This is a genomic window from Flavobacterium caeni (assembly GCF_900101895.1).
GTDB lineage: Bacteria > Bacteroidota > Bacteroidia > Flavobacteriales > Flavobacteriaceae > Flavobacterium > Flavobacterium caeni.
The window spans coordinates 237,107-293,480 of the sequence record NZ_FMVF01000005.1 but is presented as its reverse complement, the minus strand read 5'-3'; the positions used below and the strand labels follow the sequence as shown (position 1 = coordinate 293,480).

Genomic DNA, 56,374 nt, shown 5'->3' with positions numbered 1-56,374 from the left:
AAATGTCGGATTTATTTCTTAGGGGCAAGCCCAATTCCCCCTGCCCAATTGGTCAGAAAATACAAAATTTTTCGATACCGGCACTACAGAAAAAATATACACTTCCCAAAAAACCAAAAAAATTGGAGCGACACCCAAAGATACCGCTCCAATAAAACTTATAATTTTAAATAATTACTGCGCCAACCCAATCAACGCGTCTACGTTCATCGCTTCTGGCGACGTTTCGTACTGCTCTTTGATTTGGTTGAAATACTTGAGCGCATCGGCCTTGTTGCCCGACACGAGCGCTGTTTGTCCTGCCTTGAGCAAGAAACGCGGCGTCGTGAATTCGTTTTTGTTCATTTCAGAAGCCTTGACGTAGTACTCAAGCGCTTCCTTGTGTTTGTTTTGCTGCGCATAGGCATCGCCAATGGCGCCTTGCGTGAGCACAGACAACACCATGTCGCTTGCCTTGAAACTTTCCAAAGACGAAATCGCCTCTGGGTATTTCTTCAAGTTCAACTGACAAATACCGGCGTAGTAGTGCGCGAGGTTTCCGGCATCGGTACCCGAGAATTTATCGGCGATTTGTGTAAAGCCGTATTTGCCTTCAGAACCGTTCAAGGCCAAGGTAAACAACGAATCGGCTTTGACGTCGCCATCGATCGCTTTCTGGAAATTTTGCTGTGCGGTGAACATTTCGTTGGCCGCTTCGTCCTGCTTAGGGCCGGCAACGAATTTCTGGTACAAGAGGTAACCCACCACGATCAACGCCAATCCGCCGAGTACGCCAAAAATCATTTTTTGGTTTTTCTCGAACCACTCTTCGGTTTTGTTGGCGGTATTGTCAAGAGAATTAAAGACACCCGCTGTGGTACTGTCCTTCTCTTCTACATTGATTTGGTCTTCTATAAAGGTATTGTCTACTTTTTCTTCCTTCTCTTTTGGCGCTTTGTAGCCTCTTTTATTGTAAGTTGCCATTAATATGAAATTTATGAGCCGCAAAAATAAAATTTTTATTCGAACGGCAAGAAAAAAAACGAATTTTATATCGATTGTTTAATCGTTGGTTTGTTTAATTGTTTAATCGGACTGCAAGTTTTGAATTTCGGGTTGATTTTGGGCGTTGCCTGCGGCCGGGCTGTCCGTTTCAATCTTTTGCATTACACTGCGTTCCATACAAAAGGATTTCCACTGCCATCCCTAACGCGAACCCTACTCACGATAAAGTCCTTGCTACAAATAACCAAATCCACAAATCCACGAACCAACATTTTTCACTAATTTGCACCGCTTTCAACCGCGCGTATGCACCTCAAACAAATCTCACTTTTCAACTACAAAAACTTCACCGAGGCCGACTTTGCATTCGACAGCAAAATCAACTGCTTTGTCGGCAAGAACGGCATCGGCAAGACCAATGTATTGGATGCGATTTACCATTTGGCCTACGGCAAAAGTTACTTTAATCCGTTGGCGGTGCAAAACATCAAACACGGCGAAGATTTTTTTGTGATCGACGGCGAATTCGACAAAAACGACCGGCCCGAGCAAATCGTGTGCAGCCTCAAAAAGGGGCAAAAGAAAATCCTCAAACGCAACGGCAAGATCTACGACAAGTTTTCAGACCATGTTGGGTTTATCCCTTTGGTAATGATTTCCCCGGCCGATACCGACCTCATCATCGAAGGCAGCGAAACCCGACGCAAATTCATCGACAGTGTGATTTCGCAACTCGACGCGGCCTATTTGCAACAACTCATCCAATACCAAAAAGTGCTGGGCCAACGCAACGCCTTGCTCAAGTATTTCGCGCTCAACCATACGTTCGAAAACGACACGCTCTCGATTTACAACGAACAACTCGACGCGCTGGGGCACCAGATTTTCGAAAAACGAAAAGCGTTCATCGCCGACTTCATCCCGATTTTCAACAAACACCACCAAGCCATCACGGGATCGGCCGAAACGGTGCAACTGGTTTACGAAAGCAGCCTGCACGACAGCAATTTGCTCGCGTTGCTGCAAGAAAACATACAAAAAGACCGCGTGTTGCAATACACCTCGACGGGCATCCACAAAGACGATTTGTCGTTCGAAATCGACCATTATCCAATCAAGAAATTCGGGTCGCAGGGCCAACAAAAATCGTTTCTCATCGCGCTCAAACTGGCGCAATTCGACTTCGTCAAGAAAAAGTGCGGGGTCAAACCCATACTGCTGTTCGACGACATCTTCGACAAACTCGACGAAGCGCGTGTGGGTCAAATCGTACAAATGGTGAACAACGACGATTTCGGGCAGTTGTTCATCTCGGACACGCACCCCGAGCGCACCGAAGCCATCGTCAAATCGACACACCAGAGCTATAAAATTTTCGAGTTGTAAGCGGGATTTCGTACTTTAGCCATCCGATTGAAATGTCATGAAAAAACAAATCCTCGCCTTTTTTTCGGCCGCTTTGTTGTTTTGGAACTGTAGCGGCCAACCCGCCAAAAATGTCGAAAACATCTCGGCACTGGCGTTGTCCGAACAACTCAAGAAAGACCCGAAAATACAGCTGATCGATGTGCGAACGCCCGGGGAATATGCGGGCGGGCACATTGCCGATGCACCCAACATCGATTGGAACGGCGACAATTTTGAGCAAAAAGTAGCGGTGTTCGACAAAACCAAACCCGTTTATGTGTATTGCAAAGTGGGCGGCCGATCGACGGCAGCGGGCCACAAACTTCTTGCGATGGGTTTTACCGAAGTGTACAATCTTGAAGGCGGCATCCTCAAGTGGGATGCGGCGGGATTGTCTGACGCAAACGATAAAATCGTCGGGATGTGCAGCCAGGAGTTTGCCGAACTGATCCAGTCGGACCAGAAAGTGTTCGTCAATTTCTATGCGCCATGGTGCGAACCCTGCAAAAAAATGGCACCTTACATGGACCAACTCGGCGAAAAATACAAAGGAAAACTCACCGTCGCAAGGCTCAACGCCGACGAGCACAAAACGCTTGTCCGCGACATGAAAGTCGACACGCTGCCGCTGGTGCAACTGTACGAAAACGGCAAGGTGGTTTGGCAACACAGCGGCTACCTGAGCGAAGCAGAACTCCAAAAACATTTGCCATGATCCCAAAAGAAAACCTCGAATTCCTCAAGGACGTCAAGAAAAACAACAACCGCGAGTGGTTTTTGGCCAACAAAAAACGCTACGAAGCATACAAGAAAAACTACCACCAGCTGGCGCAGCAATTGCTCGATGCGATGGTCGAAAAAGACCCCAGCCTGGCATCGATGCAGGTCAAGGACGTGGTGTTCCGCATCAACCGCGACATCCGTTTTTCGAAGGACAAATCGCCCTACAAGACCAACATGGCGTTCTGGTTTTCGCCGGGCAACAAAAACTGGAACCAGTCGGGGTATTACATCCATGTCGAACCGGGCATGAGTTTCATTGCGGGCGGGTTCTATCAACCCGAGGCACCTGCCCTCAAGAAAATCCGAAAGGAAATCGCTTTCTTTCACGACGAACTCGAAGAAATGTTGGCCGATAAAAAATTCCAATCGGTATTTGGCGACCTCGACCGCACCTATACCCTCAAGACCACGCCCAAAGATTACGACAAAGACCATCCCGCCATCGAACTGCTCAAACTCAAAAGTTTCGAAGCTTCGACAAAAATTAGCGATGCCGAACTCACCGACAAGCATTTCGTGGCCAACATGGTAGAAAAATTGATGTTGCTCAAGCCGATGAATGCATTTTTCAACCGCGCGGTTGAGGCAGAGGATTAACTGTTTCAATTCCAAATTCCAAATTCCAAATTCCAAATTCCAAATTCCAAATTCCAAATTCCAAATTCCAATTCGAATCCAGATGGAAATCTTACACGACGTTTCGCTAAAAAAATACAACACGTTTGGCATAGACGCCAAGGCCAAAAGGTTTGTGGCCGTACATTCGACCGACGAGCTGCGCGAAGTGCTGCAACGGCATGCCGACCAGCCGAAGTTCATTCTGGGCGGCGGAAGCAACATGCTGCTCACACAGGACGTGGATGCGCTGGTGATTCACGTCGATTTGAAGGGCAAAAAAGTAGTCGAAGAAGACGACGATTTCGCGACCGTCGAGGCCAAAGCAGGCGAAAACTGGCACGGATTCGTGCTCTGGACCATCGACCAGAATTTTGGCGGGCTCGAAAACATGTCGCTGATTCCGGGCAATGTAGGCACCACCCCCATCCAGAACATTGGCGCGTACGGTACCGAAATCAAGGACACGTTCACCTCTTGCGATGCGATCGAGATTGCCACGGGCAACCTGCGCACGTTTGACCTGGCGGAATGTCGTTTCGGTTACCGCGAAAGCGTGTTCAAACAGGAACTCAAAAACCGCTACATCATCACGGCGGTGCGGTTCAAACTCACCAAGCGCAACCACAAGATCAATACGGCTTACGGCGACATCCAATCGGAGTTGGCCAAGAACAACATCGACGCGCCGGGGCTTCGCGACGTGAGCAATGCCGTGATCGCGATCCGTCAAAGCAAGTTGCCCGACCCGAAAGAATTGGGCAATTCGGGCAGCTTTTTCAAGAATCCGATCATTTCGAAAAAAGCATTCGAAAAGGTACAGGCGCAATTCCCCGACATCAAGTCGTATCCCGTATCGGACACCGAGGTCAAGGTCCCTGCAGGCTGGCTGATCGAACAAGCGGGATTCAAGGGCAAACGGTTCGGCGACGCGGGCGTACACAAGAACCAGGCGCTTGTACTGGTAAACTACGGCAATGCGACGGGTCAGGAAATACTGGCCGTGTCGAAAGACATCCAACGCACGATTTTGGAAAAATTCGGGATTGCGATCGAGGCCGAGGTGAATGTAATTTGATTATTGTTTATTATTTATTTTTTATTACCGTCCAATACAACGACCTGTCATCAATTTTTACGGCGATTTTCCATTCGCGCCAAACCAATAAATAATATCAATAAAAAATAATTAATAAATGTACATCCCAAACCAATACCAAAACACCGACCGCGCCGACGTCGAAAACTTTGTCAAGAACAACAGTTTTGCGATTTTGGTCAACCAGACGGCGGGCAAGCTTTGGGCAACCCACTTGCCGCTTGAGCTCGAAACCGACGCCAACGGCCACGAGGTGTTGCGCGGACACCTGGCCAAAGCCAACCCGCAATGGAAAGGGTTTGCCGAAAACGACCAGGTGCTGGCGATTTTTTCGGGGGCGCACGCCTACGTTTCGTCGTCTTGGTATGATTTCGAGGAAGTCCCTACGTGGAACTATTCGGCCGTACATGTGTATGGAACGATCCGCACGATAGACGGCGATGAACTGCTCGCGCATTTGACGCGTTTGGTCGACAAATACGAAACGGCTTCGGAGCATCCGGTTTCGGTAGCCGGATTTTCTAAGAAAACCATGGCGCAGGTGCGCGGCGTGGTGGGGTTTGAAATCAAGATCGACGACATCCAGGCCATCCGGAAACTGTCGCAAAACCGCGACGCCAAGAACTTCAAGACCATCATCACCGAACTCGAAAAAACAGGAAGCCCCGATGCGGTGGCCGTGGCGCAGGACATGAAACGCTGCCCGTTTGAAAAGTAGACCGCCGCGCTTCAAAACGAACGCAGACCAAGATTCCGTCCTGACTCTTGACTCTTGATTCTTGACTCTTGACTCTTGACTCCTGAGTCCTGACTCCTGATTCTTGATTCTTTCACCAAAACCTTCTTTTCTCTTTCTGCCTAAATTCATACCTTTGCGCGCTTAAAACCTCATCGCCTATATGTTGACCATTATTTTCTACGCTTTTATCGCCGTCGTTGCCATACAGTTTGTGTATTATGTGGTCATTTTCGGGAAGTTCGGCTACCGGAAATCGCAAAAGAGCAACCCGAAGCGCATTCCGATTTCGGTGATTGTGTGCGCCAAGAACGAGGAGGAAAATGTCGCGAAATTTGTCCCGATGCTCGCCGAACAGGATTATCCCGATTTTGAAATCGTACTGATCGACGACGCGTCGAGCGACGGTACCTTAGACTTGCTCGAAGGTTTCGAAAAACAATACGCAAACGTGCGGTTGGTCAAGGTCGAAAACAACGAAGCGTTCTGGGGCAACAAAAAATTCGCGCTCACGCTGGGCATCAAGGCCGCCAAAAAAGAATACTTGCTGTTTACCGATGCCGATTGTTATCCGAATTCCAAGAACTGGATCATGGAGATGAGTTCGCAATTCACCAAAGACAAAACCATCGTGCTGGGTTACGGCGCCTATGAACGCCTGCCTGGCTTTTTGAACAAGATCATCCGTTTCGAGACGATGCTCACGGCCGTACAATATTTTTCATGGGCCAAGATTGGAAGGCCGTACATGGGCGTTGGGCGCAACCTGGCGTATAAAAAAGAGGAATTTTTTAACGTACGCGGGTTCATGGACCACATGAAGATCCGTTCGGGCGACGACGATTTGTTCATCAACCAAGCCGCCACGGGTAGCAACACGACGATTTGCGATTCGCCCGACAGCTTTACCTACTCGATGCCCAAGACTTCTTTTAAGGAATGGTTTACGCAAAAACGCCGACATGTATCTACGGCGGGGCATTACAAAGGATTCGACCAATTCCAACTCGGGGTATTCTATACGTCGCAGTTGTTGTTTTTGCTGCTGCCGATCGTACTGCTTGCGTTCCAATTCCAGTGGATGATCGTATTGGGGTTGATCGGATTCCGCTACCTTTTTGCATGGATCACACTCGGACTCTCGGCCGGTAGACTGCGCGAAAAAGATACGATGTACTGGTTCCCGATTATCGAAATAACGCTTATCTTTACGCAACTCAACATCTTTTTCACCAACATTTTCTCAAAACCCGTGCATTGGAAATAAAGTCCTACATAGAAAAGGCGAAGAACGGCGACCAGGTTGCGTTCACCTTTCTATTGGACCGATATTGGAACGAAGTCTACGGGTTCATGCTCAAACGCACCGAAAATGAGACCGATGCCGAGGACATTACCATCGAAACCTTCTCGAAGGCGTTCGACAAAATCGCGACCTACAATCCCGAATTCCAGTTCAATACGTGGTTGATTGCGATCGCCAAGAACGTACACATCGACTTGTTGCGCAAGAAAAAATCGGCGTTGTTCATCGACATCACCGACGAAGAAGACCAGCAGGCCTACAACGTAGCCGATACGGCGCCATCGGCCGAGGACGAACTCATCGCCAAGCAAAACCTCTCAAGTTTGTTGGCGTGCATCAAACAACTCAAACCGCATTACCAGGAAGTCATCCAACTGCGTTACTTTCAGGAACTCTCCTACCAGGAAATCGCCGACCAATTGGGCGAACCGCTCAGCAACGTCAAGGTAAAGCTGTTGCGCGCGAAGAAATTGCTGGCCGAGATCATTAACAAACGGTAGGGAATCGGTTAATCGTTTAATCGGACGTGCTATCGAAAATCGGTTAAACGACTAAACAATTAAACAAACGATCTGCAGTATCGTTTAATCGGACTTCTTTTCTCACGTGGGTTACACGATTAAACGATTACACAATTAAACGATTACACGATTACACGATTAAACATTTCAACGATTAAACAATCCTTTTGTCGATTATTCAACTTTTTACACATTATTTCACACCATTCCAACGTTAGGTGTTAAAATGACCTCCTATGATTTGACAGTACTTAACCAATTAAACTTTTGTATGATGTCAAATTCAAGCATTTTCGAAAAGGCGTGGCTCGATCTCGTGTTCGAAGGGAAAAACCAGACTTATGGCGCCTACCAATTGCGCAAGGACAGCGCAAAAACCACTTTGTATGCGTTTGCGCTCGGCTTATTTTTTGTCGCATCGGTCATTAGCGCCGGATTGTTTTTGAGTTCGTTCGGCAACAAACCAACGATGAACGACATGCCGGTTCTCGACGACACTCTCCACATCACCCGTTGGGACAACATGGAACCTCCTGTTGTGCCGCCACCACCGCCAGCTCCTAAAAATTCAGAACCCGCAACAACGACCACCGACACCCAGGAAATGACCAACAATCCGGAAATCGTGGCATCCAACGAAGCCGACGACGTTAAACGTAACGACGATCCGCCAACGGCACCCGAAGGTCCCAAAGGTCCCGACGGTGGGACTACCGCGCCGTCGTCTACCGGCACACCCGGAACAGGAACGGAACCCTCGCCAGCGCCACCTGCCGTACCCAATGGCCCGATGGCCGTGACGATGCTCGACAAAATGCCTGAATTTCCGGGCGGGATCAAAAAGTTCTATGAATACGTGGGCAACAATTTCGAAAAACCCGAAATCGACCAAACGGTCAATGTACTGATGTCGTTTGTAATCGAAAAAGACGGTACGATGACCGACATTAAAGTGCTGCGCAACCCAGGCTACGGGCTCGACAAAGAAGCCATCCGCGTGCTCAAGTCGCTCAGGACCAAGTGGGAACCCGGCATCAAGAATGGCCAACCGGTACGTGTGTTGTACCAGCTCCCGATCAAGGTGACGCGCACACCATGACAATGAATAGATTGCTTATAAAAAGCCGACACGGAAACGCGTCGGCTTTCGTTTTTCATTATTAATTGAACTACGCTTTTTTCACGAACTCGGTACGCAAAACCATCGCCGTCTTGTTGACACGGCAATCGATCTCGGCCGGGTCGTCGGTAAGGCGGATGTTCTTGACCATCGTGCCGCGTTTGATCACATCGGACGAACCTTTGACTTTCAAGTCCTTGATGACGGTCACCGAATCGCCGTCGTTTAAAATATTGCCGTTGCTGTCTTTTACTTCCATCTCGAAAAATTTCATCAAAGATAAAATTTTAAAATTCCAAAATACAAATTCCAAATTCCAAATTCCAATCGCTGGCGAATAACGTTTCGATAAAGCCGGAAAATCGCGTTTAAAACCCAAAGTACTCAATTTCAATTTTCCCACAAGACATCTAGCACACGATTGGAATTTGGAATTTGGAATTTGGAATTTGGTCCCGACACTTCGGGATGGAATTTGGAATTTGGGATTTCTTTTTACATTTGATTCAAACACCATCCATGCAAACCTTCACCACTTCGCAAAAAATCAAACACCTGCTCGGTTTTCCGGTTGTCGTGGCCGCGCTCGGCTATTTTGTCGACATTTACGACTTGTTGTTGTTCGGCATCGTACGCGTCCCGAGCCTTCGGGACATGAACCTCGATGTGGATGTCGCCGGGACGCTCATCATCAATTACCAGATGACGGGACTGCTTTTGGGCGGTATACTGTGGGGCGTTCTGGGCGACAAGAAAGGAAGATTGTCGGTGTTGTTCGGGTCGATCCTCGTGTATTCGCTGGCCAATATCGCTTGTGGTTTTTTGCCGCAAATCAACGTGGCCGATAAAGTTGCGTTGTATGCCGCATTGCGGTTTATCGCCGGCATCGGGCTCGCGGGCGAACTCGGCGCGGGTATCACGCTCGTTTCTGAAAGCTTGCCCAAGGAGTTGCGCGCCATCGGCACGTCGATTGTAGCAGGGTTTGGCTTGCTCGGCGCGGTGGTCGCACAGCTCACCGTAGAAATGGCAGGCGACTGGACCTATGCGTATTTCATCGGCGGCGGGCTGGGCTTGCTGTTGTTGCTCTTGCGTGTGGGCGTTCTCGAAAGCGGGATGTACAAAGAAATCGCACATACCGAAGTCGCCAAGGGCAATTTTGTATCGTTTTTTACCAACGGCGCGCGGTTGGTCAAATACCTCAAATGCATCGCCATTGGCCTGCCCACTTGGTTTTGCGTCGGGATTCTGGCGATGATGGGCAACCAGTTCGCACCCGTCTTTGGCATCGAGATCGAGCCCGGGAAAGCCATCATGTGGGCCTATGTCGGGATATCGGTCGGTGATTTCGCCAGCGGATTCTTGTCGCATGCCTTGCGGTCACGCAAAAAAGCGATCCTCTACATGATGTTGTTTACGATAGTCGGTATTGTACTGATGCTTTTTGGCGGCACGACCTCCGAAAACAGCTACTACTTTTTTTGCGCATGGCTCGGGCTCGGCACCGGCTATTGGGCGATGTTTGTCACGGTGGCGGCCGAACAATTCGGGACCAACATCCGCGCGACGGCCACAACCACGGTGCCCAACATGGTACGCGGACTCGTCCCGGTCATGTTACTTGGTTTCGATTTCTTTAAACCCGATTACGGCGTGATTGCGGCGGCGGTGATCGTGGGGGTGATCGTGTTTGCGTTGGGCATCTATTCGACGCTTACGGTGTCGGAAACGCACGGACGCGATCTGGACTTTACCGAATAGCCGTGTCTTAATTTCCCAATTAACGAATCGTTAACCCCGATGCATTTCGTCATTGCCTAAATTTAAGGTCCAACCAAAAATAAACCAATGATGAAAAAACTACTTCTCGCGGCGTTCGCGCTGCTATCTTATGGTGCGAACGCCCAATACACGACGCCCAATACCAACGTCAACTGGGGCCTCGACGATTTGATCATCAACGCACCCGCAGGCGTGATTGCACTGGTTGACGGTAATTATGTGTTGTCGCAAAATTTGACCATTGCCGTATCCGACACGCTTACAATCAACGAAAACGTCACCCTGCGCGTCGATCCGAACGTCGAGATCACCATCGCGGGTACGTTCAACGCCGATGCCGAGACGATCGTCATCACCTCGAGCGCCGATGCCCAACCTTTCGGGACGATACGTTTCGAAGAAAATTCGACGGGTTTCCTACGAAATGTCACGATCGATTTTGGCCGTGGGATTCGAGTAGCGACGGGCGATTTCGAGATGCAAAATTGCGCGATGTCTTACCACCAGGCCGGCACGACCACCTCGGCCACACTGACTTTTTCTACGGGCAATCCGCTCATCAACGGATCGACTTTTACCAACAACATGATCCCGGCTTTCGGTTCGGGCGCTAACATCGAGTCGGCGCCTACTTTGTCCAACAATTATCTCGAGAACAACAACACGGCCAACACCAACCGACCGCAAATCAACATGGGGCCAAGCGGCAACGACACGATCCGGATCGTGAACAACATCATCAAAGGCAACCCGTTGCTGACGCTGGTGGGCGGCATTTCGGCGTCGAGCCTGTTGGGCAACCAAAACAAAGTCATCATAGACGGCAATACGATTACCGACAACCGCTACGGCATAACGGTGGCGGGCGCGAATTCGTCGGGCTTTATCCGCAACAACACCATCGAAGACAACAATACGCAAAACATCCCGGCACAGGGCGGCAGCGGAATTTCGCTCAACGCCTCGGGCAACCCGACGATGAACATTATCGCAAGCGGCAACCAAATCAGACGCAATTTGTGGGGTATTACGGTCATCGGAAAGGCGCGCATCAACTTGGGCGACGGCACCGAGGAAAGCCCGGGCGGCAACGTGTTTGCCGAAAACGGCAACGGCGGCAATGTTTATGCACTGTTCAACAATACGCCGCATGCGATTTCGGCCATGAACAATTGTTGGATCGAGAACACGCCGCAAACCGAAACCGACATCGAAAACGTCATCAGCCATCAGGTAGACGACGCTTCGCTTGGCCTGGTGACCTTTACGCCTTTTGGCTGCGTACTGGGCACCGATGCTTTCGAAAAAACCTCGGTGGCGGTTTACCCCAATCCCAATTCGGGACGATTCACGGTGGCAACGGCCCGCGACGGACAAATCGAAATCTACAACCTGAGCGGACAATTGCTTTTTAGCAGGACGATCGACGCGGGCGAAAATACCATCGACCTGCCAACCGCCAGTGGCGTTTACCTGATCAAGACCCGCACGGCCGACGGTGTTTCGCACGACAAAATCGTCAAACGATGAGGCAGTTGATCGTAGAAGAATGGCTTTCGCTCGACGGTTATGCGACCGACCGCAACGGCACGACCGATTTTTTCCCGCCTGCCGACGACGCCAAAACGTTCGACACGCGACAGCTCGATTTCCTGGAAACGATTGACACCATGGTGCTCGGGAAAAACACTTACGAATTGTTCGCCGGCTACTGGCCAACCGCCGGCGACACCGAAATCATCGCCGACAAACTCAACGGACTTGAAAAAATCGTGTTCTCGCAAACGCTCAAAAAGGCGCCGTGGGGCAGTTTCCCTGATGCCGAAGTCATCTCGTCGGATGCCGTCGAAACGGTCAAGAAACTGAAACAGGTCGCGGGCAAGAACATCATCGTATGGGGCAGCCTGACGTTGGTCAAGGAACTGATCGACGCCGATTTGGTCGATTTGTACCGGATGCACATTTGCCCGACAGCCACGGGCGGGGGAAGGAAATTGTTCCCCGACTTCGATCGTTACAGGCGTTTCAAACTGGTGGGTTCGGAGGTCTTTGAAAGCGGCGTGGTGTCGGTGTATTTCAAGCCGAGAAAACAAGACCGTAATTAGGTTTCGTTTTCGGCGGTTAAAAAGTACATATTTTCTGTAATCGAATGACGAAAGAAAAACGTATTTTAGCTCTAGGGAAGGGGGCTATGAAGGTATCCCCAACGAAATTAAAAAATACCGCGCAAGTAGATTTTCTGTACATTTTGTTAAAGTTTTGCGCGGTGTAGCGCGGTGTCGAAAATAACATCGACAAGACTCCCAACACCACCAAAATGCACCCGTCACTTTTTGGAATTTCTTCGCCGCCAATACATCGCTCCCGCTAACATCGCTTTAACGAAATAAACCAAAACATTCCTTATCTTTGTCGGGCAAAATGCGCACTATGGAAACCGTTCTCGACAACCAACTGCCGATTTCCAAGCCCAAATGGCTCAAGGTAAAGCTGCCCATCGGACAGAAATACACCGAGCTGCGCGGCCTGGTCGACAAATACAAACTCAATACGATTTGCACCTCGGGAAGTTGCCCAAATATGGGTGAATGTTGGGGCGAAGGAACGGCAACGTTCATGATCCTCGGCAACGTGTGTACGCGTTCGTGCGGGTTTTGTGGTGTCAAAACCGGCAGGCCTGAAACCGTCGATTGGGACGAGCCCGAAAAAGTGGCGCGTTCGATCAAGATCATGAAAATCAAACATGCCGTGGTCACTTCGGTAGACCGCGACGACTTGAAAGACATGGGCTCGATCATCTGGATCGAAACCGTCAAAGCCATCCGACGCATGAATCCCGAAACGACTTTGGAAACGTTGATCCCTGATTTTCAAGGGAACGAGCGCAATTTGGACCGCATTGTCGAAGCCAACCCCGAAGTCGTGTCGCACAACATGGAAACCGTCCGCAGATTGACACGCGAAGTACGCATCCAAGCCAAGTACGACCGCAGCCTCGAAGTGTTGCGTTACCTCAAGGAAAAAGGCATCCGCCGCACCAAATCGGGCATCATGCTCGGGCTGGGCGAAACCGAAGAAGAAGTCATCCAAACCATGCGTGATTTGCGCGATGCCAACGTAGACGTCGTGACCATCGGCCAATACCTGCAACCCAGTAAAAAACACCTGCCCGTCAAGGAATTCATCACACCCGAGCAGTTCAAGAAATACGAAGACATCGGTAAGGAAATGGGGTTCCGTCACGTAGAAAGCGGCGCTTTGGTCAGAAGTTCTTACCATGCGCAAAAACACATTCTTTGATTATTTTAAATTATAAATTTTAAATTTTGAATTATGGGAGTTTCTCCATTTTTGGTGTATTGTTTTCATTTAAAATTTAAAATTCAAAATTTAAAATGATTCGCATCGCCATCAACGGATTCGGACGCATCGGACGCAACTTGTTCCGGTTGCTTTTGAATCATCCGCAAATCGAAGTGGTGGCCATCAACGACATCGCCGACAACCGCACGATGGCGCATCTGGTCAAATACGACTCGATCCACGGCGTACTCGATCTGGATTGTTCGTTTGACGAAAACGGCATCGTTGTGGGTGGTAAGCATTATCCGTTTTTCCACGAAAAAAACATCGCCAACATCAATTGGAAACAGTTCGACATCGACGTGGTTGTTGAATCGACGGGCAAATACAAAATGTTCGACGAGATCAACGCGCACATTGCGTCGGGCGCCAAAAAAGTCATCCTGTCGGCACCCGCCGAAGTCGACAACATCAAAACCATCGTGCTCGGCGTCAACGAACACATCCTCGACGGTTCGGAAACCATCATCTCGAACGCGAGCTGTACGACCAACAACGCGGCACCGATGATCAAGGTCATCCGTGATTTGTGCGGTATCGAACAGGCCTACATCACCACGGTGCACTCCTACACCACCGACCAGAGTTTGCACGACCAGCCGCACAAGGATTTGCGCAGGGCGCGTGGGGCGGCGCAGTCGATTGTTCCCACAACCACGGGCGCGGCCAAGGCGCTCACCAAAATTTTTCCCGAGTTCGAGGGTAAGATAGGTGGCGGCGGGATTCGTGTTCCGGTTCCAGACGGCTCGCTTACCGACATCACGTGTTATGTACAGCGCGATGTATCGATCGAAGAAATCAACCAGGCGTTCAAACAAGCCGCCAGTCAAGAACTCAAGGGGATTCTGGCCTATACCGAAGACCCGATCGTATCGGTAGATATTTTGGGCAACCGGAATTCGTGTTTGTTTGATGCGCAATTGACCTCGGCGATCGGTAAAATGGTCAAGGTAGTGGGGTGGTATGATAATGAGATTGGGTATTCTTCTAGGATTATCGATTTGATTGCATTGTCTGTCTGCAAAAAATAACGGTATTCTCAACCGTATTTTTCAATGGTTTGGATGAATCCAAACTACCTCAAGCCCACTGGGCGAACCGGATGTCTGCTAGACATCCTCCTCTATATATCATTTCCTCTATATATCATTCATCGCGAATTATCGACCTGATTGTATTCACGGTTAAAAAATAATTTCTATTTTTAACGCCCTGAATCACAAGCAAGCAAACATTAATGCGGAGGTTTTTAGTTTTTTTTCTTTTTCTGACTTCGATTGCACTCGCGCAGACCACCTCAAAAAACGAAGTGGACAGCGTGGATTATTACATAGAGCTGTCGAACTTCAACATGAAAACAAACAACTACAAGTTTTCGTTGACGTTTGCCCAGCGCGCGATTGACTACGCCAAAAAAGCGGGCGACGTGGCGGCTCAAGCCAATGCCTATGCTACATTGGGCGCCATTTACTTCGAACTCAAAAAATACGACGACGCCATCGAGGTGTACTACCGCAGCGTGTCGCTTTACAGCACGCTAAAACCGTCGGGCAACCAGGCTTTTTCGTACTATCGCCTTGGATTGTGCTACATGGAAAAGGGCGACTATTCTAAGGCCGATGTCAATTTCGACAAAGCCAAGACCATTTACCAAACCATCCGGATTCCGAACGCGATCGAACTACTGAACCTTCAAAAAGGCATCGTGTACAGCGCCAAGGGCGAATACAAATCGGCGATTCCTATTTTTAGCCAGATCATCGCCAAGCCCGATAGCGAAGACACCTTCAAAACCAAGGCCGAAGCGTTGTACCAGATTGGCAACATCGAAATGCACAACAACCGCAAAAACCTTGCGCTCAATTACCTCAACCGCGCCTACGAACTCAACGGACGCAACAAAAACATCGAGCAAAAAGCCAAGATTTTACTGTCGTTGAGCCAGGTGCACGAACGGTTGCTCGACGTGAACCGCGCCTATACCCTACTCAAAAAACACCTGCAACTCAAGGACAGCATCGCCTATTTGAACGCGCAAAAACTCGGATCTGAAGACTATGTGCAGTTCAAGGAAAGCGAGAAACTCAAGACCATCGAACAGATGGACAAGGAAAATAAAGAGCAGCAAAAAGCCAACAAAGTCGCCAAGTTGATCTCGATTTTGGCCATCGCGCTCATCTCGATCCTGTCGCTGTTGAGTTTGTCGTTGTACAAGAATAATATCATCAGGAACCAGTCGAACTTGTTGCTCAAGGAGAAAAACGCCGAACTACAGATTGCCAAGGAAAAAGCCGAAAAAGCGTCCAAGGCACGCGCCGAATTCCTCTCGACGGTAAGCCACGAATTGCGTACGCCGCTCAACGCCATCAACGGAATCACGCACCTGTTGCTCGAAGAAAACCCGAAGGAATCGCAAATGAACTACCTGACGTCGCTCAAATTCTCGGGCAACTATCTGCTGACGTTCATCAACGAAATCCTCGAGATCAACCGTATCGAATCGAGCGCGATAGAAACAGAGAACATCAATTTCAACCTCAAGTTGTTGTTGGGCAACATCCAGCAATCGCTCAAGGAATTGGCGTCGATCAACAACAACGCCTTTACGATCGAGATCGACCCGAACATCCCCGACTTCTTGATTGGCGACCCGACCAAGCTGTCGCAGATTTTCCTGAACCTGATCAACAACGCGCTCAAATTCACCAAGAACGGCGAAGTGCGCGTACTATTGACCACCAACGAAATCAACGAGGAATTCACTTCGATCCATTTCGAGGTGCTCGACACCGGCATCGGCATCCCCGAGGAAAAAATCGAAACCGTATTCGACAGTTTCGCGCAAGGTTCGATCGAGATCAACCGCAAATACGGCGGCACCGGGCTCGGGCTTACCATCGTCAAGAAATTGGTCGAGATCATGGGCGGCAAAATCAAACTCGAGAGCGTCGTGGGCAAAGGCTCGTCGTTTACGTTCGATTTGAGTTTCAAGATCGGCATCGATGCCGCGGCGCAGGAGAAAATGGCCTTTGATGTAGACGAATCGATCCTCGACGGCAAAAAAGTCCTGCTCATCGAAGACAACAAGATCAACCAGATGATCACCAAGAAAATGGTCGAAAACAAAGGCATGTTGTGCGAAGTGATCGACAACGGCGAAGATGCGATCGAAGCCGTCAAGAACAACGCCTACGACCTGGTTTTGATGGACGTGCACCTGCCCGGCATCAACGGGACCATCGCCACGCAAACCATCCGTACCTTCGACAAAAAAACGCGCATCATTGCACTCACGGCCATTTCGCTCAACGAAAACCGCGACATGCTGATGTCGTTCGGGATGAATGATGTGATCACCAAGCCGTTCGACCCCGCCGATTTTTACCGTATCATTTCGCAGAATTTGACGAAGTAGGAGCTTTTTCCCGCTGTACGTTGCAATCTTTTTGAACTTGCTGATCGCAAGTTCAAAAAGGATTTTCACTGCCATCGGGGCTATGCTGCCGCAGGCTTTCTTTTGTCTTGAAACAAAAGAAACAAAAATTCAAGGCCCGCAAATCCTAAACTCAAAAACTACGTCGGTTCTCGTTCCAAACCGCTAACCGCTCGTCGCTTGCTGGTCGCAGCGACTCGGCTCTACGTACCTGAAGCCCACTGGGCTTCCTCCTTTTAATTTCAAATGTTTATAATTTGATGGCCGCTGGCGCTCAAGGAGAGTGTCTATTTTATTTTTGGCTTGCCCGCTGCGCCAAAAATCCGCACGAGGAACGTTTGTTCAAAGTTGAACGGATCGTTTCGCTTACGCGCTTGTCGTGAAATGTCCTCCGCGGGGAAATTTGTTCTAGAACGACAATCTTCCCGGCGCGTTGAACGAACGTCTAAAGCGAAGAAAGAACTTTCTATTTACGACAAATTCTCTTCGTGAGGCCGCGCGCTTTGGTCGTGGCAGGCGGAGGGCCGAGCGTAAAGAAACAGTCCAGAGGACTGTTTTAGCGAAGGAGCCAGGAGGCGCGTTGGCCCGGCTTGAAGCTGGCGTTAAGAAACAAATGGTGTTTGAGCGAAGCGAGTTCATTTGTTTTAGCCGGCAAAAGCCAGCAGGTCGCCGAACGACCGCGCGCCAGGCATTTTTGCTACTTTTGTTGCCAGACAAACCGAGCTTGCGAGGTTCAGCGAACACCAAAACCAAATATTATTTTGGTGAGCTAAAAGTAGGCCCGCGGCAGCGAAAACACCTTAGAATTCCAAAACATCCAGTTTTGAAAATAGCTCTGGCGACGCAACGCGCCCTAGCCCCGATTGAAACGGAAATCCTTTTTAAAGCTTTTGCAAAAAGCTTTAAAAAGATTGCAGTGCAAAGCGGGAAACAGCTCCTAATACCGCTTAATCAACTCCGCAATGATCTTGCGAACTTTAGGTTCGGCAGTTTTCGCGGCTTCAAGCACTTCCTGGTGCGTAATGGTCCCGATGCTCGCCTCATCGCCCATATCGGTGATGACCGAAATTCCAAAGGTTTCGAGCTCCATGTGGCGCGCCACGATCACTTCGGGTACGGTAGACATGCCCACGCAGTCGCCGCCGAGCGCCTTGACCATACGGTATTCGGCCAGGGTTTCAAAAGTGGGGCCTTGCAGGCCAAGATAAACGCCTTGCTTGAGATCGATCCCGAACTCCCGGGCGATTTCTTTGGCGGTGTGGATCATCTGGCGGCTGTACGGTTCGCTCATGTTCACGAACCGCGGCCCGAACTGGCGCTCGTTCTTGCCGCGCAACGGGTGTTCGGGCATGAGATTGATGTGGTCTGTAATGGCCACAATCGACCCTACTTTGTAGTTGGGGTTGACGCCGCCCGACGCATTCGACACAATCAGTTTTTCGACGCCAAGGTATTTCATGACGCGCACGGGAAACGTGACCTGTTTCATGTCGTAGCCTTCGTAATAGTGGAAACGGCCTTGCATGGCGACGACTTTTTTGGCGCCGATGGTACCAAACACGAGCGCGCCCTTGTGTCCTTCGACCGTCGATACGGGAAAATTGGGAATCTGATCGTACGGCAAAGTATGCTCTATTTGTATGTCGTCGGTAAAACTGCCTAGCCCGGAGCCAAGGATGACGCCGTATTCGGGCTTGAAATTGATTTTGTCGTTGATGAACTTAACGGTTTGCTGTACGTGTTCCCACATAATTCTTGAGGATTTGGTCGAACGTCTCGCTTTGGGAAAGCAACACGGTCTTGATGGGTAGATAAAACAATTGGTCGGGTTTGACGCGGCCTTTGAGCCTTACATAGTCTTTTTCGGTCGTGATGATTTTGCGGTCGTGCACGTCGTGGACTATTTCGGCGATTTCTTTTTCGGAAAAATCGTGGTGGTCGGGAAATTGTTTGACGACGTCGGTGTCGGTCTTGAGGTGATCGAAAAAAGGTTTGGGCTTGGCGATTCCGGCCAGCAACAATTTTTGTTCGCCGCGGACTTCACTTACCGCGACCCGTGCGTTTTCGGAATAAACAAAATCGTCGTACGCGATGGCTGCAAAGAACAAAGCCTGGTGCGGCAACAAATTCAGCCTTTGCTCGATTTTCACGCGCTGGGCCAAAGGCAAATCGGGTGGGCATTTGGTGACCACAACCACATCGGCACGACGGGCACCGCTTGTGCTCTCGCGCAGGTTTCCGGTGGGCAGCATAAAATCGTCGGCATACAAATCGCCGTAGGCCGTCAGCAAAATATAGAATCCGGCCTTGACCTTGCGGTGTTGGTAGGCGTCGTCGAGCAAGATGACGCCCGGCTTGGGGTTTAGTTGCAGTAATTTTGCGATCCCGTTGCGCCTATCGGCATCGACGGCCACATGTACACCCGGAAATTTTTGATGGAACTGGTACGGTTCGTCGCCCAAACTGAACGCATTTGCATGCGCGTCGGCCAATACAAAACCTTTGGAAGTGCGTTTGTAGCCACGGCTCAACGTCGCAATTTGATGGTTTGCCGACAACAACCGGATCAGGTATTCGATCATCGGAGATTTGCCCGTACCGCCCACGCTCAGGTTTCCGACGGCAATCACGGGCAGGTCGTAGGACGTAGACGCGAGCAACCCGCGGTCGAACAAAAAGTTGCGGAATTGCGTCACCCAACCATACAAAATGGCCAACGGGAACAGTATTTTTCGCAACAAAACCATACTGCGAAAGTATAATATTTTATCTTTGAAGGAAAATAATTTGGCTGGTTTGAGAATACGCATCGGGATTTTGCTCTTTTTGTTTCCGCTGTTTTGTGTGGCGCAACACCGCGAAGATGCGGCCGTGTTGAAAACAATACTGCTGCGGTACTACAAAACCGAAAAGCCGGTGTACAAAAACCGCAGCCAGTTGCTTTACCTGTATTGCGAACGCGCCAACAACAACGAGGAATTGGTCGAAGCCATGCAAGGCACCAAGCTCCCACCCGACTTCAAGAAAGAGATCCGCGCCAAGATCAACGATGCCACGCCGTTGGATTGGCTCGCACAGCTCGAAGCGATTTATCCGACAGAACCGCTGCTCAAACAAAAAATCAGCCAATGCCTGACGCTCGAGAAATACCATGAGGTTTCGCGTCGGCTCAACCTGAACAACCAACGACTGATGATCATCAGCAAGCCGTTGTACCATTCCAAAAGTAATATCGCCTTGGTCAAGGTTACGTTTTACCGCAACATCGAGCACAACAACGGTGCGGTGCTGTTGCTCGAAAAAACCGGCGACAAATGGATCATCAAAGAATACCTGAACCAATGGGCCACTTAACACTATGAAAATTAAAGATTTTTTCCCGATTCTCGAAGAAATGGCGCCGCTGGCCTATGCCGAGGATTTCGACAATGTTGGGCTGCTCGTGGGCAATGCCGAAAACGAGGCCACGGGTATTTTGGTATGCCACGATGCGCTAGAAGCCGTGATCGACGAGGCCGTGGCCAAAAAATGCAACCTGGTGGTGTGTTTCCATCCGATTATTTTTTCGGGGCTCAAAAAAATCACAGGCAAAAACTATGTCGAGCGCGTGGTGCTCAAAGCCATCCAAAACAACATCGCGATTTATGCGGTGCATACGGCGCTCGACAACCACAAAGACGGCGTCAACAAAATTCTATGCGATGCGTTGGGGCTTGTGAACACCAAGATCCTGGTCCCTAAACAAAATTTCATCAAAAAACTAGTGACCTACACCGTACCCGAAAACGCCGAAAAACTGCGCAACGCCTTGTTCGACGCGGGCGCGGGCAACATAGGGAACTATGAGAACTGTAGTTTCAATTCGTCGGGCATCGGCACCTATATGGGCAACGAAAACAGCAATCCAGAGGTGGGCGAACGGTTCGAATTTGTACAGTCCGAGGAAATCAAGATCGAAGTCACGTTCGAAAAACACCGCGAAGCCAAAGTCCTGAAAGCGTTGTTCGCGAACCACCTTTACGAAGAAGTAGCGTATGAAATCTACGAATTGCAGAACGCGCACCAAAACATAGGCCTTGGCATGATGGGCGAATTCGAGACGGCGCTCAGCGAACGCGACTTGTTCCAAAAGCTCAAGGACAAGCTCGGTGCAGACGGCATACGACACTCGGCTTTACGCGAAAAAAACGTAAAGAAAGTAGCTGTTTTGGGCGGATCGGGGAGCTTTGCCATCCAGCACGCACTGGCCGCCGGAGCCGATGCGCTGGTGACGGCCGACCTCAAATACCACGACTTTTACCAAGCCGAAAACCGCATACTGTTGTGCGATGTCGGACATTTTGAAAGCGAGCGGTATACAAAAAATTACATTGCTGATTTTCTTATGAAAAAAATCACTAATTTTGCCATCATTTTATCGGAACAAAATACAAATCCAGTTAAGTACTTTTAATATATGGCTACGAATACCAAAGAATTGAGCGTGGAAGAGAAATTGAGAGCGTTGTATGACCTGCAATTGATCGACACCAGAATTGATGAAATCAGGAATGTAAGAGGTGAATTGCCGCTCGAAGTAGAGGATTTGGAAGACGAAGTGGCCGGACTCACTACCCGTACCGAAAAACTCAAGCAAGATTTGGACGTGATCGAAGACCAGATCAAAGCCAAGAAAAACGCAATCGAAGACCACCAAACGGCCATCAAAAAATACCAGAAACAACAAGAAAGCGTTCGCAACAACCGCGAATTCAACTCGTTGACCAAGGAAGTCGAATTCCAGGAACTCGAAATCCAATTGGCCGAAAAACAAATCAAGGAGATGAAGGCGTCGATGGAAAGCAAAAAGGAAATCATCGCCAGCTCAAAAGAAAAACTCGAAGCCAAGTCGAGCCACCTCAAACACAAAAAATCTGAATTGGCCGACATCATGGCCGAAACCGAAAAAGAGGAAGCGTTCCTGTCTGAGAAATCGGCCGAGTTCGAAGCCTTGATCGAAGCGCGTTTGCTTACCGCCTACAAACGCATCCGCAGCAGCGTACGCAACGGTTTGGCCGTCGTATCAATCGAACGCGGTGCGTCGGCAGGTTCGTTCTTTACGATTCCGCCGCAAACGCAGGTAGAGATTGCCGGCAGAAAGAAAATCATCACCGATGAACATTCGGGCCGTATCCTGGTCGATTCTTCGCTGGCCGAAGAGGAAAGAGAAAAAATGAAACAATTGTTTTCGCAATTCTAATACACAAGCCTCGTTCGCGGGGCTTTTTTTATGCGCAAGATCAAGATTTTCCTGCTCACCAAATCAATCGGATTGTATTTGAACATCCTGAGTTACGCGCGTCCGCAAAAGGCCAAACGGCTCGCCTACCAATTTTTCAGCCAGCCGCGCGAGGGCCGCTTGCACAAAGAGAAACTTCCCGAAGTGTTGCGCGAAACGCAGGCCGAAACCTTTGCCTATGACGGTCACCAGGTGCAATTTTACACCTGGAAAGGCAATACCCATGTGGTGTTACTCGTACACGGTTGGGAAAGCAATGCCGCGCGTTGGGAGCAACTGCTGCCCTACTTAAGACAATCGGGCAGTACCGTTGTAGCCGTCGATGCGCCTGCGCATGGGCTTTCGAGTGGCGTGGAGTTTACCGTACCGCGTTATGCCGAATTCATCGATGTGGCCGTCCAAAAATTCAAACCCGATGCACTGGTAGGCCATTCGATTGGCGGCGCGGCCTGCGTATACCACCAATACCGTTACCCCGACACCGGCGTGAGCAAGATGGTGCTTTTGGGTACGCCGTCGGATTTTCAAATTCTGGTGGACAACTTTGGCAAAATGTTGGGCCTGAACAACCGCATGATCCTGATGCTTGAGCAATATTTCACCGATAATTTCCAAATCAGGACACGCGATTTTACCGCCAGCATCTTTGGCGAGAAATTGCTTCTTGACGGCATCATCGCACACGATGTAAACGACGAGGTGGTCGCGTTTGCCGAAGCGAAAAAGATTGCCCAGTCCTGGAAGCAGGCCACGTTTATCGAAACCAAAGGCTTGGGCCATTCGATGCACGACGACGTATTGTATGGCAAGGTGCGGGATTTTTTGGCGAAAGATTAGGAGCCAGGAACCTGCTTTCCACTGCAATCTTTTGTTTCGTCCCGAAGTGTCGGGACTACACAAAAGGATTTCCGTTTCAATCAGGGCTAAAATTCCAAATTCCAATCGGAAATCAATTACCTTTGCCGTATGGAACAAGAACAAAAACGCCTCAACAAATACATAGGCGAAACCGGATTCTGCTCGCGCCGCGAAGCCGACGAATATATCGAACAGGGCCGCGTGACGGTCAACGGCGCGCCGGCCATCATGGGTATGAAGGTCTCGAACGACGACGAGGTGCGCATCGACGGTAAAATCGTGCGCGAAAAAAACGAAAAACCCGTCTATCTCGCGTTCAACAAGCCGCCCGGTATCGAATGTACGACCAACCTCGAAGTCAAGGACAACATTGTCGATTTCATCAACTATCCCAAAAGGATTTTTCCGATCGGCCGTCTCGACAAAGCATCCGAAGGGCTGATTTTCATGACCAACGACGGCGACATCGTCAACAAAATCCTTCGTGCGCGCAACAACCACGAAAAGGAATACACGGTCACGGTAGACAAACCCATCACCTCGCGTTTCATCGACCGGATGGGCAATGGCGTCCCGATTTTGGATACCGTCACGCGCAAATGCCATGTCGAACAAATCAGCAAATACACGTTCAAGATCATCCTCACGCAAGGGCTCAACCGACAAATCCGTCGCATGTGCGAATACTTGGGTTACGAGGTGACGCGGCTCATCCGCATCCGGATCATCAACATTTCGCTCGATTTGCCGCAAGGCCGCTGGCGCGATTTGACCGATGCCGAAATTGTAGAACTCAACCAACTCATCGAACCGTCGAGCAAGACCGAGGAAGCGAGTTTGCCGAAGGTTGAGAAAGAACCAAGAGTCAAGAGTCAAGAGTCAAGAAGCACCGAACGCAAGCCATTCCAGGGCGAAAAACGAAGCAACCGCGACCAGCCCAAACGCGAATCGGCAGAGAAAAAGCCGCGTTGGAACGTCGAATTCGTCCAGCGTGAAGACACCAAAACCATGCGCGACGAAAAACCGGCAAGCGATGAAAAACCAACCGCCAAGAAGCGCAACGTAGAATTCGTCAAAAAAGAAGATTCCAAAATCATCGATAAGAAACCTTTCGAAAAACCGTCCGAAAAGCCGGCCAACGAAACGCTGTCGGACCAGCCCAAAACCGGCAAACGGTGGAACGTGCAGGTCATTTCGAAGGACGATCCCACCTACCGCAAAAAAGGTGAATACTAAAACAAAAAAGCCCAGGATTCGGGGCTTTTTTTATGATAAGGCTTTGCGTTGTTCCCTTGCCAACAGCGTGTTCTTGAGCAACATCGCAATCGTCATCGGCCCCACGCCACCCGGAACCGGCGTAATGTAGGACGCTTTTTTGCTGACGTTTTCGAAATCGACATCGCCCGTGATGATGTAACCTTTCTCGCTGTCCTTGTCCTCTACCCGCGTGATGCCCACGTCTATGACCACGGCATCGTCCTTGATCATTTCGGCTTTGAGGTAATTCGGTACGCCCAACGCGGTGATGATGATATCGGCCTGGGTCGTGATCTGCGAGATGTTTTTGGTGTAACTGTGCGTAAGGGTCACGGTCGAATTGCCCGGAAAACCTTTGCGTCCCATCAAAATACTCATCGGGCGACCGACGATGTGGCTACGCCCAATAACGACCGTATGTTTACCCTTGGTTTCGACGTTGTAACGCTCGAGTAATTCCAAGATCCCGAACGGCGTCGCCGGAATAAACGTACTCATGTCAAGCGCCATCTTTCCAAAATTCTCGGGATGGAAACCGTCTACGTCCTTGCTCGGGTCGATGGCCATTAGCACTTTTTGCGTGTCGATTTGCTTGGGGAGCGGCAACTGGACTATGAATCCGTCAATGTTATTGTCTTCGTTGAGCTGTTTGATTTTCTTCAAGAGTTCGGTTTCCGACGTCGTGCTCGGCATCTTGACCAAAGTCGATTCGAACCCGACGCGCTCACACGCCTTGACCTTACTGCCCACATAAGTCAAGCTGGCGCCGTCGTTCCCCACGATGACCGCGGCCAAATGCGGGACTTTCTCACCGCGCGCCTTCATCCCGGCGACTTCGGCTGCGATTTCGTTCTTGATGTTTTCTGAAGTTTGTTTTCCGTCTAGTAGTTGCATTGCGAATTTGAAAATTTGAAAATTTGAAAATTTGAAAATGGAAAAATCGGTTTAGAAAAATGACTAGTATTTGATACGAACTTCATTAGGAACCGAAATCTTGACACTTGCAGCAAAGCAATTTTCAAATTTTCAAATTTCCAAATTTTCAAATTACTATCTCATTCCCTTCATGCCGCCCATCATTTTCATGAGGTTTTTGCCGCCCGGACCTTGCATCATCTTCATCATTTTGCTCATTTGGTCGAATTGCTTCATGAGCTGGTTGACTTGTTCGATTTTGGTGCCTGATCCTTTGGCGATGCGGTTTTTGCGTTTGACATCGATGATCGACGGTTTGCTGCGCTCCTTTGGGGTCATCGAATGGATGATGGCCTCGATGTGCTTGAACGCGTCGTCTTCGATCTCGACATCCTTCATCGCTTTCGAAGCACCCGGGATCATGCCGACGAGGTCTTTCATGTTGCCCATTTTCTTGACCTGCTGGATTTGCGTCAGGAAATCGTCGAATCCGAATTCGTTCTTGGCAATCTTCTTTTGCAATTTGCGCGCTTCCTCTTCGTCGAACTGCTCTTGGGCGCGTTCTACGAGCGACACGACGTCGCCCATGCCGAGGATTCTTTCGGCCATACGCGACGGATAAAACACGTCGATGGCTTCCATCTTTTCGCCCGTTCCGACAAATTTGATCGGTTTGTTGACCACCGATTTGATCGACAATGCCGCACCACCGCGCGTATCGCCGTCGAGTTTGGTCAGGATCACACCGTCAAAATCGAGTCGGTCGTTGAACGCCTTGGCCGTGTTCACCGCGTCCTGCCCTGTCATCGAATCGACCACGAACAACGTTTCCTGCGGTTGGATCGCCTTGTGTACGTTGGCGATTTCGTTCATCATTTCCTCGTCTACAGCCAAACGACCCGCCGTATCGACGATGACCACGTTAAAGCCGTTCGATTTGGCGTGCTTGATCGCGTTTTCGGCGATGCTCACCGGATTGTTGTTGTCGCGCTCCGAATACACCTCTACGCCAATTTGCCCGCCCACGACGTGCAACTGGTCGATGGCCGCCGGACGGTAGACGTCACAGGCCACGAGCAATGGTTTTTTATTTTTCTTGGTCTTGAGATAATGGGCGAGCTTGCCCGAGAACGTCGTTTTACCCGAGCCTTGCAGACCCGACATCAAGATGACGGTGGGATGCCCCGAAAGGTTGATTCCGGCAACGTCGCCACCCATGAGTTCGGTGAGTTCGTCCTTGACCAACTTCACGAGCAATTGTCCCGGTTGCAACGTAGTCAATACGTTCTGGCCGATAGCCTTGTCCTTGACGCGCGTGGTAAAATCCTTGGCGATCTTAAAGTTGACGTCGGCATCCAAAAGCGCACGACGCACTTCCTTGAGGGTTTCGGCCACGTTGACCTCGGTGATCTTGCCGTGCCCTTTGAGTATGTGGAACGCCTTGTCGAGCTTGTCGCTTAAATTATCAAACATCGTGATTCAGTTTTGTGAAGCTGCAAATATAACACAAATCGGGTAAGGTATCAAGTGCGATTTTGGCCAATCCGAATAAAAAAACCGGCCTCTCACAAGACCGGCTTTTTTGGGTATATAACTTAACTACTAACTCTAATCCATGCAGGTGTTGGCATCGCCGTCCATGCTGAACAACGTGTCTATTTCCTGCTGATTCAACGCGCGCTTGTACATGCGGATGTCGTCGAGGTAACCCCTGAAATTTTGACCCAAAACGCCACCGCCCAACATACTGCCCGAAAATTCGACCATGGCGGTTGTACTTTGCAACACGCCGTCGCGGTACAGGTAAAGCGTTTCGCCGTTGTACACCACAACCAGATGGTGCCATTGGTTGAGCTCGCCGAGCATGCCGCCCTGCACCCAACCCGTATCGTAAAGCGGTGTCGACAGACCGGTGGCCAGCACAAAAGGGCTTCGGATTTCCTGGTTGAATTGGTTGCCCAGCGACAATTCGAATTGTTCGTTCACCAAAAGCCGTTCAAAGTCGAACACCTGCGGATTTTGCCTGTTGAACCACAAACTGATCGTGAATCCATCGGACTGAAGCCAATTGTTTTGCGCCGTCGCGTTGATCTGCAACGTATTGGTACCTGCCGATAAAAACGAAAAAGCCGCATTGGGATTGCCGCTGCGGTCGGCAACGAACCCAACGCCTTGGTCGGGCACAACCGGTGTAGAAAACCCGGTCAAATCGGCTACTTCATTGGCAAACGGGATGTACAGGATCAAATCGTTGTCGATTAAAATGCCTTGGTTATCACACGAGGAACATTGGTCGCCAAACGTATCGATAAAACTCTGCAGCGCCGCATTGTTGGTGATTTGTTGTGTAAAACCTTCGCCCTCGACCAAGGTAATCGGATAGTTGATCTGGTAAAATTGTTCAGACGTCAAATTCTCGAAAAACGCCAACAGTACCGACCCGTCCGAAATATTCATGATTTGCGGCGTTTGCGACACCGGATCGTACAGCGAAATCGAAAACGGATAGCCCGCATTGATGCATTTGATGGGTGTCATCGACGCATCTGTCGGGCACTGTTGCCGCAATTGGTCGAGTTGGTCGTCGGATGAAACCGTCAACTGGTTGCCGTTGTCATAGGTAATCGTAATCGGATATTGGAATGCGATAGGATCCGGATGGTTGCCCGGCACGGCCAGCAAATCGGCCACTTCGCGGTAGTCTTCGGGTTGTTCGATCAGCATCGATGTTCCATTGACGGCGACCTGTACGGGCAATTTTACCTTAAAACAACTGGCGCTGTCCACCACATTGTCGTTGGGCGCGATTGCCAGTGCCACGCGGTGCAATTTGTTCGAGAGCGGCGCGGCTTTGTCCAGCGCCTGATCGCTGACGTAGCTCGACCGCGATTCGTCCTGGCATGAAAACAAGACGGCCACGACCGAACACACGAGCACCCACTTGAGTTTACTGATCATTTATCGGTTTATTTGGATTGTAACAAGCCACGGCGGGATTACCCTACCGCATCTTTGTTTTTTTTTACGTTAAATCTGATATTTCTAATTTTGAATGTAAAAATAACGTTTTTGTCTTATCTTGCCAACGCCAAATCCCCTTTCAAACCCGATGGACGAAAAAGCCCCGCACGGCATTTGTGAAGAACGTACTTTCGCTTCTTTTTTCAAGACCCATGCGAAAACGCTGACCAATTATTTGTACTACAAATTCGGCAACGCCGAGATGGCGAACGATGTCGCACAGGATGCCTTTGTCAAATTGTGGGAGAATTGCGCAAACGTACCGCCCGAAAAAGCCAAATCGTTTTTGTATACCGTGGCCAACAATGCTTCGCTCAACCAGCTGGCACACCAAAAAGTCGTGCTCAAGTATGCGCAAAGGGCCGGCGCCGAAAGCAATGCGCCCGAACGACCCGACTTTGTTTTAGAGGAAGAACAATTCAAGAAAAAACTGCAGTCGGCCATCGACCGGCTGTCTGAAGGACAACGCACCGCCTTTTTGCTCAACCGCATCGACGGTAAAAAATACAACGAAATAGCCGACATGCTCGGCATCAGCGTCAAGGCCGTAGAGAAGCGCATCAGCGGCGCGCTCGTATCGCTGCGCAAAGAAATCGGCAACATCTAGTAGGGTATTGTGGCCGCAAACTGTTTTAACGACAAATGCAAAGAAAATCAACATGAAAGAACACGATTTAGCGAAATGGCTCGAAGGCAAAATGAGCGTGCAGGAGCGCGAAGCCTTTGAACGTACCCCTGAATTCAGGGACTACGATCGCATCCGTCGATACAGCGCCGAGCTCCAAGGCCCTGATTTCGATACCGAAGTGTTGTATCAGAACGTGATCGATACCCCAAAAACAAAAGTCATCCCTATCCGAAAATCGCGGCCGTGGCTGCGCATTGCGGCCGTTGCCGTCATCGCGCTCGGGCTGTTGTTTACCGTGAACCGTTTCACGCCAAAAACGCAGACCGCCGCCAACGGCACGACGCATATTTTTCAGTTGCCCGATGATTCGCAGGTAACGCTCAATGCGGGCTCGGAAATCCGATACAAGCGTTGGAACTGGGACAACAACCGCTCGCTTGAACTCGATGGCGAAGCGTATTTTAAGGTCACCAAAGGCAAGACATTCGATGTACATACCGATTGGGGCACCGTTACCGTGGTGGGTACGCAATTCAATGTCAAGGCGCGCGGCGACCGTTTCGAGGTGGCGTGTTACGAAGGAAAAGTACGCGTGCAAACCAATGATCGGGCGGTGTTGCTTACACCGGGACTTTCGGTGGCGTTCGAACAAGGCAAATCTGTTGCGGCCATTCCGGCGCAAGGTGGACCGTCTTGGATGCAGCACCAGCTGACCTTCCAGGCCGAAAGTTTGCAAGCCGTCGCGGCAGAGCTCGAAAGACAGTACAACATTGCTATCGACTTGCAACAGGTTGGTTCGCAAGAGAAATTTACGGGTACGGTTCCGGCCGACAATCTCGATGTGGCACTCCAGATCATCAGCGCAGCTTACCATGTACAATACCAAAAAACAAAGAATAGTGTAACGTTGACCAAAAAATGAGGCACCTGACAGCCAAATCCTTATGGATGGTATGGTTCTTATTGTTTTCGGCGATGGCCTTCTGCCAAGAAAAGCTACCGTTGAAATCGGTTTTTACGGCCTTAGAGCAACAGCACAACATCAAATTCAACTACACCGAAGAGACCATTTCGGGATACAAGGTCACCCCGCCCAACGCGGCTTGGAGCCTCCAAAAACAACTCGAATCGATCCAATCGCAGGCGCCTTTTGGGTTTGAAATCATCGGTAATTATGTGGTCGTGACGGCGCCGGTTGAGCCCGCCGCGACCGACAATCCGATGACGTACGATCTCAACGAGGTGGTGATCGAAAACTTCCTGACTTCGGGCATCTCGAAAAAAAAATACGGCAATTTCGAAATCAAACCCGAAAAATTCGGCATCCTGCCTGGGCTGACCGAACCCGATGTGTTGCAAACCATGCAGCAAATCCCGGGCATCTACAGCGTAGACGAAAGCATCTCGAACCTCAACATCCGCGGCGGTACACACGACCAGAACCTGTTTTTGTGGAACGGGATCCGGATGTTCCAGACCGGGCATTTTTACGGACTCATTTCGGCGTTCAATCCGATGCTGGCGCAAACCATATCGGTCTATAAAAACGGGACGCCCGTTTCCTATGGCGAAAATGTATCGGGCGTGGCCGACATTTCTTCGCGCGAAAGCAACATAGCACCGTCCAAATTTGGTATCGGCGCCAACCTGATCAGTATCGACGGTTTCGCGAAAGTCAAAATGTCTGAAAAAGCCGCGGTCACCGTATCGGGCCGTCGCTCGTACACCGAATGGGCCAACACGCCCACCTATCAATCCTACTACAACCGCATGTTCCAGAACACCATCGTCACACGGCTCGACAACAACCAAATCGTCGACTACCGAACGGGCGAGAACTTCTTCTTTTATGACTTTACGGCGCAATACCACCAGAAAATTGGCGATAAGCACGAGTTTTTCGTAGACGGCATCGGCATCAAGAACGAACTAGACATCCGCCAAAACGCAACGGTAGACGGTACCGCAAGTTCTAAACTGAGCTCGCTCGAGCAGCAAAGCCTGGGCGCAAGTTTGCAATGGCGCACGGTTTGGAACGCCGATCATTCGACGCGCATCAATGGCTATGTGTCGTCGTACGACCTTGACGCGGTGAACGAATCGGTCGAGAACAACCAGGTGTTGCAACAGCAAAACGAAGTGTCCGACATGGGGCTGGCCATCGAGCACAAACAACAAGTCAACGCCGAAGTGGGCGCCAGATACGGCTACCAATTCAACGAAATGGCCATCACCAATACCGATTACATCAACACGCCAAGGCTCGCGCGCGAGGTCACCGAACTCATGCGTACGCACGCGGGTACGGCCGAGATCGAATATGCGCCTGCCGACAAAAGCATGCTCGTGAAAGGCGGCCTCAGGATCAATTATTTCGAGCAACTCGACCAGGTGGTGGTGGAACCGCGGCTGCAGTTCAGCTATACGTTGACGCCAACGTTAAAGGTCGAAATCCTCGGCGAACAAAAAAGCCAGACCATATCGCAAACCATCGACTTGCAGCGCGACTTTTTGGGCATCGAAAAAAGGCGGTGGACGCTGGCCGACGCCGAGACGCCTTTGCAAAAAAGCGGGCAGTTGTCGATTGGCTTGTCTTTCCAGAACCCACGCTGGATGATCTCTTTTGACAATTTCTACAAGCGCGTGACGGGCATCTCGAGCCAAGCACAGGCGTTCCAGAACCAATTGGAGATGATTTCGATCAAGGGCAATTATACCGTGGGCGGGAGCGAGTTGCTCGTACGCCACAATTGGGAGCGTTTCTACGGATGGGTGAGCTACAGTTTGAACCGCAACGAATACCACTTTGACAACTTTGACCCCGAAATGTTCCCGAGCAATTTCGAGGTCGAGCACAGCGTATCGGCCGCCGCGGTCTACGACCAAAAAAAGTTCAAGGTGGCGTTGGGCGGCAAGTGGAACTCAGGCCGTCCGACGACCGTACCGGCCAGCTTCGACGAAGGGGCAATCAACTACGGCGACCCCAACGGCCGGGCCTTGGGCGCGTACCTGCAAATCAACCTCTCGGCGTCTTACAGTTGGGAAATCGGGAAAACGCGCATCCAGGCCAATGCCGCGGTGCTGAATTTGTTGGATCGCGACAACGTGCTTAACCGCTACTACCGCGTCAACACGCTGACCAACGAGATCGAACGCGTGAATACCTATGCGATGCAGCGTACGCCGAACTTGAGCGTGCGGTGGTATTTTTGAATTGTTGGATCCGACTACATTCTTTCGGGAACTGAAATCCCGAGTAATCCGAAAGCGGCCTTGATCGTATCGGCTACTTTTTTAGACAACTGCACACGGAACTTCTTGGCCTCATGTTGTTCTTCGCCCAAAATCGACACCGACTGGTAGAACGAATTGTACTCCTTGACCAATTCATAGGTATAATTGGCCACAAGCGCCGGGCTGTGGTTGTGCGCCGCGTCCTGGACGATGTCGGGGAACTGCGCGATGAGCTTGAGGAGTTCCTTTTCTTTTTCGTGCAGTACCGATACTTCGGCTTTGGTCGAAACATCGAAATCGGCCTTGCGCAAGATCGATTGGATGCGCGCATAGGTGTATTGGATAAACGGTCCCGTATTGCCCGCAAAATCGACCGATTCTTCGGGATTGAACAAAATGCGTTTCTTGGGATCGACCTTGAGGATGTAGTATTTGAGCGCGCCGAGCCCGATGGTATGGTACAGCCGCGCTTTTTCTTCTGCTGAATAACCGTCGAGTTTACCGAGTTCTTCGGATATTTTTTGCGCGGTTTGCGTCATCTCAAACATCAAATCATCGGCGTCTACTACGGTGCCTTCGCGGCTTTTCATCTTGCCTGACGGCAAATCGACCATACCATAGGACAAATGCGTCAAATCTTTCGACCATTCGAACCCGAGCTTCTGCAAAATCAGGAACAACACCTTGAAATGGTAGTCCTGCTCGTTGCCCACCGTGTACACCATACCGCCCACGTCGGGAAAATCCTTGACGCGTTGGATGGCCGTGCCGATGTCCTGGGTCATGTATACGGCCGTACCGTCTGAACGCAACACGATTTTACGATCGAGCCCTTCGGCGGTCAAATCGATCCACACCGAACCGTCGGGGTCTTTCTCGAAAATGCCCTTCTCGAGCCCGAACTGCACGACTTCCTTGCCCAGCAGGTAGGTATCGCTTTCATAATAATAGGAATCGAAATCGACGCCTATGGTTTGGTAGGTTTGTTCGAATCCGTCGTAGACCCAGCCGTTCATCATTTTCCAGAGCGCGACTACATCAGGATCGCCGGCTTCCCATTGGCGCAACATTTCTTGGGCTTCGAGTAGGACTGGCGCCTGTTTCTTGGCTTCGTCCTCGGTTTTACCGCCGGCCATCAGTGCGCTGATTTGCTCTTTGTATTGTTTATCGAAAGCTACATAGTAATTCCCTACAAGTTTGTCGCCTTTGAGTCCGGTGGATTCGGGCGTTTCGTTCAGGCCAGATTGTTGCCAGGCCAGCATCGACTTACAAATGTGGATGCCACGGTCGTTGATGATTTGCGTCTTGTAGACCTTCGTGCCCGAGGCTTTCAATATCTCGGACACCGAATAGCCCAAAAGTACGTTGCGCACGTGGCCCAAATGCAGCGGCTTGTTGGTGTTGGGCGATGCGTATTCGACCATGACGGCCTTGCCCTCGGGCTGCGGCGAGACGAATCCGTAACGGGTATCGTCTTTGATCTTTTCGAAAAAACCAAGGTAATAGGCGTCGTCGATCACGAGGTTCAAAAATCCGGCGACCACGTTAAAACGCGCTACCTCGGGTGCATGGTCGACCAGGTACTGCCCTATTTTGTTGCCGATGTCGGCCGGGTTGCCCTTGATTACCTTCAACAACGGAAAAATCACCAGCGTAATGTCGCCCTCAAAGTCACGTCGCGTAGCCTGGAACTCGAATTTGTCGTGCGAAACGTCGAACAATTGGGCTAATGCGGTTTGGATGTGCGGGATGAGGCTTTGACTTAACATAGGATGATTTTTAAGGCGCAAATATAGCGAATACCCACACAATTAAAAAGATGCCGCGTCATAACCTGATGTTAATCATTTGGACTGCCGTTCAACTGACAATGATTTTAGTTATCAACATTTTTACAAACATAAAATGTAAGAATACATCCCGTTAAAAAGGCAATTTTATGCATTTCATCGATTTTTTTTGCATTTAAACGATATTATTTAGCAACTTTGAACCCGTCAAAACACAAAGTCTTACCCTACTAAGATGAACATGAAAAAATTAATACTCTTTTTCGCGCTGGCGTATGGCGTCCAGGGCTACTCACAGGCCATCACCGTGAGCACCAACACCTACTCCGTTCCCCAACTGGTCAACGATGTACTGATCAACTCGCCGTGTGTATCGGCCACCAACGTTACGTGGTCTACCGGGAGCAACTTTGGCTCGTCCAACGGTATTGGGTTTTTCCAAAACACCAACGCCAACTTCCCGATGGATTCGGGGGTGATCCTTTCTACCGGTAATGTCAACAACGCACCAGGGCCCAACAGCGTCCACCTGAATGATGGTGCGATGAACTGGCCTGGCGATGCCGATCTCGAATCGACTCTGGCCGCGGCGGGTATCCCGATGAACTCGGTGAACGCGTCGGTACTCGAATTCGATTTTACGCCGATTTCGCCCAACTTTAGTTTCGACTTTTTGTTCGCGTCTGAAGAATACGGAAATTTCCAGTGCGAATTCTCGGATGCCTTTGCGTTCCTTTTGACCAACATGAACACGGGCGTTACCACCAACCTGGCCGTGGTGCCTGGTACCAACTTGCCAATTTCGGTAGTGACCATCCGCGACTTCTTGTACAATTCGTCTTGCCCTTCGGCCAATGCACAATATTTTGGCAGCTACAACGGCGGATCGGCGGCTCCGGGCTCGGCTTCTAACTTTAACGGCCAAACCACGTTGCTCAACGCGTCGGCGGTTATGGTACCGGGTACGCCGTACCACATCAAACTCGTCATTGCAGACCGTACCGATCAGGAATCGGATTCGGCCATTTTCATTTCGTCGGACAGCTTTAACATTGGCCAGGACGTTTTGGGTCAAGACATCACCGTAGCGGCCAACACTGCGATTTGTCCCGGAAAAACCCATACAATCGATTCTGAGCTCGACCCGGCCGTCTACTCGTTTGTTTGGAAGCGCGGCAACACTATCCTCGCCGGGCAAACAGGACCTACGCTTGTCGTAGACCAGCCGGGAACCTACACCTTGACTTATCAGTATTTGATAGGAACCTGTTCACCGGTAAGCGATAGCGTGGTAGTGCAGTTTTATCCTGAAATCACGACGCAAAATCCGATTGACCTTTACAAATGTTCGGGAAGCGGCACTTATGTTTACAATTTGGCGCTCAACACGCCCATCGTCAAGACCGGTCTCGACGCGGCTACGGTGGTGAGCTACCATAGTTCGCAACTCGCAGCCGACAACAATACGGGCGCCCTGCCGTTGAACTACACCAGCGCTGGCGGCCAAACCATTTATGTACGCATCAAGACGCCCAATTCCCCTTGCTACGTAGTCAAATCGTTCCAATTGCTGACCGCTCCTGCGCCCGTTGCACACCAACCGAACGACCTGACGCTTTGTGCGCGTTCTCAAACCCTGATGAACGGCATCTTCAATATCGCCGCGCAAACGCCTACGGTATTGGGGTCGCAATCGAACACCTTAAATACAGTAACCTACCACACCTCGCAGGCACACGCCAATGCGGGAACCAACCCGTTGGGCAATACCTACATTGCTACCGAAGGCACTGTGGTTTATGTCAGGGTCCAGAATGTAACCGATGCCGATTGTTACAGCACCACTTCGTTTACGTTGCACATCGAGCCGCTGCCACCGGTGGATGTACTCGAAAACATCGTACTCTGTGAGCCTTACACCTTACTCCCTTTGACCAACGGAAATTACTTTTCTGGCCCTAACGGAAGCGGCGACGCGATGTTTGCGGGCGACGTCATCGAGGAAACCCAAATCGTTTACATCTTTAACCAACCGGGCGGACCCGATTCTTGTTCGGCGGGAAGCAGCTTCAAGGTGACCATCATCAACCCAGAACAATTGTCGCCAGGCGCGGGTACCTATTGCGGTTCTTATACGCTGCCTAACCTGGAGTACGGCGCCTATTACACTGCCCCGGGAGGTCCTGACGGAACGGGAACATTGGTCCCATCGGGTACAGAAATCACCACTACGCAAACGCTTTATGTGTATTTCCAGTCGTTGATGCCGCCATTTTGTATCATCGATGCCGATTTTGACGTGACCATCCTGCCTGGTATCGAAATCGGCGAACAACCGAATGTATTCGATTGTACGAGCTATACGCTACCGGTAATCAACGGTACCTATTACACGCAAGCCGATGCACTCGGCACCGAAATGCCTGCGGGAACTGTAATTACAACGACTACGACACTTTACGCCTATGCGACGACAGGCGCCCCGAACAACTGTAAGACCGAAAAACAATTTACGGTGTTCATCGGCATCGATACGCCGGCCGATATCTCGCAATGTAACGGCTATACCTTGCCTGCGTTGCCTATCGGCGAATACTACACCGGGCCTGCGGGAACGGGTGATTTGATCCCTGCGGGAACAGTCCTCGAGCAATCGGCGACGGTCTACATCTATGTCCCGAAAACCAATCCGGGGGGTGTAAACTGTACCGACAATGTACACTTTACGGCCAGCATCGCGCAGCCGCTCATCGACAGCCTCGACGACATTGCCGTATGCGACAGCTATACGCTTCCGGTGATTGCGAGCGGTACCTACTACACCGGGCCAGAGCAAAGCGGCACCGAGTTGGCGGCCGGCGACATCATCACGAGCACCCAGACGATCTACATCTTCAAGCGTTCGACACCAAGCTGCTACAACGAAAACAGCTTTACGGTGACGGTCAATCCAAAACCTGCGATCGACTCGCGTTCGGACATTGACGTGTGTAACAAATATGAACTCACCGAACTGGCCGTAGGCAACTACTACACCGGCCCGGGTGGAACCGGAACGATGCTTCCTGCGGGAACGTTCATCAACGAAACGCAAACGATCTACATCTATGCAGTGGGCAATACGGTTCCGGCGTGTGTGGCCGAAAACCAGTTCACGATCAACGTATTTACCATCGAGGCCGACAGCCCTGCCAATGTGGTGGCGTGCGACAGCTATACGCTTCCTGCGCTGACCGTCGGAAACTACTACCAGCATCCGGGCGGACCTGCCGGTGGCGAGGGATCGCTTATGCACGCAGGCGATGTGATCACCGAATCGACAACGTTGTACGTGTTCACCGAATCGGGCGAACGCATCAACTGTATCGACGAGAACAGCTTTACGATTACGATCAACCATACGCCTGTAGTGGCGCCGATTGCCAACGAGAACGCGTGCAATTCGTTTACACTCGAAGCCTTGGCCGTAGGAAACTACTACACCGGGCCGAACAAAACCGGCACCCAAATGCATGAAGGCGATGTCATTACAACGACACAAACCTTGTATGTGTATGCCGAAACAGGCACGACGCCAAACTGTTTTTCCGAACGCAGCTTTACGGTCACCGTTTTCAATGTAGACGTGCTGCCCAACATCACGACTTGCGAAAGTTTTACGTTGCCGAACTTGACCAACGGCCGTTATTATACAGGACCAAACCGTACCGGAACCCCTTTGACCGCCGGACAGGCGATCTCGACCACGCAAACGGTATACATCAATGCCGCGGCACCTTGGTCACCTACTTGTTACGACGAAAGTTCGTTTGAAGTGGTGATTGTCCCGACACCTGTAGCGCATCCGGTAAGTATTGCGATGACCACGGTTTGTGACGAAGACGGTAACAACGACGGCATCACGACGTTCGATTTGACCTCGATCTCCGACACCTTGTTGGGTACACAAACCGGTAGCGAGTTTACTGTGACCTATTACGCTACGCTGGCCGATGCCCAGGCGCAAGCCAACGCGATCACTACCACAACCCAAACACTGGTTTTTGCCCGCGTAAGCAATACATTGACGGCCAACTGTTTCGACGTTCGCCCGATTTCGATTGTGGTGAACACGATCCCAGAACCGGCACCGGTGGGCGGTATCATTTGTTACGACAGCAAAAACGAGCAATTGTTGCAATCGTATACCATCCCTAGCGGACTCAGCGCGTCGAACCACACGTTCAAATGGTTCAACGAGGCGGGAGACGTGGTGGGTACCGGAAGTTCGTACACGGCCGTATTGCCGGGCGAGTATTCGGTTATTGCGACAAGCACCGTTACGGGATGTCCGTCCGAGGAAACTTTTGTGACCGTGACCCCATCGGAACCGGCGCTCATCAGCTTTACGATCACCGATGATTTCAGCGACAACCAAATCATCACCGTCGAGGCCAGCGGCGTGGGCGGCGACTACGAATACCAGCTCGACCACGGCCCATGGCAGGACAGCAATGTGTTCCAGGGCGTTTCGACCGGTACGCACGTGGTGAACGTACGCGACAAGAACGGTTGCGGTACGTCGACGTCTTCGGCACTCGTGGTGAACTATCCGAAGTATTTCACGCCAAACGGCGATGGCTACCATGACACGTGGAATATCGTTGACCTTGAGGAAGACCAACAGGCCAAGATTTCGATCTTTGACCGCTATGGCAAACTGATCACACAAATCTTCCCGCACGGCGCAGGTTGGGACGGATCGTTCCAAGGAAGGGCGTTGCCATCGACCGACTACTGGTTTGTGGTAAACTACCAGGAAGACGGCATCCAGAAAGAATTCAAGGCGCATTTCGCCATGAAACGATAACCCCATCCCGAACATTCGGGACCGCGCCCAGGCGCAAACACTTTACCCCCAAATCTTTAAGAAAGCTCCTTTTTCGGGAGCTTTTTTTATTGGGAAAGAAAAAAAAAGATGCAACTTTGCACCGCAAAAACAAAATAAACAAACATCATCAATCTACCATGAACTTCAAATTGATCCTGGTGTGCCTTTTTGTATCGGTTTTTTCGATGCAGGCACAAAAAAACGCGTCGCTTTCGGGCAAGGTGACCGACCAAAAAAACACGCCCATCTCCTACGCCAACATCGTGCTCAAACAAGACGGCAAGATCGTAACGGGCGGCATCACCGACGACAACGGGCAGTATGAAATCAAAAGCCTCGAGCCCAAGAACTATGTGGTCGAAATCCAATTCATCGGCTACAAGACCTTTGTGACACGCGCCGATTTTACGACCGGACAAAAGTCGATCTCGCTCGGAAAAACCGCACTCGAAGAAGAAGCCACCGCACTCGGCGAAGTGGCCGTGGTGGCCGAACGATCGACCATCGAACAAAAAATCGACCGCAAAGTCATCAACGTGGGCAAGGATTTGACCACGGCTGGCGCGACGGCATCGGAAATCATGAACAACATCCCGTCGGTCAACGTAGACCAGGACGGCAAATTGTCGTTGCGCGGCAATGAAAACGTGCGGGTGCTTTTGGACGGCAAACCTACGAACATCGACGCGTCGCAATTGCTCAAACAAATCCCGTCGACGTCGATCAAGAAAATCGAACTCATCACCAACCCGAGCGCCAAATACAATCCCGAAGGCATGTCGGGCATCATCAACATCGTGCTGCACAAAAACGCGAACGATGGCTTTAACGCATCGGTAAACGCCGGGGCGACCTTTGCGCGTACGCCCAAGGGCAACGGCTCGTTCGACATGAACTACCGCCGCGGCAAGATCAACTTTTTTGGCAACTACGGCACGAATTTCGGGAACCAGTTCAACGACGGCGATTTTGCGCGTAAGGACAGTGTTTTCGAAACGCGTTTGCGCATGAAGAATGTGAACACCAACCAGTTGTTCAAGGTGGGGCTCGATTTTTACCTCAACGACCGCAACACGATTTCGGTGTACACGAACCAGAACTTTTTCAAGGGCGACGGTTTTATCGATTCGTACTATATTTTTGCCGATGTAGCGACCAACGTGGCCACGCATGACAAGTATTTGACCGACAACGTCAATTCGGCCTAGAACATCGCGTTCAAGCATTTGTTCGCCAAGGAAGGCCACACGCTCGACGTCGAGGCCAACCACAGCGCGACGGGCAACGACAAAATCATCTTTTTCAAGACCGACAACACGCCGTACATCCTTTCGGACGACACCTTCAACCGTTGGGATTTCATTTACGACGACCGCGCACAAACGATCGTCAACGTCGACTATGTGAATCCGCTCAGCGAAAAATCGACGCTCGAATTGGGCGCCGAATCGCGTACCATCAGGACCGACAACGAATTTACATCGCTGCGCACGGCCGGGTTCGATTATACTTACGACCTCGACATTTATTCGGCTTATGCGACATTCGGGCAAAAATTCACCAAATTCAGCTACCAGGTGGGCGCGCGTTTCGAGAGCTACAAGGTGCTCGCCAAACTCGACGGCGCGACGGCTTACAAGGACGATTATTTGACGGTGTATCCTTCGGCCTATATGACGTATACGCCCAGCGAGAAAAACAGTTTCCAGATCAGCTATTCGCGCCGCGTAGACCGTCCGAGTTTGGAGCAAACCAAGCCAAGCCCTGAATTTGCGACGCTTAAGCTTACTTCTATCGGGAATCCGCAGCTCGATCCGCAGTTCACCAACTCGATCGAACTCAACTATACACGTACGTTCTCGAAAGGTTCGGTCACGGGCGGTGTGTTCTTTAGGCTCATCAACGACGAGATCAGCCGCGTGCTGTATCCCGATCCCGAGCGCGACGGCAACCAGATCATGAGTTTCCAGAACTACGACAACAACAACGCCTATGGTTTTGAACTCTCGGCCAATTACAAGATTACCTCGTGGTGGGATGTGCAACCGTCGGTGGATTTTTCTTCGATCAGCCAAAAAGGACAGGTTTCAATCAGACGTCCGGGTACGATCGATGAATTCGACGTGGTGATCAAGGACGTGACGGCCAATGCGCTCAACGCCCGTATGAACCACAATTTCAAGGCCACCAAGACGCTTCGATTCAACCTCTTCGGATTTTACCGTGGCGGCGTCGAGGGCGTGCAGTTTACCGGAAAGGAAATGTACAAGATCGATGGCGGTGTGCGCTATGCGATGCTCAAGAACAAAGCCAGTCTGAGCATCCGCTTTAACGACATCTTCAACACCATGCGCTTTGCGTTCGACGGCGACAACCCGTATCCGCAAATCGGCAGTTTCAGATGGGAAAGCCAGTCTATTTACGTAGGGTTCAACTACATGTTTGGCGCGGGCAAGAACCGTGCATTGCAACGCAAACAGCGCGACGACAACACCAAGCAAAACAGCGGCGGAATGTTTTAGGTTTTACACAATAAACCCGCAGCGCATTGCGTTGTATGGTTTTATTTGAATTTATTTGAGTCGATAGAAACCTCCGGGGTGTGCAACCCGGAGTTTTTTTATTGGACCGGTTTGGATTAGAATAGGAAAAATACAGTTTTTCTGCAACTGGGGTATTGAGAAAAATGGTAGATTGGCATCCGTAAGGGCAGGGGGAGTAAGGTTTACCCCTAAAAAATAAAACCAACACACGCGTACAGAAAATCTGTAGTTTTTGTTAAGGTTTTAAACGTGTTACGATTCATAGACACTCCCCTAATAGCTACCATCGAATGATTGCGCTTCCCCACGTAAAACCACTGCCGAAAGCCGCCAACACAACCAAATCGCCCGATTGGATCTTGCCCTGCTCCCACGCCTCGGTGAGCGCAATCGGGATCGACGCCGCGGTGGTGTTGCCATAACGCTGGATGTTGTTGTACACCTTATCGTCCGATAGTTTGAACGATTGCTGGATGAACTGCGAGATGCGCAAATTGGCCTGGTGCGGGATCAGCATCCCGATGTCGGATACCTGAAGATTATTGGCCTGCAAGCCTTCCTGGATCACTTCGGCAAACCGAACCACCGCATTCTTGAACACGAACTGGCCGTTCATGTACGGCAGGTAACTTTCGTCGTTCGGGTCGTTGTCGGCCACGATGTCCGAAACCCAACGGCCACCCATGCCCGGTGCCTTGACCACGAGTTCCTCGGCATGCTGGCCTTCGGAATGTAGGTGCGTAGACAGGATGCCTTTGGACAAATCTTCTTCGCGGCTTACGATGGCAGCCCCTGCCCCGTCGCCAAAAATCACCGAAACGGCACGTCCGCGGTCGGTCATGTCGAGCCCCGTCGAATGTACTTCGGAACCGATGATCAGGATGTTTTTGTACATGCCCGTCCTGATGTATTGGTCGGCGATGGAAAGCGCATACACAAACCCCGAACATTGGTTGCGCACGTCGAGCGCGCCCACGGTCTTGAGCCCCAAATCGCGTTGCACGAGTACGCCCGGACCAGGAAAATAGTAGTCGGGGCTGAGCGTTGCAAAGATGATGAAGTCGATGTCGTCTTTCGAAATCCCTGAGCGTTCGATCGCTATTCGGGCGGCCTTGACCCCCATGCTGGTGGTGGTGTCCTGCCCTTTGACGATATGACGGCGTTCCTGGATACCGGTGCGCTCCTGGATCCACGCATCGTTGGTATCCATGATTTTAGAAAGATCGTCGTTGGTGACGATGTTTTCGGGCACGTAGTAACCGAGCCCAGAAATTTTGGAATGATACATATTGTTGTATTGTAAATTCTGATACTGCTAATTTAGACAAATCGCAAAATTGCCTGCGACAATATAGGCTTTTTTTCAGAATTTACAATCCGACGGCAAAATGCTATTTCACGAACTTGACCGATTGTCTGCCCGTATCGGTGTGGATGTTGACAAAATAACCACCCGAGGCACGAGGCGCGTCGAAGGTGTAGGATTTTTTTCCCGCGGCCGGTATTTCGTCGCGCAGCAACTCCCTGACACGGCGTCCCGAAATGTCATACAGTTCCAGGACCAAGTGGTCGCTGTCTACAAACTCTATGGTCACCGTCATCTTGTCCTTGACCGGATTGGGCGTCACGGCGGCCTTGAGCGGCGTGCGTCCTTTTTCCTTGAAGTCGCTTTTCCCGAGCGTTTCGCTGAATTTGTAAATCGTCGCACCCGATGCATAGGCCAGGTTGTCGTTCAGTATCTGGATGCGGTTCAAATTGCTCCCGACAAAATTCTCGCTCCACGTTGCGCCGCCATCGGTGGTTTCCAAAAATGGCGAGGCGTGCCCGCCCATAAACCCGTGGTCTTCGGTCAAGAACCCAACGGCCTGGATGTCGGTATCGGGTACGTCGTGGCTCACCCAGCTCACGCCATTGTCGAGCGTACGGACCAGCTTTCCCGGAAGCGCATTGACCGATTCTACCGATCCAAACATGCAATTGGGGTTTGACGCAAGGATTTGCAGTTTCCAAACGTATTCGCCCGCTATCCCGGTGTTGTAGATTTCGGTCCAGCTCACGCCGCCATCGGTTGTGCGCAGGATGGTCCCGCCCGCTGCACCTTTGCCCGATGCGTAACCCAAATTTTCGTCGACGAAAAGCAATTCCACCAATCCTTCGGCATACGCGCCCATATCGATGTACTGCCAGGTTTGGCCGCTGTCGGTCGATTTGAGGACGTAGGCGTTTTCGCTGAAATACGAACCGCATGCATACACCGTCGATTCGCCCACACAGTCGATCCCACAAATGGCCGCCGGCGTGGGCATGAGGCTCGGGATGATGCTCCAGGTGGCGCCGCCATCGGTGGTCTTGAGGAATTTGTTGTTTTGCAATGTGCCCAAAAATCCGATGTTTTCGTTGAGGAATTCGATGTTCCGGAAATAGTAGTTCCCGGGGAGTTGCGGCGTTTGCTCGGCTACCTGCAAGGTCCAGTTTTCGCCGCCGTCGGTGGTTTTGTACACGGCCGCCGCCGATCCGTTGGCCGCCCAACCCAATGTTTCGGTCAAAAAGAACACATCGTCAAAGCGTTGGTTGTTCGTATTTTCGGGTGCCGACTCCAGCGCATGCCATTCGGGTTGCGCCGATAACGAACACACGGCCAGCAGCATCAAAAAGGAAAACTTTCTCATAAACAGGTTGTTTGGTGACAAATGTAATTTATTTTGCGACATACCATCGCCTATCGGGTCGTTTTGCGTACCAACGATACCACGGTGCCGGCTTCCAAAAAATGTGGATTTTCAAAAAACACCTTGCCCTTTTCATAAACGGCTTCCACCAAATAGCCGCTGCCGTTGTAGTACGACTTGACCACTGTCGGTTGCAACCGAGACTGGGCCGTGGTTTGCAATTGGTCGGGGAACAACAGCACTGTTTTTGACGAACCGGGGTCGTCGAGGAATCGTTCGGGGATTTCGCTCACCTCGCCCAACAGCGATGCGATTTCATAGGTTTGCGGGTTCTGGTAAAGCCCGTGCGGTGTGTCTTGCCTGATGATTTGGCCTTGCTTCATCACGGCCACCTGGTCGGCAAACGACAAAATATCGGTACTGTCGTGCGTCGCAAAAATACAGGTGATGTTATGGGCCTTCAGGTGTTTGAACAGATTGCGTCGCAAATTGTTTCGTCTAAAGGTATCGATCTGGCTGAACGGTTCGTCGAGCAGCAACACCTTGGGTTCGAGCGCCAGCACCCGCGCCAGGGCCACACGTTGTTGTTGGCCGCCGCTCAAAAATTGGGCCTTGACGTGGGCATACTCGGTCATCTCTACCAGTTCGAGTAACTCTTGCACGCGCGCCTGTTTTTTATCTTTGTAGATGTTCGACAGGTACTTGCCTACGTTTTCGGCCACGGTGATGAACGGCATCAAATCGAAGTCCTGCGCCAGGTATTTCATGAAATCCATGCCCGGAATCAAATTGAACTTAGGACCCAGCACGGGCTCATCGTCGTAATGGATTTCGCCCTGGTCCAAATCGTACAAACCATAAATGAGTTTGAGCAGCGTGCTTTTACCGCATCCGCTTTCGCCGATCACCGCCAAATGCGCACCTTGCGGCAACCGTAGACTGATGGCGTCGATCACCTTGCGGTCGGAATAAGCGAACGAAATTTCCCTCAATTCAAGCATGGTTCAAAAATAAAAACAAAAAACGATTCGCCGTTCAAAAAAAATAGTCATATAACCCGCTGATAGTTAGTCAAAAAGTTTTTTCTAATCAAAATAATTTGGATATTTACATACCCCATTTCGTACACCTACCCCATTGTCTTACTAAAAATTGCGTGTATGAAAACAAGATTACTTTTTGCGGCCTTTTTTTTGGCCTTGGGCATGAACGCACAAGTAGGTGTAGGCACCGCCACCCCGAATGCGCAACTCGATGTGCGCGCCACCAACCAGGCCACACCGTCCAGTACCGATGGTTTGTTGATTCCAAAGGTTGATGCTTTTCCCGCGACAAACCCCGGAGCGCAGCAACAAGGCATGCTCGTTTACTTGACCACGGCCGCTGGCCCTGACGCACCCGGGTTTTACTATTGGGACTTTCCAACACTCGACTGGATAGGACTAACCGCAGCCGCCGGATCGGACCGCGACTGGCTCGAAACCGCCACGGCGCTCCCGCCCGACAACATCAACGACGACATTTACCACCTCGGGCGCACCGCCATCGGCAAGGTCGCACCTATTGCGCCATTGGACATTGAGGCAAGCGGCCAGAATGACGTCATCCGCAATACGGGGAACTTCGACAATGTAGCGGGCGTAGATCGTGCGGGAATCGTCAATACGGTCCAGGGCACAACAACAGATTACTTGGCCGGCATCAGACAACACGTGTATAGCGAGGGCATGGGCAACCGTTATGGCGTCTACAACGATGTGTCCGGAGATGGGTCTGGCGAACAAGCCGGTGTGTTCAATTTTGTGACCAATACAGGCGACGGCAGCCATTATGGTACCTACAACCGAATTTCGGGAGGTGGGTTTGGTAATAAATTTGGTTCACTTTCTATTATGGATGCAACGGGTAGCGGCGAACTGTTTGGCCATTACTCACTCATGAGCAGCCAGACGAACGCACCTCGTTTTGGCACCTACAACGACATGCTGACCACAGGCACCGCGCCGGGCGTTGGCACTTTCAATTACTTTAGGAACTCGACGACGTCCACTAGTAACGTAGGCCTCTATAATCTATTAGAAGGCACAGGCGACGGCGAACAAACTGCCAACGCCAACTACATATACAACACCGGCAATGGAAGACATATGGCTACTTGGAACGAAGTAACCGGTACAGGCAACGGAGAGCATTACGGCATTCGGAATATTGTGAGCGGGGCAGGAAACAATTGGGGTATGTTCAGCATGGTCAGTTCTACAGGTAGTGGTATACAGATAGGCGTGGCCAGCACCATGTATGGACCAGGAACCGGCGACAAGTATGGCTTTCACACCGTGATGGATGACGCTGCGGGCGGCACACATTATGGGGTGCGTTCGCAAGCCCTCAAACCCGGGAGTTTTGCGGGCTATTTTCAAGGAAACGTAGCCATCGGAAACAATGCAACCAACTATTACATCATGCCACCTTCGCGAGGTTTGAACGGCCAGATCATGGTAACCGACGGTGCGGGCAACGTCACCTGGCAGAATCCAGGCCTGCCTACCTCAGATGCGTGGCGTATTACCGGAAACGCAGGGCTCGCGTCGGGAACGAACTTCCTGGGTACTACCGACGACGTCTCGGTCGCTTTCAGAACCGGCGATATCGAGCGTATGCGGTTGCTCAATACCGGCGAATTTGTGGTGGGCAACACCGTGGCGCTTCCTGGCGACATATTCTCGGCCTATGCGGCAGGGACCAACTATGCCGTTAGCGGCTACAGCGGTGGCGGTGGCGCTGCAGGTTATTTCCAGAATACCAGTGTTGGCGACGCGCTGGTTTCGGCAAAGGATGGCACGTCGGGATCGGCGGGCTATTTTGCCACGATGAATACGGCCAGCACCAACTCGACGGTAGACATCTATAACCTGACGGGCGCAGCGCCTGCACTCACGGTTTATTCATCATCGACCAATGCCGCCGCCGATGGTATTCAGGTAGACATGGTATCAGCATCGGCCAAACGCGCCATCGAAGTCAATGTGGCCGCAGCCGTCACAGGACCTGGTGTCATCGTTTTTCAAAACGGTTCGAACAGGGCGGGTAACTTTCAGGCGCAACACACCACTACGGTAGAACCTTCGTTATTTGCCTCTGGCGCAAGCCCTAATGCAAGGGTTTTGAACGTACAAAACTCGCCGACAAACTCGGTCAACCCGGTGGGATGGTTTTCGCAAGCCTCGACGGGCACTCTTGTTGCCACTTACGGCAACGCCGCTTCAGTATGGGGACAAAGTTTCGGCATCAGGGGCGGGATTTTCCTGGCCGGATCTGCTTCGGCAAACAACACTTCGTTACAGGGGCTTTATTCTGGTGCAGCAGCCAACGTAGACGCTGTAGGGGTTTTTGGAAGGGCGCAGCCCAATCCGGCCTACGGTTACGGCGTGGTAGGAACCGGAAATTGGTATGGGGTCTATGCCAACGGTAATTTGGGCGCGACAGGCACCAAGGCGTTTCAAATAGACCATCCGCTCGATCCCGAAAACAAATACCTACGCCATTATGCGTTGGAGTCGCCCGAGGTGTTGAACATGTACCGCGGCAACGTGATTTTGGACACCAATGGCGAAGCCACCGTTACGCTACCCGATTATTTTGCGGCCATCAACAAAGACTTTTCGTACCATCTGACAGCCATAGGTGCACAAGCCAATGCGTACATCAAGGAAGAAATAAACGACCAGAGCCAATTCAAGATTGCGGGCGGGAACCCGAACCAAAAAATTTCATGGCAGGTCATTGCCGAACGCAACGATCTTTACGTCCAGAAGAATCCGGAAAGCATTGCCGTCGAAATAGAAAAACGCGAATATGACAAAGGCCTCTACTTGCGGCCTGAATTGTACAACCAGCCAGAGGACAAAGGAATATTCTATCGCTACCAGGCCGATCCGTCCAAAAACAAACCAGCCGAGACGCTCGAACCGACACCTGCAAGGCACCGCGAACCCGAAACCAAGACGCGATCTACAGACCCGCAACCCTAACCCTCTTTGCCCGACTTGACCGTCGGGCTTTTTTTGTAAGGCAAACACTTTTGGGAATCGGCCAAATCACTTACCTTGCGGGTAAAAATCCTATGAAAGTTTACGCCCTTCTGATTTCGTTTTTTGCGCTGGCCGCCTGCTCGGGCAGCGACGATGAGCCCATTGTGCCTACTGTTCCAACACCCGAACGCACCTATTATCGCGGGATGGATTTGTCGTTCCAGTCTGAATTGGAAAGCTACGATCCGGTGTACCGCGATGCGGCTGGGGCCACGGTAAACTTGCTCGATTTTGTCGAATCGGCGGGGACGAATCTGGTCAGGCTCAAATTGTGGCACACGTCCGAAGACGGGCAAAACACGCTGGCCCAGGTATTGGCCTATGCGCAAAAAATCAAACAGCACAATATGGCTTTCATGCTCGACATCCACTATTCGGATACCTGGGCCGACCCAAGCCACCAAACGCCACCTGCCGCTTGGCAAGGACTTACACAAGAACAATTGCAGACAGAAGTGTTCGATTATACCAAAAGTGTACTGACGGCTTTCAAAAATCAAGGAACGGCACCAGCATTCGTCCAGATCGGCAACGAAACCGACAGCGGGTTCTTGTGGGACTACGGCCGCGTTTGGGATGCATTCGACGACAATTGGCCCAACTATGCGGCGCTGGTTTCAAAAGCCATCGATGCCGTGCGCGAGGTCAATGGAAATGATACGAAAGTGATCCTGCACCACTCCAAAGTAGAGAACGCCGTGTATTTCTTTACCGAACTGCAACCTTTTGCGCTTGATTTTGACGTCATCGGGTTGTCGTACTATCCGCAATTCCAGACCAAGAACCTGATCACCGTGCAAACCAAGCTCAATGAATTGGCCGCGACATTCGACAAAGAAATCATGATTGTCGAAGTGGCCTACCCGTTTACTTTTGAATGGGACGACAACCTGACGAATTACATTGGCTCGGCCGACCAAATCATCGGTGCCTATCCCGCCACGCCGCAAGGCCAACGCGATTTCATGGGCCGTATCGACAACATCGTCAAAAGCATCCCGAACGACAAAGGCATCGGCTGGGTGTATTGGGCACCCGACTGGGTCGCATTCGATGGCAACGAGACCACCACGACTGGCGGATCAAGCTGGGAAAACCAGGCACTGTGGGACTTCGACCACAAAGCGTTACCGGCAATGGGTGTGTTCACGCCATAAAAAAAGCCGCCCGCAGGCGGCTTGCTATCAATAGCTTGAATTAGTTTCCGGTTTGGGTTTGCGCATCCTGGACCATTTTTTCGTTGGCCGTGATCGCAAATTCGACACGTCTGTTTTGGCTGCGTCCTTCAGGTGTGTCGTTGGTCGCAATCGGATCGGCGATACCCAATCCTGTGGTTTGGAACCGTGTAGATTTCAATCCTTTGCCCGACAAATAAGTCCTGACCGAAGCCGCGCGCTCGCCCGACAATTTGAGGTTGTATTCTGGCGTACCCGTGTTGTCGGTGTACCCGTAGATCACAATGTCGGTATCGGGATAATCGTTGAACACCTTGACCAATTTGTCCAGGTTGGCTTTTGCCGTTGGGGTCAATGTCGATCTATTGGTATCGAAACGAACGGCATTCTCGCCCAGGGTGAGCTTGATCCCCTCGCCTACACGTACCACGTCGGCACCCGGAAGCGCCTGATCGATCTCGCGCGCCTGCTTGTCCATTTGGTTTCCGATGACGCCACCGGCCACACCGCCTACGACACCACCCAACACCGCACCGAGCGCACCATTGCCGCCCTTGCCCAGGTTGTTGCCGAGTACGCCGCCGAGTACCGCACCGCCCACCGCACCGATGGCCGCGCCCCTTTGCGCTTTGTTCGTATTTTTTACTGATTCACAACTTAAGGTAGCACCCGAAACGATAAACGTTGCCAGTGCCATGATCGCTAACTTTTTCATGATAATTCGAGGTTAATTGACTTTTTGGAATTGGTACACCACATCGGTGAGCTTGCCGCCCACGTTGATGTTGTCGACGAGTTGGAAGGATTCGGTGGATTGGTTGGCCACGCGAAGCACATAGCCGTCACGCACTTTCTTGGCCTTCTCGCCCGCGTTGAGTACCTTGAGCACAAACTGGCCTTCTTTGTTGACAAACCACTTGATCGGCGACGTAAACTGCGCGCAATCGGCGGCGTTGAGTGTCATGTTTCCGGTGTCGTTGTTGGAAACGAACTTCCAAGTGCTGCCTTCGAAACACTTCGAATCGGCGAGGTTGAACGAAGTCACCTTGATGTATTCCGATCCCGGATACGTGACCGAAGTGATGACCCAATTGCCTTTGATGGCCGTGTGCGACTTGTTGTCGACTTTGGTGCTGGTCGCCGACGTAGACTTGCATCCTACAAAAGCCACGGTCAGCGCAATCATTGCAAAGATTTTTCTCATGATGGGATAGGTTATGGTTACGGTACAAATATACATTTGTTAAAATTTCTGCACGTTCCAAAATTCCTTAAATTACTATTAAAATTAACATACGACATTTTGTCACGTTGGCCGCGTTGGTATCGTATTTGAACAGCCGGGGACAGAAAATTTTAAATCCAAAATATTATGACAACCGGAAAAATCAATGTTTCTGTAGAAAACATCTTTCCCCTGATCAAAAAATTCCTGTACAGCGACCACGAGATCTTTTTACGCGAGCTCGTGTCGAACGCCACCGATGCGACGCTCAAACTCAAACACCTGACAAGCATCGGCGAGGCCAAGACCGAATACGGCAGCCCAAGGATCGAAATCAAGATCGACAAGGACGCGAAAAAACTCCACATCATCGATCAAGGCATCGGGATGACGGCAGACGAAGTCGAGAAATACATCAACCAAGTGGCCTTTTCGGGCGCCGAGGAATTCCTTGACAAATACAAGGATTCGGCCAAAGACACGGGTATCATCGGGCATTTCGGGCTCGGATTTTATTCGGCGTTCATGGTGGCCGACAAGGTAGAAATCATCACCAAATCCTACAAAGACGAACCGGCGGCGCATTGGACGTGCGACGGAAGCCCGGAATTTACGTTAGAACCGTCGGATAAAACGGACCGCGGAACGGAAATCATTTTGCACATCGCCGACGATTCGCTCGAATTCCTCGAAGAATCGAAAATCCGTGAATTGCTCAACAAATACAACAAATTCATGCCGATCCCAATCAAGTTCGGCACCAGGCAAAACGCGTTGCCAAAACCCGAGGATGCGCCCGAGGATTACAAAACCGAGTACGAAACCGTAGACCACATCGTCAACAACCCGAACCCGGCCTGGACCAAGCAGCCTTCGGAGCTTGCGGCCGAAGACTACCAGTCGTTTTACCGCGAGCTGTATCCGATGCAATTCGAGGAGCCTTTGTTCCACATCCACTTGAACGTAGACCATCCTTTTAATTTGACGGGGATCTTGTATTTCCCGAGGCTGGGCGCCGATCTGCAAATCCAGAAAGACAAAATCCAATTGTACCAGAACCAGGTGTTCGTGACCGACAATGTCGAAGGCATCGTCCCTGAATTTTTGACGATGCTCAAAGGTGTGATCGATTCGCCAGATATTCCATTGAACGTGTCGCGTTCCTACCTTCAGGCGGATGGAAACGTCAAGAAAATCTCGAATTACATCACGCGCAAAGTCGCCGACAAACTCAAATCGTTGTTTACCGAAAACCGCGAAGATTTTGAAGCCAAGTGGAACGACATCAAAATCGTTTTGGAATACGGCATGCTTTCTGAACCGAAATTCTATGAAAAAGCCGGTGCGTTCGTTTTGTACCCTACCGTAGACGGGCAGTATTTCACACTCGAAGAATTGAAGGAAAAACTCAAAGACAACCAAACCGACAAAGACGGCAAGCTCGTCGTGTTGTACGCCGGAAACAAAGACGCGCAACACGCCTACATCGATGCCGCCAAGGCCAAAGGATATGAAGTGTTGTTGCTCGACTCGCCCATCGTTTCGCACCTGATCCAGAAATTGGAAAGCGACAACAGCGATTTGACTTTTGTTCGTGTCGATTCGGACCACGTTGACAACCTCATCAAAAAAGACGAGAACGCGGTTTCTAAATTGTCGGACGAACAGCAAACCAGCCTGAAGACGGTTGTAGAAGACATCGTCCCCAAAACCACCTATACCGTCCAACTCGAAGCACTCGATTCGAATGCCGCGCCGTTCTTGATCACGCAGCCCGAATTCATGCGCCGTATGAAAGAAATGAGCCAAAGCGGCGGCGGCGGGATGTTTGGCATGGGCAACTTCCCGGACATGTACAATTTGGTGGTGAACACCAATTCTGAATTGGCGACGAACATTTTGAATACCGAAGACAAGACGCACCAGGAACACCTGGTCAAACAAGCGCTCGACCTCGCAAAACTGTCGCAGAATTTGCTCAAGGGCGAAGAACTGACGGCTTTTGTCAAACGCAGTTTTGAGCTGATCAAATAAATTTTATCTGTTTTAAATAGAAAACCTGCTGGCGAAAGTTGGCAGGTTTTTTTATTTTAGGGCATTCAACGCTGTGTCTATGAAAAAGTCTTTTTTATTGTTTTTTTGCCCGGCTTCGCTTTGCGCGCAATACGTTCCCGACGATCCTGCTTTGCACCAAACCATCGCGCGCCACGACAGCATTTTCTTTGATGCCTACAACCATTGCGACGCCAAACTTGCGGTTTACAGCGACTATTATGCCGAAGATTTGGAATTCTACCATGATAAAGGCGGACTCATGCAATCCAAAAAAGAAGTGGTCGAAGCCACAAAGAAGAATATTTGCGGCAAAGTCACACGCCACCTAAAACCCGGCAGCATCGAAGTCTACCCGATCAAGGATTGGGGCGCTATTGAAATCGGGATGCACCAATTCCACAACAAGGCCGAACCCGGCGCGGTGCCGCACGACTCGAAGTTCATCATTTTTTGGAGGAACGACGGGGAAAAGTGGAAGATTACAAAGGTGGTGAGCCTTCATTGATTATTTTTTATTCTTATTATTTATTAGGCCACAACAACGCCCCGGTTGTATTTGTTCCTATATTCCACAGGCGTAAGCCCCGTGATTTTGCGGAACACATCGCGAAACGCCTTGGTATCGGTATAGCCCACGTCAAACATCACTTCTGAAATGTTCTTGCGGCTCGTCTCGAAACTGCGTTTGGCGGCCTCGATCTTGACGCGTTGCATGTATTCTATGACGGTGTTACCGGTGGCTTTCTTGAACCGGCGTTCCAAAGTTCTGCGTCCGACGGCAAATTTGTCGGCCAATTCCTCTACCGTGATCTTGTCGTCGAATTTGTCCTCGATGTACTGTTGCGCCTTTTGCACGGCCTCGTCGTCGTGGTCTTTTTGGCCCTGGAACATGATGAACGGCGATTGGCTGTATCGATCGATGTCGATCATGTACAGCTTAGACATCATGATGGCCACCTCGCGCCCTGCGTTTTTCTCGATCAGATAAATCAGCAGATTGAGGAACGAATAGGCGCCGCCGCTGGTGTAAATGCGGTCTTCGTGTGTCATGATCTTGTCGTCTACCACGTGTACGTCGGGAAACATTTGCGCAAATTTGTGCGCTTCGGCCCAGTGCGTCGCGCATTGTTTGCCCGACAGCAATCCGGTAGCGGCCAGCAGGAACGCGCCAATACACAGGCTGGCGACCTCGGCCCCGTTTTGGTATTGCTTGGCAATCCAGGGCAGGAATTCGGCATTGGTGTCTATGGCCTGTTGCAGATCGCCGTGGATGGCCGGGATGATGATCAGGTCGGTTTTTTTGACCTGGTCGATCAAACAGTCGGTTTGTATCGTAAAGCGACCGTTGCGCTGGATGATCTCGGGCGAAATACCCACGAGTTGGATGTCGAACACCTTGGGCAATCCCATGCGCGCGGCGCAACCGTTGACGTCGTTGAGCAATTGGTGCGTGCCGTCTATGTTGGGCAAACTGGCGTGTCCGAAAGGGACTAAAATTGAGATATGCTTCATATTTTTATTGTCTATTATTATTTTTTATTGGTATTGCCTACTAACAAATATAGCCAATCCGTTTGTCGCAATCAACCCATGCATTAGTCGTTTTTACACATCGCCAAATTCCTGCTATCAAAATATCTTTGTCTTATCACAATAAAAAATAATAATAAAAAATAAATAATAACAAGATGGAAACCAAGGTATTTATCAACTTCGCGGTCAAGGATTTACAAAAATCGATTGAATTCTTTACCAAGGTCGGCTACACCTTTAACCAAGGATTTACCGACGAGAACGGAACGTGCATGATCATCTCGGAACACATCTACGCCATGCTGCTCACCGAACCGCGTTTCAAGGACTTTACCCACAAGGAACTCACCGATGCCAAAAAGAGCATCGAGGTCATGAACGCGTTTTCATGCGAAAACAAAGCCGAAGTCGACGCGATTTTCGAACGCGGCATCGCAGCCGGCGGCAAAGAATCGGCGCCGACACAAGACCACGGCTTTATGTATGGCCGCGAATTCGAAGACCTCGACGGTCACATTTGGAGCTACTTTTGGATGGATCCGGCCGCCATTCCTGCCCACTGATCGTGCGGCAATAAATTCGCCCATTCAAAAAAATAAAAATGACCATCCATTCCTACCTGACGTTCAACGGCAACTGCCGCGAAGCCATGTCGTTTTACCGCGATTGTCTGGGTGGGGATTTGGTTCTGGAAACCGTCGGCGATTCGCCCTTGGGCGCGCGGGTGCCGTGTAGTTTCAAGTCGCTCATCGTACAGGCGACGCTCGTACGCGGCGATTGGACTTTGGTGGGTTCGGACATGGCCGACGAAAACGGACGCATCAAGGGCAATGCCGTGGCCATGCTGCTGCAATGCGACTCAGCCGAACAAGCAAGCCGCACCTACGGCAAACTGGCTTCGGGTGGCCAACAGACGCATCCGCTGGGCGCTTCGCAATGGGGCTGGACGGGCGATTTGATCGACAAATACGGCAACCACTGGATCGTACAATACGAAGAACCGTAAGCAACGGGCCAACAAGTCACTCCTTGGCGGGTATGTAAAGATGGAACGTCGCGCCAATATCGGGCTGGCCGTCGGCGGTGATGAAACCGTTGTGCTTGTGCGCGATCTTTTGACAAATCGCAAGCCCGATGCCCGTGCCCACATACTCCATCTTGCCGTGCAGGCGCTGGAAAGCTTCGAATATCTTTTCCTTGTATTGCGGATCGAACCCGATGCCGTTATCGGCCATGCTGATTTTCCAATACAGTTGACGGTTGACGGTTTCCTTGGTCGCGCTTATGCTGATGACGGGCTTGACATCGGCTTTGCTGTACTTGATGGCATTGTTGAGCAAGTTGCCGAACAATTGCTGGAAATGGATCGGGACGACCTTGAGCGTGGGCAATTCGTCGCGGTGGATCGTGGCGCCTTTTTCCTCGATTTGTTCCTCCATTTGCAAAAGTACTTCGGAAAGCAGCGTATTGAGGTTGGTGCGTTCGAATTTGTATTTTTCCGACTCCATCCGCGAATAACTCAGTACGGCGTCGATCAGGTTTTGCATGCGGAGCGCCGTCGAGGTGATGCTCTTGAAATACTGCTGCGATTGCTCGCTCAGCTTGGCCTCGTCGGTTTCGAGGATGCGGCTCGTAAACATCTGTATCTTGCGCAACGGCTCCTGCAAATCGTGCGAAGCAATGTACGTCAGCGACGCCAGCTCCTTGTTCTTGCCGTTGAGCTCTTCGTTGATCTGCTCCAGGTACAACGCCGCCTCTTTCTCCTTGGTGATGTTCTTGGAAGTCACCGTGAGCGTATTGTTGACTTTTTCGATGGCCGCACTAAGCCACAGTGTCTTGCCGTTCAAATCGACTCCAATCTCGTAGGTATCGGATTTGCCCGTTTCCATGCAACGCACGAGTTTGTCGAACACGCCGTTGCTGAAAATACCGGGATAGACCTCAAAACAGGTCTTGCCCACCACATCGGCCACGGTAAGCCCAAAATTGGCAGGTACCTCGGGGTTCGAATACAAAATGCGGAAATCGTTGATCTTGTTGCGTTCGTTGTAGATGGGTTCGTAACTGGCGATGCCGTAATAAGTCG

General features: G+C 50.8%; 45 protein-coding genes and 1 pseudogene (1 of these 46 only partly in view). 31 read left to right on the top strand and 15 right to left on the bottom strand.

The annotated features are described in order from the left end of the window. Window positions 1-174: 174 nt before the first annotated feature. Entirely contained in the window at window positions 175-963 is a 789-nt protein-coding gene (locus tag BLP55_RS06900; RefSeq protein ID WP_091141592.1) for a tetratricopeptide repeat protein, read from the bottom strand. Window positions 964-1,290: 327 nt separating this feature from the next. On the opposite strand from BLP55_RS06900, the gene recF reads away from it, so the two are divergent. The 8 genes from recF (at window position 1,291) to BLP55_RS06860 (ending at window position 8,550) form a co-directional block, all read left to right on the top strand. Further along, entirely contained in the window at window positions 1,291-2,370 is a 1,080-nt protein-coding gene (recF, locus tag BLP55_RS06895; RefSeq protein ID WP_091141591.1) for a DNA replication/repair protein RecF, read from the top strand. Window positions 2,371-2,407: 37 nt separating this feature from the next. Further along, on the top strand, window positions 2,408-3,106 hold the full coding sequence (locus BLP55_RS06890; protein WP_091141590.1) for a thioredoxin domain-containing protein: 699 nt from the start codon (window positions 2,408-2,410) through the stop codon (window positions 3,104-3,106). Continuing rightward, the gene (locus BLP55_RS06885; RefSeq protein WP_091141589.1) at window positions 3,103-3,771 is read left to right on the top strand and encodes a DUF2461 domain-containing protein; all 669 of its coding nucleotides are present in this window, start codon (window positions 3,103-3,105) and stop codon (window positions 3,769-3,771) included. The genes BLP55_RS06890 and BLP55_RS06885 overlap by 4 nt, the downstream gene beginning before the upstream one ends. A gap of 82 nt (window positions 3,772-3,853) precedes the next feature. Then, entirely contained in the window at window positions 3,854-4,867 is a 1,014-nt protein-coding gene (murB, locus tag BLP55_RS06880; RefSeq protein ID WP_091141588.1) for a UDP-N-acetylmuramate dehydrogenase, read from the top strand. A gap of 118 nt (window positions 4,868-4,985) precedes the next feature. Next, the gene (locus BLP55_RS06875) at window positions 4,986-5,606 is read left to right on the top strand and encodes an FMN-binding negative transcriptional regulator (RefSeq protein ID WP_091141587.1); all 621 of its coding nucleotides are present in this window, start codon (window positions 4,986-4,988) and stop codon (window positions 5,604-5,606) included. A 181-nt stretch (window positions 5,607-5,787) separates the two neighbouring features. Then, a complete protein-coding gene (locus BLP55_RS06870) occupies window positions 5,788-6,891 on the top strand; it encodes a glycosyltransferase (protein ID WP_091141586.1) in 1,104 nt (367 codons plus the stop codon). After that, the gene (locus tag BLP55_RS06865) at window positions 6,882-7,430 is read left to right on the top strand and encodes an RNA polymerase sigma factor (protein ID WP_091141585.1); all 549 of its coding nucleotides are present in this window, start codon (window positions 6,882-6,884) and stop codon (window positions 7,428-7,430) included. Before BLP55_RS06870 ends, BLP55_RS06865 begins: the two co-directional genes overlap by 10 nt. A 292-nt stretch (window positions 7,431-7,722) precedes the next feature. Further along, on the top strand, window positions 7,723-8,550 hold the full coding sequence (locus BLP55_RS06860; protein ID WP_170826810.1) for an energy transducer TonB: 828 nt from the start codon (window positions 7,723-7,725) through the stop codon (window positions 8,548-8,550). A gap of 70 nt (window positions 8,551-8,620) precedes the next feature. Here BLP55_RS06860 and BLP55_RS06855 read toward each other — a convergent pair whose 3' ends face one another. Further along, the gene (locus BLP55_RS06855; RefSeq protein WP_317040287.1) at window positions 8,621-8,845 is read right to left on the bottom strand and encodes a zinc ribbon domain-containing protein YjdM; all 225 of its coding nucleotides are present in this window, start codon (window positions 8,843-8,845) and stop codon (window positions 8,621-8,623) included. A 245-nt stretch (window positions 8,846-9,090) separates the two neighbouring features. On the opposite strand from BLP55_RS06855, the gene BLP55_RS06850 reads away from it, so the two are divergent. The 6 genes from BLP55_RS06850 to BLP55_RS06825 all read left to right on the top strand — a co-directional run bounded on the left by BLP55_RS06850 (window position 9,091) and on the right by BLP55_RS06825 (window position 17,128). Next, window positions 9,091-10,329 carry an MFS transporter gene (locus tag BLP55_RS06850; RefSeq protein ID WP_091141583.1) on the top strand — a complete coding sequence of 413 codons (1,239 nt, stop codon included), beginning with the start codon at window positions 9,091-9,093 and terminating at the stop codon, window positions 10,327-10,329. Between the two features lie 90 nt (window positions 10,330-10,419). Continuing rightward, window positions 10,420-11,880: a T9SS type A sorting domain-containing protein gene (locus tag BLP55_RS06845; RefSeq protein ID WP_170826809.1), complete on the top strand. Its 1,461-nt coding sequence runs from the start codon at window positions 10,420-10,422 to the stop codon at window positions 11,878-11,880. Next, the gene (locus tag BLP55_RS06840; protein WP_091141581.1) at window positions 11,877-12,455 is read left to right on the top strand and encodes a dihydrofolate reductase family protein; all 579 of its coding nucleotides are present in this window, start codon (window positions 11,877-11,879) and stop codon (window positions 12,453-12,455) included. Before BLP55_RS06845 ends, BLP55_RS06840 begins: the two co-directional genes overlap by 4 nt. Before the next feature lie 325 nt (window positions 12,456-12,780). Continuing rightward, complete coding sequence (gene lipA, locus BLP55_RS06835; protein WP_091141580.1) at window positions 12,781-13,650, top strand: lipoyl synthase; 870 nt, start codon at window positions 12,781-12,783, stop codon at window positions 13,648-13,650. Between the two features lie 95 nt (window positions 13,651-13,745). Next, a complete protein-coding gene (gene gap, locus BLP55_RS06830; RefSeq protein WP_091141579.1) occupies window positions 13,746-14,744 on the top strand; it encodes a type I glyceraldehyde-3-phosphate dehydrogenase in 999 nt (332 codons plus the stop codon). Between the two features lie 287 nt (window positions 14,745-15,031). Beyond that, a complete protein-coding gene (locus tag BLP55_RS06825) occupies window positions 15,032-17,128 on the top strand; it encodes an ATP-binding protein (RefSeq protein WP_244503432.1) in 2,097 nt (698 codons plus the stop codon). A gap of 955 nt (window positions 17,129-18,083) precedes the next feature. On the opposite strand, the gene BLP55_RS06820 is transcribed toward BLP55_RS06825, so the two are convergent. Both BLP55_RS06820 and lpxK read right to left on the bottom strand, forming a co-directional pair. After that, window positions 18,084-18,896, bottom strand: coding sequence for a purine-nucleoside phosphorylase (locus tag BLP55_RS06820; protein ID WP_091141577.1), 813 nt, complete (start codon window positions 18,894-18,896; stop codon window positions 18,084-18,086). Then, window positions 18,868-19,893, bottom strand: coding sequence for a tetraacyldisaccharide 4'-kinase (lpxK, locus tag BLP55_RS06815; RefSeq protein WP_091141576.1), 1,026 nt, complete (start codon window positions 19,891-19,893; stop codon window positions 18,868-18,870). The genes BLP55_RS06820 and lpxK overlap by 29 nt, the downstream gene beginning before the upstream one ends. A gap of 49 nt (window positions 19,894-19,942) precedes the next feature. On the opposite strand from lpxK, the gene BLP55_RS06810 reads away from it, so the two are divergent. From BLP55_RS06810 to rluF, 5 genes and pseudogenes are all read left to right on the top strand, one after another. Continuing rightward, complete coding sequence (locus tag BLP55_RS06810) at window positions 19,943-20,500, top strand: hypothetical protein (protein ID WP_139149620.1); 558 nt, start codon at window positions 19,943-19,945, stop codon at window positions 20,498-20,500. Window positions 20,501-20,504: 4 nt separating this feature from the next. Continuing rightward, on the top strand, window positions 20,505-21,599 hold the full coding sequence (locus BLP55_RS06805) for a Nif3-like dinuclear metal center hexameric protein (RefSeq protein WP_091141574.1): 1,095 nt from the start codon (window positions 20,505-20,507) through the stop codon (window positions 21,597-21,599). A 3-nt stretch (window positions 21,600-21,602) separates the two neighbouring features. Beyond that, complete coding sequence (locus tag BLP55_RS06800; RefSeq protein ID WP_091141573.1) at window positions 21,603-22,385, top strand: zinc ribbon domain-containing protein; 783 nt, start codon at window positions 21,603-21,605, stop codon at window positions 22,383-22,385. 30 nt (window positions 22,386-22,415) lie between these two features. Then, a complete protein-coding gene (locus tag BLP55_RS06795) occupies window positions 22,416-23,261 on the top strand; it encodes an alpha/beta fold hydrolase (protein ID WP_091141572.1) in 846 nt (281 codons plus the stop codon). A 129-nt stretch (window positions 23,262-23,390) separates the two neighbouring features. Beyond that, window positions 23,391-24,188: pseudogene (gene rluF / locus BLP55_RS06790) on the top strand (23S rRNA pseudouridine(2604) synthase RluF); the annotation flags it as partial. 360 nt (window positions 24,189-24,548) lie between these two features. On the opposite strand, the gene BLP55_RS06785 reads toward rluF, so the two are convergent. From BLP55_RS06785 to BLP55_RS06775, 3 genes are all read right to left on the bottom strand, one after another. Then, a complete protein-coding gene (locus BLP55_RS06785) occupies window positions 24,549-25,433 on the bottom strand; it encodes a bifunctional 5,10-methylenetetrahydrofolate dehydrogenase/5,10-methenyltetrahydrofolate cyclohydrolase (RefSeq protein WP_091141570.1) in 885 nt (294 codons plus the stop codon). 156 nt (window positions 25,434-25,589) lie between these two features. Beyond that, complete coding sequence (ffh, locus tag BLP55_RS06780) at window positions 25,590-26,927, bottom strand: signal recognition particle protein (protein WP_091141569.1); 1,338 nt, start codon at window positions 26,925-26,927, stop codon at window positions 25,590-25,592. Window positions 26,928-27,062: 135 nt separating this feature from the next. Beyond that, window positions 27,063-28,412, bottom strand: a complete 1,350-nt coding sequence (locus BLP55_RS06775) for a LamG domain-containing protein (RefSeq protein ID WP_091141568.1) — start codon at window positions 28,410-28,412, stop codon at window positions 27,063-27,065. 151 nt (window positions 28,413-28,563) lie between these two features. Here BLP55_RS06775 and BLP55_RS06770 point away from each other — a divergent pair, with 151 nt between their 5' ends. Genes BLP55_RS06770 through BLP55_RS06760 form a run of 3 tightly spaced genes read left to right on the top strand, consistent with a single transcriptional unit; the run spans window position 28,564 to window position 32,316 of the window. Then, window positions 28,564-29,082 carry an RNA polymerase sigma factor gene (locus tag BLP55_RS06770; RefSeq protein ID WP_091141567.1) on the top strand — a complete coding sequence of 173 codons (519 nt, stop codon included), beginning with the start codon at window positions 28,564-28,566 and terminating at the stop codon, window positions 29,080-29,082. Window positions 29,083-29,134: 52 nt separating this feature from the next. Next, on the top strand, window positions 29,135-30,025 hold the full coding sequence (locus BLP55_RS06765) for a FecR domain-containing protein (RefSeq protein ID WP_091141566.1): 891 nt from the start codon (window positions 29,135-29,137) through the stop codon (window positions 30,023-30,025). Further along, the gene (locus BLP55_RS06760; protein ID WP_091141565.1) at window positions 30,022-32,316 is read left to right on the top strand and encodes a TonB-dependent receptor plug domain-containing protein; all 2,295 of its coding nucleotides are present in this window, start codon (window positions 30,022-30,024) and stop codon (window positions 32,314-32,316) included. Before BLP55_RS06765 ends, BLP55_RS06760 begins: the two co-directional genes overlap by 4 nt. 14 nt (window positions 32,317-32,330) lie before the next feature. On the opposite strand, the gene argS is transcribed toward BLP55_RS06760, so the two are convergent. Further along, entirely contained in the window at window positions 32,331-34,106 is a 1,776-nt protein-coding gene (argS, locus tag BLP55_RS06755; RefSeq protein ID WP_091141564.1) for an arginine--tRNA ligase, read from the bottom strand. Between the two features lie 262 nt (window positions 34,107-34,368). On the opposite strand from argS, the gene BLP55_RS06750 reads away from it, so the two are divergent. The 3 genes from BLP55_RS06750 (at window position 34,369) to BLP55_RS17400 (ending at window position 41,519) form a co-directional block, all read left to right on the top strand. Next, entirely contained in the window at window positions 34,369-38,976 is a 4,608-nt protein-coding gene (locus BLP55_RS06750; RefSeq protein WP_091141613.1) for a T9SS type B sorting domain-containing protein, read from the top strand. Window positions 38,977-39,134: 158 nt separating this feature from the next. Continuing rightward, entirely contained in the window at window positions 39,135-40,205 is a 1,071-nt protein-coding gene (locus tag BLP55_RS17405; RefSeq protein ID WP_317040286.1) for a TonB-dependent receptor, read from the top strand. Between the two features lie 18 nt (window positions 40,206-40,223). Next, complete coding sequence (locus BLP55_RS17400; RefSeq protein WP_317040285.1) at window positions 40,224-41,519, top strand: outer membrane beta-barrel family protein; 1,296 nt, start codon at window positions 40,224-40,226, stop codon at window positions 41,517-41,519. Between the two features lie 301 nt (window positions 41,520-41,820). On the opposite strand, the gene BLP55_RS06740 is transcribed toward BLP55_RS17400, so the two are convergent. From BLP55_RS06740 to BLP55_RS06730, 3 genes are all read right to left on the bottom strand, one after another. Then, on the bottom strand, window positions 41,821-42,828 hold the full coding sequence (locus tag BLP55_RS06740; RefSeq protein ID WP_091141563.1) for a 3-oxoacyl-ACP synthase III family protein: 1,008 nt from the start codon (window positions 42,826-42,828) through the stop codon (window positions 41,821-41,823). 103 nt (window positions 42,829-42,931) lie between these two features. Continuing rightward, on the bottom strand, window positions 42,932-44,209 hold the full coding sequence (locus BLP55_RS06735; RefSeq protein ID WP_170826807.1) for a YCF48-related protein: 1,278 nt from the start codon (window positions 44,207-44,209) through the stop codon (window positions 42,932-42,934). A 50-nt stretch (window positions 44,210-44,259) separates the two neighbouring features. Then, window positions 44,260-45,210 carry an ABC transporter ATP-binding protein gene (locus BLP55_RS06730; RefSeq protein ID WP_091141561.1) on the bottom strand — a complete coding sequence of 317 codons (951 nt, stop codon included), beginning with the start codon at window positions 45,208-45,210 and terminating at the stop codon, window positions 44,260-44,262. A gap of 159 nt (window positions 45,211-45,369) precedes the next feature. On the opposite strand from BLP55_RS06730, the gene BLP55_RS06725 reads away from it, so the two are divergent. Continuing rightward, on the top strand, window positions 45,370-48,240 hold the full coding sequence (locus BLP55_RS06725; protein ID WP_091141560.1) for a hypothetical protein: 2,871 nt from the start codon (window positions 45,370-45,372) through the stop codon (window positions 48,238-48,240). 92 nt (window positions 48,241-48,332) lie between these two features. Then, window positions 48,333-49,457, top strand: coding sequence for a glycoside hydrolase family 53 protein (locus BLP55_RS06720; protein WP_139149619.1), 1,125 nt, complete (start codon window positions 48,333-48,335; stop codon window positions 49,455-49,457). Between the two features lie 40 nt (window positions 49,458-49,497). Here the strand turns inward: BLP55_RS06720 and BLP55_RS06715 are convergent, their stop codons facing one another. Continuing rightward, complete coding sequence (locus tag BLP55_RS06715) at window positions 49,498-50,190, bottom strand: YiaD family glycine zipper/OmpA-like lipoprotein (protein ID WP_091141558.1); 693 nt, start codon at window positions 50,188-50,190, stop codon at window positions 49,498-49,500. 12 nt (window positions 50,191-50,202) lie between these two features. After that, the gene (locus BLP55_RS06710) at window positions 50,203-50,679 is read right to left on the bottom strand and encodes a lipocalin family protein (protein ID WP_091141557.1); all 477 of its coding nucleotides are present in this window, start codon (window positions 50,677-50,679) and stop codon (window positions 50,203-50,205) included. Window positions 50,680-50,847: 168 nt separating this feature from the next. Here BLP55_RS06710 and htpG point away from each other — a divergent pair, with 168 nt between their 5' ends. Both htpG and BLP55_RS06700 read left to right on the top strand, forming a co-directional pair. After that, on the top strand, window positions 50,848-52,734 hold the full coding sequence (htpG, locus tag BLP55_RS06705) for a molecular chaperone HtpG (protein ID WP_091141556.1): 1,887 nt from the start codon (window positions 50,848-50,850) through the stop codon (window positions 52,732-52,734). A gap of 79 nt (window positions 52,735-52,813) precedes the next feature. Further along, the gene (locus BLP55_RS06700; protein WP_091141555.1) at window positions 52,814-53,260 is read left to right on the top strand and encodes a nuclear transport factor 2 family protein; all 447 of its coding nucleotides are present in this window, start codon (window positions 52,814-52,816) and stop codon (window positions 53,258-53,260) included. Window positions 53,261-53,283: 23 nt separating this feature from the next. Here the strand turns inward: BLP55_RS06700 and BLP55_RS06695 are convergent, their stop codons facing one another. Continuing rightward, complete coding sequence (locus BLP55_RS06695) at window positions 53,284-54,267, bottom strand: GlxA family transcriptional regulator (protein ID WP_091141554.1); 984 nt, start codon at window positions 54,265-54,267, stop codon at window positions 53,284-53,286. Window positions 54,268-54,443: 176 nt separating this feature from the next. On the opposite strand from BLP55_RS06695, the gene BLP55_RS06690 reads away from it, so the two are divergent. After that, window positions 54,444-54,851, top strand: coding sequence for a VOC family protein (locus BLP55_RS06690; RefSeq protein WP_091141553.1), 408 nt, complete (start codon window positions 54,444-54,446; stop codon window positions 54,849-54,851). Between the two features lie 38 nt (window positions 54,852-54,889). Then, on the top strand, window positions 54,890-55,294 hold the full coding sequence (locus BLP55_RS06685; RefSeq protein WP_091141552.1) for a VOC family protein: 405 nt from the start codon (window positions 54,890-54,892) through the stop codon (window positions 55,292-55,294). A gap of 16 nt (window positions 55,295-55,310) precedes the next feature. Here the strand turns inward: BLP55_RS06685 and BLP55_RS06680 are convergent, their stop codons facing one another. After that, window positions 55,311-56,374, bottom strand: partial view of a PAS domain-containing sensor histidine kinase gene (locus BLP55_RS06680; RefSeq protein ID WP_091141551.1) — the 3' portion only. 856 nt of this gene lie beyond the right edge of the window; only the last 1,064 of its 1,920 coding nucleotides appear in the window; its start codon lies off the right edge, out of view; it ends in the stop codon at window positions 55,311-55,313.

Excerpts from the sequence above, each read along its gene's own strand:
- BLP55_RS06695 (WP_091141554.1), bottom strand. The coding sequence starts at position 54,267 with ATGAAGCATATCTCAATTTTAGTCCCTTTCGGACACGCCAGTTTGCCC.
- BLP55_RS06900 (WP_091141592.1), bottom strand. The coding sequence starts at position 963 with ATGGCAACTTACAATAAAAGAGGCTACAAAGCGCCAAAAGAGAAGGAA.
- BLP55_RS06730 (WP_091141561.1), bottom strand. The coding sequence starts at position 45,210 with ATGCTTGAATTGAGGGAAATTTCGTTCGCTTATTCCGACCGCAAGGTG.
- BLP55_RS06715 (WP_091141558.1), bottom strand. The coding sequence starts at position 50,190 with ATGAAAAAGTTAGCGATCATGGCACTGGCAACGTTTATCGTTTCGGGT.
- BLP55_RS06685 (WP_091141552.1), top strand. The coding sequence starts at position 54,890 with ATGACCATCCATTCCTACCTGACGTTCAACGGCAACTGCCGCGAAGCC.
- BLP55_RS06845 (WP_170826809.1), top strand. The coding sequence starts at position 10,420 with ATGAAAAAACTACTTCTCGCGGCGTTCGCGCTGCTATCTTATGGTGCG.
- BLP55_RS06770 (WP_091141567.1), top strand. The coding sequence starts at position 28,564 with ATGGACGAAAAAGCCCCGCACGGCATTTGTGAAGAACGTACTTTCGCT.
- BLP55_RS06850 (WP_091141583.1), top strand. The coding sequence starts at position 9,091 with ATGCAAACCTTCACCACTTCGCAAAAAATCAAACACCTGCTCGGTTTT.
- BLP55_RS06740 (WP_091141563.1), bottom strand. The coding sequence starts at position 42,828 with ATGTATCATTCCAAAATTTCTGGGCTCGGTTACTACGTGCCCGAAAAC.
- lpxK (WP_091141576.1), bottom strand. The coding sequence starts at position 19,893 with ATGGTTTTGTTGCGAAAAATACTGTTCCCGTTGGCCATTTTGTATGGT.
- BLP55_RS06750 (WP_091141613.1), top strand. The coding sequence starts at position 34,369 with ATGAAAAAATTAATACTCTTTTTCGCGCTGGCGTATGGCGTCCAGGGC.
- BLP55_RS06890 (WP_091141590.1), top strand. The coding sequence starts at position 2,408 with ATGAAAAAACAAATCCTCGCCTTTTTTTCGGCCGCTTTGTTGTTTTGG.
- BLP55_RS06855 (WP_317040287.1), bottom strand. The coding sequence starts at position 8,845 with ATGAAATTTTTCGAGATGGAAGTAAAAGACAGCAACGGCAATATTTTA.
- BLP55_RS06795 (WP_091141572.1), top strand. The coding sequence starts at position 22,416 with ATGCGCAAGATCAAGATTTTCCTGCTCACCAAATCAATCGGATTGTAT.
- BLP55_RS17405 (WP_317040286.1), top strand. The coding sequence starts at position 39,135 with ATGAACTTCAAATTGATCCTGGTGTGCCTTTTTGTATCGGTTTTTTCG.
- BLP55_RS06820 (WP_091141577.1), bottom strand. The coding sequence starts at position 18,896 with ATGTGGGAACACGTACAGCAAACCGTTAAGTTCATCAACGACAAAATC.
- murB (WP_091141588.1), top strand. The coding sequence starts at position 3,854 with ATGGAAATCTTACACGACGTTTCGCTAAAAAAATACAACACGTTTGGC.
- gap (WP_091141579.1), top strand. The coding sequence starts at position 13,746 with ATGATTCGCATCGCCATCAACGGATTCGGACGCATCGGACGCAACTTG.
- BLP55_RS06885 (WP_091141589.1), top strand. The coding sequence starts at position 3,103 with ATGATCCCAAAAGAAAACCTCGAATTCCTCAAGGACGTCAAGAAAAAC.
- argS (WP_091141564.1), bottom strand. The coding sequence starts at position 34,106 with ATGTTAAGTCAAAGCCTCATCCCGCACATCCAAACCGCATTAGCCCAA.
- BLP55_RS06840 (WP_091141581.1), top strand. The coding sequence starts at position 11,877 with ATGAGGCAGTTGATCGTAGAAGAATGGCTTTCGCTCGACGGTTATGCG.
- ffh (WP_091141569.1), bottom strand. The coding sequence starts at position 26,927 with ATGTTTGATAATTTAAGCGACAAGCTCGACAAGGCGTTCCACATACTC.
- BLP55_RS06735 (WP_170826807.1), bottom strand. The coding sequence starts at position 44,209 with ATGAGAAAGTTTTCCTTTTTGATGCTGCTGGCCGTGTGTTCGTTATCG.
- BLP55_RS06785 (WP_091141570.1), bottom strand. The coding sequence starts at position 25,433 with ATGCAACTACTAGACGGAAAACAAACTTCAGAAAACATCAAGAACGAA.
- BLP55_RS06765 (WP_091141566.1), top strand. The coding sequence starts at position 29,135 with ATGAAAGAACACGATTTAGCGAAATGGCTCGAAGGCAAAATGAGCGTG.
- BLP55_RS06775 (WP_091141568.1), bottom strand. The coding sequence starts at position 28,412 with ATGATCAGTAAACTCAAGTGGGTGCTCGTGTGTTCGGTCGTGGCCGTC.
- lipA (WP_091141580.1), top strand. The coding sequence starts at position 12,781 with ATGGAAACCGTTCTCGACAACCAACTGCCGATTTCCAAGCCCAAATGG.
- BLP55_RS06690 (WP_091141553.1), top strand. The coding sequence starts at position 54,444 with ATGGAAACCAAGGTATTTATCAACTTCGCGGTCAAGGATTTACAAAAA.
- htpG (WP_091141556.1), top strand. The coding sequence starts at position 50,848 with ATGACAACCGGAAAAATCAATGTTTCTGTAGAAAACATCTTTCCCCTG.
- BLP55_RS06710 (WP_091141557.1), bottom strand. The coding sequence starts at position 50,679 with ATGAGAAAAATCTTTGCAATGATTGCGCTGACCGTGGCTTTTGTAGGA.
- BLP55_RS06870 (WP_091141586.1), top strand. The coding sequence starts at position 5,788 with ATGTTGACCATTATTTTCTACGCTTTTATCGCCGTCGTTGCCATACAG.
- BLP55_RS06875 (WP_091141587.1), top strand. The coding sequence starts at position 4,986 with ATGTACATCCCAAACCAATACCAAAACACCGACCGCGCCGACGTCGAA.
- BLP55_RS06860 (WP_170826810.1), top strand. The coding sequence starts at position 7,723 with ATGATGTCAAATTCAAGCATTTTCGAAAAGGCGTGGCTCGATCTCGTG.
- recF (WP_091141591.1), top strand. The coding sequence starts at position 1,291 with ATGCACCTCAAACAAATCTCACTTTTCAACTACAAAAACTTCACCGAG.
- BLP55_RS06760 (WP_091141565.1), top strand. The coding sequence starts at position 30,022 with ATGAGGCACCTGACAGCCAAATCCTTATGGATGGTATGGTTCTTATTG.
- BLP55_RS06700 (WP_091141555.1), top strand. The coding sequence starts at position 52,814 with ATGAAAAAGTCTTTTTTATTGTTTTTTTGCCCGGCTTCGCTTTGCGCG.
- BLP55_RS06725 (WP_091141560.1), top strand. The coding sequence starts at position 45,370 with ATGAAAACAAGATTACTTTTTGCGGCCTTTTTTTTGGCCTTGGGCATG.
- BLP55_RS06800 (WP_091141573.1), top strand. The coding sequence starts at position 21,603 with ATGGCTACGAATACCAAAGAATTGAGCGTGGAAGAGAAATTGAGAGCG.
- BLP55_RS06805 (WP_091141574.1), top strand. The coding sequence starts at position 20,505 with ATGAAAATTAAAGATTTTTTCCCGATTCTCGAAGAAATGGCGCCGCTG.
- BLP55_RS06720 (WP_139149619.1), top strand. The coding sequence starts at position 48,333 with ATGAAAGTTTACGCCCTTCTGATTTCGTTTTTTGCGCTGGCCGCCTGC.